Below are 57671 nucleotides of genomic sequence, written 5' to 3' on the forward strand. Positions count from 1 at the left end.
ATTCTTGCCCAGGGTCCACTCATCACAGATTTCATCCATTACGATAAAGCCCATTTCATCGCAAAGATCAAGGAAGGCTGGCGCCGGAGGATTGTGTGAGCATCTGATTCCATTTACGCCCATATCCTTAAGTGATTTAAATCTTTCGCTCCAGACCTCTTTGTGGAAAGCTGCTCCAAATAATCCACTGTCATGGTGAAGGCATACTCCCTTTATCTTCACCTGCTCTCCATTTAACACAAAGCCCTTATCTTCGGTAAAAAGAGCTTTCCTTATTCCTATTTTTTCAATGCGTCTGTCAACTAATGTTTCGCCTTCATACGCTCTTGTCTCAAGGGTGTATAAATATGGGGCTTTATCAGACCACAGAATCGGGTCATTAACAAACATCATGCTTGCTGCTTCTGCGCTGCCTTTTGACTTTATCCAAAGGGATGCTCCTGTAGCAGCAATCTCTTTTCCACTCTTATCTTTTATTGTCCATCTGATAACTGAGTCTTTGTCTGTATCAGAATAATTGTCTATCCTAGTTCTTAAATCCAGTGTAGCTAAGGTTCCATCATCTGTTACTGTATTTGTATCCACTTTTACCCCAAACAGATTGACAGCGATATCTCCGTGTTTTCTTAAGTAAACATCTCTGTATATCCCGGATCCTGTATACCATCTGCTGTTTGGCTGCTTGCTGTTATTTACCTTAACAGCTATGACATTTTTTCCTGGAACTATTTTGTCTGTGATATCCACAGAAAAGGTTGTGTAACCGTAGTTGTTTCCACCAACCTTTTTGCCGTTAACAAACACGGTACTCTCCATATAGATTCCCTCAAAAATGAGTTCATATCTGGAGCCTTTAATATCCTCATCTTTTAAGTCAATTTCTTTTCTGTACCATCCGGTTCCTGCCTTTGCATAGCCGCCACCGGCACCGCTTTTGTTATCCTTATCAGGAGCAAAAAAAGTATCCCAGTCGTGGGGCAGTGTCAACACTTCCCATGATGAATCATCATATTCAGCTCCTGCAAAAATATCTCCATTACAATCTTCCAAGTTGAATTTCCAATTTTGATTTATTAAGCTGGTATCTTTTAACTCCATTTCCTCTCTCCTGATAAAGTTTAAAAATATAGGGAGCAGGATTATCTGCTCCCTGAATAATCATTTCGTGCATTTTTGTTGCGCATCACACAAAATCACGATACTGCATTTTTTTATCTTGTTGCAAGCCAAGCTTCATACTGATTGTAGAATTCATCAAGCACTGTCTGAAGTCCTGAATCGTAGCACTCTTTTATCATCTTATCAAGAGTAGCATCAACATCATCTACAAGACCAAGCTCAAGCATTGGAACATAAGAATTCAATACTGTGTTAACTGCTGCTTTTTCATTGGAAACATTTGTGTCATCAAATACAAATGTGATAGTAGGGTTGCTTACAACTCTTTCTTCCCAGCTGTCAGAAACTTCTTTTTCTCTAGGATCTCCACCTGCCTCTGAAAGCTCACCGTTCTTGATTGCCCAGGATGCTGAAACTGTCATTGGAGGGAAGTTCTCTGTAGCTCCGTCAACCTTTGTGTACTCATTGTTTTCATTGATTGTGTAGTGCTTGCCCTCTTCGCCAAGAAGAATGAGGTGGTTTACATAAGTATCCATCTTCATGATATCAAGAACCATAGCTGCTCTCTCAGGATTCTTGGAGCTTGCTGTGATAGCCATGTCGTTGTTTGAATATGCTTCGCAGCCTACAAGATGTGGCTTTGTGATATCATAAGCAGCGCCTACTACGCCGTCTGTCTGCTCTGCCTGTCTGATGTATGTGAATACTGAAGCATTCCATGCAATTGATGCACCCTGAAGTGCTCCGAAAGCATCGTCATCTGTTACTGTGTTTGTAAGAGCTGATCTGCTCCAGCAGCCTGCATCAGCCATTTCCTTCATGTCTTTTGCATACTGACGGAAAGGTTCATATTCATATACAAGCTTGATGTCATCCTTTGTAGGAAGTGATCCTTCTTTATATTCGTAGATCATGTCAAAAAAGTCTGAATCCAGAGCAAGGAATGTGTCATACTGCTCTCTGTATACATCCCAGAGCTCGTTGTTATCCCCTGCTGCAGCAAGTGCATAAACACCAGTCTCAGGGGTTTCTTTTTCTGCTACTGTAAGAGAGAAGTTCTTGTAGTCATCCCAGCTTGTAAGCTCTGAAATGCCGTATTTATCTGCAATATCCTGTCTGATTGCTACAATCTTACCCATTGGCTGAGCTGTGTTTGATGGAACTGCTATGGTCTTACCTGAAAGAGTTGTCTCATCCCAGCTCTCTGCTGCCTGATACTTATTTGTAAGTGGCATACATTTTGCAATAAAGTCAGAATCCAGTGTATAGAAAGATCCCTTTGCAGCTTCGGTGTACATGTAGCACCATGGAGCTGTGAAAATAAGGTCTGCGTCTCCTCCCTGAAGTACAAGTGAATACATTGTTGAGTAATCACTCCAGCTAAGGAATGTCACATTAATATCTGTGTTAAATGGCTTAAGATAGTCATTTATAAGTCCAAGTACCTCATCCCAGTCATTTGGTGTATCACCGATAAGATACATCTGAACTGTGTAGGGCTTACTTAAGTCAATTCCTGAGTACATCTCAGGTGTTGCGGTAACTGTTCCTTCCCCGATTGCAGCCGGAAGGCCTGCCAACAGATCGGTTGATTCTGCTGCTGGTGCCTCTGCTGAAGTCTGTGTCTGCTCCGCTGCTCCTGCACTCTGTGTTGTTGTGTCAGCACTTGTTGTAGAAGCGCTCTCACCACATGCTGTTAATACCCCCGCTGTCATAGCGACAGACAAAATAATTGATAATACCTTCTTTTTCATTTATACCTCCTTTTATCCTTTCACTGCTCCTATAGTTAACCCCTTTACAAAGTATCTTTGTACAAATGGGTAAAGCAACACGATTGGTCCTGTAGCTATTACTGTCATGGACATCTTCATACTCTCGATTGGAATTGACGGAAGAGCAATTCCCGACTTTTCAGCAACTATTCTCATTGCTTCTGCACTTCCCAAAAGTCTCTGCAGGTAGTACTGAAGTGTAAATTTATTCTCATCGGTCACATATAACATGCAGTTATACCAGTCATTCCAGTAAGCCAGCGCTGAGAAAAGAGATAAGGTCGCAAGAAGCGGCTTCGAAAGCGGAATAATAAGTTTTGCAAATATGACCAGATCATTGGCTCCGTCTATCTTTGCTGACTCTGTTATTTCCATAGGCAGCCCTGACATAAATGATTTGGCTATTATCATGTTCCATACAGAAAACATAAGCGGCAAGATAAGTCCAGCATAGTTGTTCTTGAAATTAAGGTATCTCACGCAGAGCAGGTACCATGGAACAAGTCCGCCATTAAACAAAGTTGTAAAGAAATAGAAAAATGCAAACTTATTTCTCCAGGGAAAATCTTTTCTTGAAAGAACGTAGCCTGTCATTGTAGCCAAAAGAACTGATAAAAATGTTCCAACTACCGTAACTCCTATTGTTGTTCCGTATGCCTTAAGTATCGCAATCGGATTTTTCAGGCTGAGTTTATAACTGTCCAAACTAAAGTTTTCAATTGATGGCAGAAGCGGATAGCCATTTCTTATAAGTGATGTCTCTGAGGTAAAAGAAGCTATGATTATCAGGTAAAATGGGATAACACAGATCAGAGCAAAAATTCCTATCAGAACAACTCCGACTATATTAATCGCAAGCTCATCTTTACTTAGCCTTCTGCGCTTATTTATAACTACTTGATTTGCCATTTCTTCCTCCCATCAATACAGTGCATAATCAGGATTAGCTTTTTTAACTAAGCCATTGGATATCATTATGGTTATGAAGCACAGCACTGACTGATATAAACTTGCTGCAGCGGATACTCCGATATCTCCGTTATCTATGAGGAGTCTGAACACATATGTATCAATAACGTCAGTTGTTGGCTGAAGCAGTGCGCTTGACCTTACTGTCTGATAGAACAGGCCAAAATCTCCTCTGAAGATGTTTCCTATTCCCAAAAGAACCAGTATCATCATGGTTGGCATAAGAGATGGAATAGTAAGATATCTTATCTTCTGCCAGGCGCTTGCTCCGTCAATTGAAGCCGCCTCGAACATTTCCTGGTCAAGACCTGTAATGGCTGCCAGATAAACAACTGAGCCATAGCCTGTCTGCTTCCAGATCTTCAAAAAGATTATGACTATGATCCATGCCGACGGTGTGTTGTAGAGGTCAAATGCATTTGCTCCAAGGGATGTGAGCACGTGGTTAAATACACCTTTTTCATAGTTGAAAATGTTGTACATTATGGCGCCTGCTACAACCCAGCTTATGAAGTAGGGCAAAAACATAAGTGACTGAGTAATCTTTTTAAAGTACTTGGAGAACAACTCGTTGAGCAAAATTGCGCTACCCATTTCAAATAAGACACCCAAAGTTATAAAGGCTATGTTGTACAGCAGCGTATTTCTTGTAACCATCCCAAGTTTCCCTGAGATCAAAAGAGCTTTGAAGTTATTCAGGCCATTCCAGGGAGAAAAGTAAATTCCTCCTGCATACTGATATTTTTTGAAAGCCAGGATTATTCCTGTCATTGGAACGTAACTGAAAATGATCACATATAAAAGACTCGGTAAAAGCATCAGTAGAAGTAGCCAATGCCTTTTTATTACCTTCATAAACGGAGTCTTAGTCTTACTTTTTTCCATACCCTCTCCCATGTGCAATATTCATAAGTTTTCGAAATTCATGATTATATTTTAGTAATTGTGCCTAAAAGCCTCTAGATGAATAATTTTCAAATAATTCAAAGTTTTTATATCAAATTTACGAATATTTTATAATCTGTGCGCAATTTTGCGCATCAATCGCGCAAATATTAAATTTTTGCGCAAATTCGATTGTATCTTAGAATTTATGAAACTATAATCAAATCTATGGGAAAAGAAATACGGTTAAACGAACTAGCTAAAAAATTGAATATTTCCACCACAACTGTTTCAAGGGCCTTATCCGGAAATGGAAGGGTCTCAGAAGAGACAAGAAAAAAGGTCATTGAAGCCGCCAGAGAACTGGACTACAGCTCTCCATCTCAGAACAGGCAAAAAAATACCACTCCTTCCAATGGAAAAAGTGGTAATGTTGGCGTAGTCTTATCAAGAGATCTTTTGTATGAATCAGAATTTTTTCACCTGTGTCTTCTTGGAGCCGCAGGGGCTCTGGCAGATCACGGCTATGAAACACTTCTGATCCTGTGTAATACCGATGAGTATGAACCTCTTATCCCCGCTGTGGAAAAAGGGGCACTTGACGGCGTGATATATACTCGCGCCATTACCGGTGAAAAGAGCCACTCATATCTTAAAAAGAAAAATATACCTGTTGTAGTTGTAGGTTCCGGAATTAAAAACGCTGTAATGGTTGAGCCTAACACAGCCCTTGCCTGCAGAGAATTAACCTCAAACCTCATGAACAATGGCTGCAAGCGCATCGCCTTTATAGGCGGAAATATGAATTACAACGTCAACGTAAAAAGACTTGAAGGCGTTATGATGGGAATCTCTGACTTCTGCGTCGATCCTGACCCCAATCTTATTTTCAGAGACGTCTCCAATTACAATTCCTGTAAAATAGCTGTAGAAACAGCTGTTCAGCGCCGTTGCGATGGAATAATCTGCTGCGATGATGTAACTGCCGGCTGGTCCTGCGATGCCCTTACAAAAATGGGCTTATCTGTTCCGGGGGATGTACTCCTGGCTGCCTGCTACGACAGCAGTGACCTTGCGCACCATTCGCCTTCCATCACCGCCGCTCACTTTGACGCGTGTCAAATGGGAGCCTATGCTGGTGAAGCCATGTATGGCCTTCTTACCGGCACAGAGAAAAGAACTCTCATAACAGTTGAGCACACCATCCACCTTAGGGAATCCACAAGAGTCTTTACTGTCTGATGGAATTCACCAGATCTTTTTGAATATCATTTAAAAGATCCACAATGTTTACTTCATCTCCAAAAGTGAACACATATCCATGAAGGGATTTAGCTTTCTGCATCAGGTTTTTGGAGTGCTCCCAAACGAATATTGCAGACTTACCCTTGCCATTTTTCGCTTCCTGAATGAGATTTGCAGCAGCACTGTTGCCGTCAAAGGCAATTACTGCAGATGGCCTGCGTTCAAATATCTCGTAGTTGAAGCTCTTATATATTCCCATTCCCTGAGCTTCCGGCGATACTCTTACCTGTACTCCGGTGGCTTTTATTTTATCTATTTCTTTTTTATCCATCAGTGAAGGAACAACACTGTATATCCTGAATCCCTTCTTGTTATGATTTATCAGGTACTTTTCATACCCGGCTAGTTTGTGGCCGATAACGAAGCACACTTCCTCAGGATTTAGGTACTCCATCAGAGAATCAATCTGCTCTGCTGCCTTTTTGCTGACCTTGGTCGCTCTGTTCTCTGTGTTAAAGCTTCCTCCAATAAGCACAACCGGGAATCTATCCCATGTAATCTCGCTGATCTGTTCTTTTAATTCCTGATTAGAATCCAGTTTCGGCTCATTTTTGGATTTGCCTTTTGAAATCTTTACAGTCTGCATTTTTTCCAAAAGAACTTCTTCCATGTCTCTGTCTTTTATAAGATCAGCAAAGAAGGCTTTCTTTAAAGAATATGCTTCCTGGGCCTCTTTTATTATCTGCGTCTCAGCATCTTTCATGAGCTGAAGCTCAGCGTCAGACAGTCCCAGCATTTTAGCCAGTGACAACTGCTCGTCAATAGATGACGTTCCGTACAAAGCCGCTCCATCTGTACCCTGAACGCATCGTATTCCCTGTTTCAGATACTGCTTAAGAGGATGATGTTCCAATGAATTTAAGTTATTAAGGCGCACATTGCTTGTGATCTGGAATTCAAGGACAACATTATTTTCCTTAAGTTGCTTTAGTACCTCTTTTCCCTTCTTGGAAGAAGGACTGTAGGTGTAAAGACCATGCCCAAGACGCATCCTTGGCATCTTTTGGCCAGGAGCAAGGGAATCTTTTACGCAGGCAATGCTGTGGGCGATATTATCTTTCTGGCTGTCGTTTTCTCCCGCATGGACTCTTATAACAAAGCTAGGGTCCTTGGCTGCGATCTTTACGATTTCCTGGAATGCAGGTTTTAGCGTGATTATGTCATTTATCTCTTCACCGACAAAATCGCATCCTGCAACATATGGATCAAGTGCTGTAGCTTTCAAAACTTCAAGGTTCTGTTCAATGTAGTCTGACGGAGTCACTGCATCTTTTACAATGGTCAGAGGAATTCTGCGCATAGCTGCCAGGAACCTGATCATTACGCCGGTTTCACGGTAAATATGAGGCATAACCTCATGAACCTGCCTTAGCATTTCAAGTGACTCATACTTTTTAACAAGAGTAGTATCACTAATCTCTGCGTAATAAACGCCCTGTGCTTTGTAGTTTCTTGCTATCCACAGGAGTTTATCCTGGAAGATCGTATTTTTGCAGTAATATATATTTTCCTTATCCGTAAGCATCTGCTTAAGATAAGCCTTTACATCTGCATCCGGGATCAGGTCCACACTGTGCAGATTTATTTTTTCTTCGCTCTCTTTTCCCTTGCAAAAGACATAACGATAAAGGTAGACTTTCTCAAGGTTTGTAAATACTGCCTGTCCATCCTTGATAACAGCAAGGGATCCACGGATCTTGACTATGTTCATCTCTGCATTATCAAGGTTGTTGAGGATAAGATCTGCAAAATTTATAAAGGTGTTGTCATCAATTCGCCTGTTGAGGTATTTGCCCTGAAGTCCAGAAGACACAAACTGTCTGGCAACCTTTTCTCTCTGAATATTGGCTTTATCCCATTGAGCCTGAGTAAGCTTAAGATCGAGCTTTTTTACATAATAAAGAGGATATCTTATCTGATGGGCTATTCCCAAAGCAATGAGAACGTCTCCCGGAAGGTTACCGTTCATATGCGTGTGAAGATCCGCGCGGAACTTAAGATCCTTGCGAACCCTGGTCTTGAATATAGTCTTGTCCAGTTCCAGCTTAAAATCTTTTGTCTGGCTCATAAGAGTCTTGGCAATTGCAGGTATGGTTGCCTTAACAACGACCTGACCATCCGGATAGATACTTGCTATCTCTGTTCCGCCAAGCATGAAGACATAGCTCTCTGAATTGCAGGAATCCACAAAGCAAGGGACTTCGCCGCGGATGACAAGCATGTCATTATCCCCCTTGGAAAGAGGAAGTTTGCATATGCTTGCAAGGTTTCGAATAAGGTTCCCTGTACCATGATTGGGAGTTGTCAGCACGTAATACATCTTCCCAAGGTCTTTGTACAGGTTTACGATTATATCTTTTTCATTATCCAAAAAGAAACATGTGAAATATGTCATACATTAATCCTCAATAAGCTCAAAAAAACACTCTATGCTTATATTTAAGCATAGAGTGTTTCTGTATTTTTTGCAATGTTGTTATTACTGTGCTGCTTTTCTTGCCTCAAGCATTGGACCATACTTCTCTGTATCAAACGCTGTAAGATCTGCCCATCCAAGGCCTTCGAGCTGTGAAGTCATGTCATCCCACTGCTTCTCGAAATCTGCATCATCTGCTGCAAATACCATTCTCCAGGAAGCATCCTTGATGATATCGCCGCACTGCTTACGGATAAGGCTGATATCTGTTGTATCGATTGCAAGTGCAATGTTGATACTTGGAACTACTGTCATCATGTTGTTCTTTAAGAGATATTCAACGTCATCAGCTGCACCAAACTTCTCTGACCACTCTTTTGTAGTCTTTGTCTCGTTCATCTTGATTGTTGATGACCACATATCTGTTCCATAAGGCTCGTTTGTATCTGGATTAACATCGCAGCTTGCTACGATCCACTGGTTGATCTGGTTGTTACCATCGTTCCAGTTTCCGCCGCCCTGATCTTCAGGAACTGCAACTTCTGCTGAGAATCTGTTAAGTCCGTCTTCTGTAAGAACATACTTGCCATTTTCTACTGTGTAGATAAGGCCTTCTGTACCGCCATGCTGGATCTGTACACCTTCTGGTGAAGCATACCAGTCAAGGAACTCCATAAGTCTTGCAAAGTTCTCATCACTAACCTGTGAACCAACACCGATAACTCTTCCGTCACCATAATATGTATCTGATGCCTGGTAGAGGTTTGTATCTGCTACAGGAATCTCGATATAGTTAACACCTTCTTCACCCTTTGAAGGAGTGTTCCAGAAACCATACTGCCAGCTATACCAGTAGAGGTATACTCTCTTGTCCTGCATCTTTGAAACCATCATGTTCCAGTCTTGAGTAGCTGAGTCAGGATCTACAAGGCCCATCTTGTTAGCCTGATAGAAGAATTTAAGCATCTTATAATATGCACCGGCCTTGTCTGTAAGGGGAACGATTGAATTATCTGTTCCAATAAGAACTGATCCGTTTACTTCCTGTCCATACCACTTTGTAAGCTGAGCTACACACTCCATATACTGGCTATCCCAGTCTTTCCAAAGACTGATAGCATATGCAGGGTCACCTTTATCGTTCTGTGGATGTGCCTTCTGGATATCTGCAAGACAGTTAAGAAGGTCATCTGTGTTCTTGAGCTCAGGAGCACCAACTTCATTGTACATATCCCATCCCATACGAGGATATGTGTAAACATGAAGCTGTTTATAAGCTGTAGGTCCGTTTGTATTCATCTCAAGTGGAATAGCGTAGATCTTGCTGCCATCACCAAGCATTGCGTTAAATGCCTTGATCTGTTCCATATACTTGGAAAGGTTAGGATACTGAGCGATAACATCTGTAAGATCATGAACAAGTCCTGACTCTACGCACTCCTGCATATCAGCGTTATCAAGAATGATCAAATCTCCAAGAGCACCTGCTGCGCAGCGTGTCTGATAAAGAGCTGCTCCATCGCCTGATACCTGTGGTGCAATAATGTTAAGGTTCATGTTGAATTTGTCTTTTACAATCTTGCCATACCAGCCTGACTGTACACCCTGGAAGTTAGCTGCAACATCGTAGAAATCTACAGTGTACTCAGAGTCATGTGAAACTTCACTTGCTGCGGCAGTATCCCCACCTGCTGTCTCAGTAGTTGTTGCTGTTTCAGTTTTTGTTTCTGTCTGGTTACTGGTTGTTCCTGTGCTTTCTGCTGCTCCGCTTCCGCATCCTGCCAGCATTGATGCTGCCATAACTGTGGAAAGAGCAAGAGAAGCAAATTTCTTAAACTTCATTTTCATTCCTCCTTTTTTAACCTCTTTTACCATTTATATCAACCCAGATGGGCTGTATTCATTACGTTTTGGGTGGCGTTAGCCTTTGACTGCCCCAATCATAATACCTTTTACGAAGTACTTCTGGAAGATTGGGTATACGAGCATGATTGGGAGCACGACGATCACTGTGATGGTCATTCGTACACTGGTTGTGGTCTGCGTTGTGGCTGCTGCAGCAGCAAGTGATGATGTGCTTGTGTTACTCTGGGCAAGTGATGCAAGTGAGCTTGCCTGATTCAGGTACTGGTAGAGCACAAACTGCAGTGGATAAAGCTTTGTATCTGTCATAAGAAGAAGTGTATCCTGGAAAGCATTCCACTGACTTACTGCTGAAAAGATTGCTACAGTTGCCATAATAGGCTTGATTACAGGAATTATTATCTTAAAGAACACTGTTAATACTCCTGCGCCATCCATCTCAGCTGCTTCCTGCAGTTCTTTTGGCACTGACTCAACAAAGGTCTTGGTCAGGATCAGATTGAACGGTGATACGATAGCTGGAAGTATGTATCCCCAGAAGTTATTGGTGAGGTGCATGGTCTTCATTACGAGGAACCATGGAATAATTCCGGCATTGAAATACATTGTTGCCACAATGAGTCTGTACCAGAACTTCCTTAGCCACATCTTTTCCTGGGTGAACATGAATCCAAGAAATGCTGAAGCAAATACTGTAAGTGCAGTACCAAGAACCGTTCTCATAAGAGATATCTGAAATGCCCTTAAAAGTCCGTCAATTCTGAAGGCTGACAGATAGTTCTTAAAATGAATTCCCTGCGGCCAGAAAAGAATATCTCCTTTGGCGCTCAGGTCATTGGCACTTATTGTGTTGATAACTATGTAATAAAACGGATAAAGACACAGGAATGCTGCTATAGAGAAAACTATGTAGCACACGATTTCCACGGTTCTGTCTCCGGCGCTTACTTTTATTGTTGAACCTTTTTCTTTTGACTGTCCCATCTCAAACCTCCATCAAAGTATGCTCTCGCCACGGATTTTCTTTGATGCTCCGTTAACAATGACCAAAAGCACTACGCTTACCAAGCTCTTAAGCATGCTGATCGCAACTGAAACTGAATAACCGCCGCTGCCCATCGCCATGTTGTAAACATAGAGATCAAGAACCTGGATATATTCTTTGTTGAAAGCGTTTTGGAACACGTAATACTGCTCCATTCCGTTGTTGAGGAAGTTAGCTACGTTAAGTACCAGAAGAACAAAATATGTAGGCAAAAGACTTGGAATAGTAATGTGCCATATTATCTGCATTCTGGTTGCTCCATCTACTCTCGCCGCCTGGATCATCTCATCATCAATGCTTGAAATTGCAGCGATATACATGATTGCTGCCCAGCCAAGGTTTTTCCATGTGAGCCACAACCACTGTGTAAACCAAACATGGCTTGATGACTGTAAAAAGAGAATTGGCTGTTCAATGAGTCCTGATTTTAACAAAAGAGAATTGAGCATTCCTGTACTGTTGAACAGTGAAAATGCTATGGAATAAACCATTACCCAGCTCACGAAGTTTGGTAGTGTTGTAACTGTCTGTACAAACTTTCTGAATTTCACTCCTCTGATCTCATTGAGGAAAACCGCAAAGATCATCGGAAGCCAGCTGGTTCCAAGTGTTAAGCCACTCATGGCAAAGGTGTTTTTCAGCACCTGAACAATCTGTTGAATTTTAGTCTCACTGCTTACGAGTGATGCAAACCATTTGAATCCTACAAAAGGACAGTTTGCCAAAGTTTTTGGTGGTTTATAATCATAGAATGCATACATCCAGCCATATAGCGGATAGTAGCTAAAGAGTAGAACTAAAATAATAAACGGTAGTACTAATAGAAATAGTTTCAGAGAATAGATCTTCTTTTTTGACACCCCTAATACCTCCCGATGGTTTAACGTTAAACCTTTTGGCAAAAAAAATTACTTTTCAGAAACTGATCTTCTTATTATCATCTTACACGGATACTTATAAACTTTAGGTTCATCCCCAATTTGCGAATCCCCATTCGCACCTTCAAGCTTATCAAGTAAGAGTTCGGCTGATTTTGCTCCGATTTCTCTAAGCGGTAATTCAGTTGTAGTGAGCTTTGGCCTAAAGAACTCGGCAATGCTCTCATTATCAAATCCCGCTACCGAAATATCTTTTCCCACGATCAGCTCTTTTTCCTCAAGATAGTCATATACGCCGCCGGTCATCCTATCTGAAATTCCAAATATTGCTGTTACATTCTGTTCAAGTAATGCCTTGGCGCCTTCATGCCCGGCTTTTCTGGACCAGTCGCCATAGTAAACAAGCTTTGGATCAAACAAGAGACCGTTTTCATACATTGCTTTTTGATACCCCATTAGTCGCTTAGCTGTATGAATATTGTCCATTCGGCCTCCTATGAAACCTATTCGTTCATGCCCCATCTTTATAAGGTAGGACACCATTTCATAGGAGCTCTTTTCATCATCGATCACCACTGACGGTATGTGTGGCGATTCGGAGTAGGCGTAACACATAACTATAGGAAGATTGAATCCTGCGTTAAATGTTTTTATGATCCTGGCATGTCCTGCAAGATAGATAACTCCGTCTATCTGGGCGGAAAGAATATCTTTTATCACAGGATCAAGGACTGAGTGATACTCATCCTCCTGGCCGTACCAGGTATCGGACCACCTGTCGTAAAGTCTGAGGTTATGAACAACGACCCTGTAGCCCTTTTTTTCGCAGGTTTCCATGATGCTCTCAATCATTGGCGGTGATGTGAACTGCGCAATATCCTCCGCTACTACGGCAATTGTTCTGGTCTTTTTTACCCTAAGCCCCTGAGCAATGGTATTGGGCTTATAACCAGTTTCTTTTATCACCTGCATTATTCTGTTTTTAGTTTCTTCACTGGTCTTTGCCTTGCCATTAATAACGTTGGAAACTGTTGTGGCAGACACGTTGCATCTTTCTGCAACCTCCTTGAGTGTCACCATATTACTTCCCCATGTGTGATTTGTAGTAAATCGTTAAACATATGTATATTATTACGCTTACGCCACTTTGTTGTCAATACATTTTGTGCAATAACACAAATTTGTTTGATAATTAGGCTCTTTTTTGTGCAATTGTCATTGACTTTTGGCATTTTCAATCATAGTATAAATACATATTTGATGTTAATCGTTAAACAAAATTAAACTTTATTGTCTACTTTGTATGAAAGGAGTTTTTATGATCTACTATGTTGACGCCAATGCGTTTCGCGATGGAGACGGAAGCATGAACCGCCCTTTTAAGTGCATTGGTGCGGCTGCAAATATAGCGCAGCCTGGGGATGAAGTCGTTGTTAAGCCTGGTATTTACAGAGAATATGTTGCTCCAAGGAATGCAGGAACATGTGAAGCTCCTATAGTTTACCGTTCTGAAACTCCTCTTGCTGCTGTTATTACAGGTGCAGAGGAAGCTAAAAACTGGAAAAAGGTTAAGGGAAACCTTTGGAAAACCTCTGTTAAAAATAGTATTTTTGGAGATTACAATCCTTACACTACAAGAGTTTACGGAGACTGGTATTTTGCCCCTATCGTAAGGCATACCGGAGCTGTTTTTATCAATAACAGCATGATGTTTGAAACCACATCTCTCGCAGAATGTCAGAAGGGAAAACCTGATCCTTTAGCGTGGGATCAGGAAGCTGCTAAATATCTGTGGTATACAGAGCAGAATGGCGATGAGACAGTTCTCTATGGTAACTTCCAGGGCCTTGACCCCAATAAAGAGAATGTGGAATTTTTAGTAAGACGAAACTGCTTTATGCCTGAAGAAAACGGCATAAATTACATAACTGTAAGTGGCTTTACAATTTGTAAAGCAGCTACAACCTGGGCTCCACCTGCTGCTTACCAGGATGGCATGATCGGCCCTCACTGGAGCAAAGGCTGGATCATTGAAGATTGCGAGATTTACGGAAGTAAATGCTGTGGAATCTCTCTCGGAAAGTATCTTGATCCGGAAAATGATATGTATTTCACCAAGAGACACGTTAAGAGCCCTACACAGATGGAAAGAGATGCTGTTTGTCGTGGCCAGTACCATGGTTGGTTAAAAGAAAACATCGGCCATCATCTTATCCGTCGCTGCCACGTTCACCACTGCGAGCAGACAGGTATTGTAGGTAGAATGGGAGCTGTATTCTCAACTATTGAGGACTGTGAGATTCACGATGTATGTACTTCACAGCAGCTTGGCGGAGCTGAAACAGCAGGAATCAAGCTTCATGCTGCTATCGATGTAACAATCAGAAGAAACCACATCCATCACAGCATTATGGGAGTATGGCTTGACTGGCAGGCACAGGGTGCAAGAGTCAGCCAGAATCTCATGCACGATAACACCAGACCTGATGGCGTAAAACAGGGTCCCGGTGCAATGTTTAACACTGATGTATTTATAGAGGTTGGACACGGTCCTACACTTATAGATAACAATATTCTGCTCTCACCTGTTGCTATCACTATTCCAAGTGAAGGAATCGCAGTGCTGCATAACCTTATTCTTGGCGGTTTCAGCCTGATCAATTCAGGAGTAGACAGTGTTATCAATGGTCAGCGTGAGCCAAGATATACTCCTTACCACATTCGTCACCGCACCGAGGTTGCCGGCTTTATGACAATTCTTCATGGTGATGACAGAATTTACAACAACATTTTTGTTCAGCAGCACAAGATTGATGACAAAAAGAAAACTGCTGCAGATGCTGATTACAAGACGGTTGGCACTGCTCCATTTGATATCTTCCCAACTTATGAGGAATGGGCAGACCAGTTTGATCTTGAAAAAGACCCTGATATGGGCCATCTTGCTGAAGCTCACTTTGGTCATCTTCCAGTATGGGTTGATGGTAATGCATACTTTAATGGGGCAAATGTTTATAAGAAAGAAAAGAACAAGCTTGTAGATAAGAAGACTAAAGTCGCTGTAGAGCTAAAAGAAAAAGATGGTGATTACTACATTAAAACAAATTATGACAAGCTTCTTAAGGACTTTGCCTGTGGCGTCTTAAGCACAGAGAGCCTCGGCGTTGCCTTCGAACCTGAGCAGAAATTTGAAAATCCAGATGGCACACCAATCACTTTTGATCGTGATCTTCTCGGAAACCACCGCTCATCGGAGACCATACCAGGACCACTTAGCACCGCTTCATCCAAAGAAGTCCTCATATGGAAACACTTAGTTTTATAATAAGAATCTAAGAAAAAAAGCATCACAGAAAAATCTGTGATGCTTTTTGTTTTTGTTTATATCAAAGAGCTGTGTGGCATGTACGTGCGATAACGTCGAGCTGCTGCTCCTTAGTAAGGTTGATGAACTTAACAGCATATCCTGATACACGGATAGTGAAGTTAGCATACTCAGGCTTCTCAGGATGCTCCATAGCATCGATGAGCTTCTCCTTACCAAATACGTTAACGTTGAGGTGGTGTGCACCCTGGTTGAAGTAACCATCAAGTACGTTAACAAGCTTATTTGATCTCTCTTCGTCGTCATGACCAAGAGCGTTAGGGTTCATTGTCTGTGTGTTTGAAATTCCATCAAGAGCGTACTCATAAGGAATCTTAGCAACAGAGTTAAGTGATGAAAGAAGACCGTTCTTCTCTGCACCGTATGATGGTGAAGCACCAGGAGCAAATGAAGCGAATGCTGGTCTTCCATCAGGTGTAGCACCTGTAGCCTTACCATAAACAACGTTTGATGTGATTGTAAGGATAGATGTTGTAGGCTCTGAATCACGGTATGTGTGATGCTTCTCGATCTTCTTCATGAATGTCTTAAGAAGCCATACAGCGATCTCATCAGCTCTCTCATCATCGTTACCGTATCTTGGGAAGTCTCCCTCTACCTTGTAATCAATTACAAGACCTGACTCATCACGAACAGTTGAAACCTTAGCGTACTTAATAGCTGAAAGTGAATCTACAACATGTGAGAAACCAGCGATACCTGTAGCGAATGTACGTCTTACGTTTGTATCGATAAGAGCCATCTCAGCTGCTTCGTAGTAATATTTATCATGCATGTACTGGATGAGGTTGAGGATGTTTACATAGAGTCCTGCAAGCCAATCCATCATAATGTCATATTTGTGCATTACTTCGTTGTAATCAAGAACTTCTGAAGTAATAGGAGCCATCTCAGGTCCTACCTGCATGTGCTGACCATCTTTTGTAAGGAACTTCTCATCCTTACCACCGTTGATAGCGTAAAGAAGACACTTAGCAAGGTTTGCTCTAGCTCCGAAGAACTGCATCTCTTTACCAGTCTGTGTAGCAGATACGCAGCAGCAGATGCTGTAGTCATCGCCCCAGATAGGTCTCATAACATCATCGTTCTCGTACTGGATTGAAGATGTTGTAACTGAGATCTTAGCAGCATACTTCTTGAAAGTAGCTGGAAGCTTTGATGTGTAAAGAACAGTAAGGTTAGGCTCTGGTGAAGGTCCCATATTCTCAAGTGTGTGAAGGAATCTGAAGTCGTTCTTTGTAACCATGTGACGACCATCCATACCAAGTCCACCAACCTCAAGTGTTGCCCAAACTGGGTCTCCTGAGAAGAGGTTGTTGTATGAAGGGATACGAGCAAACTTAACCATTCTGAACTTCATTGTCATGTGGTCGATAAGCTCCTGAGCCTGTGCCTCTGTAAGAGTTCCCTCTTTAATATCTCTCTCAATATAGATATCAAGGAATGTTGAAACACGTCCAACAGACATAGCAGCACCGTTCTGAGTCTTGATAGCTGCAAGATATCCAAAGTAAAGCCACTGAACAGCTTCTTTTGCATTCTTAGCTGGCTGTGAAATATCGAATCCGTATACAGCAGCCATTTCTTTCATTCCCTTAAGAGCTCTGATCTGCTCTGAGATCTCTTCTCTCTGACGAATGATGTGATCAAGCATTGTGCCGTCACCGCAGTTGTTGTAATCTTCCTGCTTTTTCTTGATGAGGTAATCAATACCGTAAAGAGCTACTCTTCTGTAGTCGCCTACGATACGTCCACGGCCGTATGTATCTGGAAGACCAGTTACGATGTGGCTGTGTCTAGCTGCTCTCATCTCAGGTGTGTAAGCATCAAATACTGCCTGGTTGTGTGTCTTGTGGTACTCTGTGAAGATCTTGTGGAACTTCTCATTTACCTTGTAACCATATGTTTCAGCAGCTTCTTCTGCCATCTTGATTCCACCGTAAGGCATGAATGCTCTCTTAAGTGGCTTGTCTGTCTGAAGACCAACGATCTGCTCAAGGTCCTTCATAGACTCATCGATGTATCCAGGGCCATAAGCTGTAAGGCTTGATACAACTTCTGTCTCGCACTCGAGAACGCCGCCCTTTTCACGCTCCTGTTTCTGAAGCTCCTGAAGCTTGCCCCAGAGCTTATCTGTAGCTTCTGTTGGGCCTGCAAGGAAGCTTTCATCTCCATCATATGGTGTGTAGTTGTTCTGGATGAAGTCTCTAACATTTACATCATCCAGCCAGTGGGTTCCTTTAAAACCTCTCCATGCTTCGTTCATAATGTACTCCTCTCAAAAAGCAATAACATTGTTTGTTAATTATTTATCTAGTCATTTTACGAAGCATATATTAACACCTAGTCATAGAGTGAACATTGATTACAATCAAGTTTTAATTTATTTTTTATTTTTCACATTTCGTTCACAATTATTCAAAGCCAACATATTCAACAGCTAGCGAAAAAAGCTGTGAAAAATCACAGCTTTCCGTTAAGTATTGCTCTTGCGTTATCTACTCTTTCCTGTGAAGGAGATTCAACTCCCTCAAGCTGGTATGGAATACCAAGTTCTTTAAATTTCATCTGTCCCATGGAATGATATGGGAGCACTTCTACTCTCTGTATATTAGAAAATTTCTCAATAAACTTTCTTGTTTCTCTTAAGTAGTTGTCGTCATCTGTGATTCCAGGTACAAGTACATGGCGGATCCAGATTGGCTTTTTGATCTCATCAAGGTATTCAAAGCACTCTTTGATATTGTCATTAGGAAGACCTGTAAGTTTGATGTGCTCTTCCCTGTCAATATGCTTGATATCTACAAGGAGCAGGTCTGTATACTCCATAAGTTCTTTAAACTTTGAAAAGAAAGGCTCCTCTTTTGTAAATGGCTGTACAGCTGTGTCGATACAGGTATTGATTCCACGCTCTTTTGCCTTTTTGAACAGTTCCAAAAGAAAGTCTATCTGAAGAAGTGGTTCTCCGCCACTGACTGTTATTCCGCCGTCCTCGCCCCAGTAGCTTCTGTATCTTTCCGCAAAATCAAGGACTTCATCTGCAGTCCTGAGATCGTCGGATTCAGGATTCCAGGTATCTACGTTGTGACAGTATTTACATCTGAGATTGCACCCTTTTAAAAATACTATAAATCTTATTCCAGGTCCGTCTACTGAACCAAAAGTTTCTATTGAATGAATTCTTCCCTTTACCATATTACTCCTTACTAAATAACACAATGTTGCAGACAAATATAGATTTATCTGCAACAATAATTACTGCGAAATATATATTTCTCTCAACGTATCTCTGTCGAGCACCTTGATCCTTGCGTGTCCCAGCCTTTCAATCAGTCTCATTTTTTCCATTTCTCTGAGTTTCCTGCTGACCGTTTCTGTTCTAAGGTTAACACTTGCAGCAATATCGTCGAGCTTTAATACTATATCATCCGATGGGCTTCTGTCTACTCTGTACATCAAAAATCCTGCAAGCCTTGCCATTGGGTCTTTTGTTGATAAAAGCATGTTTCGTTCATTGGCATCATGCAGCTTTTTACTGAGAAGAATGATGATATTCATGGCCGCTGTCGGATTATCTACAACTTTTATGAAATCGTCTCTGTGAATAAGGCAGATAGAAGCATTTGTAAGACACACCGCAGAGTATGGATAAATACTTCCATCCAGGAACATGCCCTCCCAAATAATATCGTGATCTGCCAGAATTGTTATGATCTGTTCCCTTCCAAGGGAATCATATCTGCAAAGTTTAACTCTTCCTTTTCGTATTATACATATAGAGTCAACAGGTTCACCTTCTCTAAAAAGATAACTGTTCTTTTTAAGAGTCTCATGGATAGAGTGCTCCATAAGGCTTACCTGGGCATTTACAGGAAGTCCCTCAATAAGAGGAACGCTCTCAGTGCAGAATCCACCACACTCTTCGCAGATATTAAGACCAATGATGCCTCGCTTTAGCTCTTCACCATGGTCTTCTTTCTGATATATGCCTCTTTGTTTACTATCTTTGTTATCTATATTACTTTTCATATTCTATAACCTGACTATACGCAGCCATTACTTTTTTATCCACATATAGCAATATGCCTGTGTTCTGACTGCAAAAGCCTCTGTTTCAAGGAGTTTTCTCACTTCCTCTTTGGTGTACCATCCGGGAACTATCTCTTCCTGTGTAGATGTGCTCTTTGAAAAAGTTCCATCAGCCACTCCTACGCAGCATGCATTTCTTTCATTGGAAAAGCCTATTGCACTGTAGCACTTTCCCCACCACTCATCTATGCGCACGATATCGAGGCCGGTTTCTTCTTTAAGTTCTCTTCTTGCAGCCTGTTCCCTGGTCTCGCCTTCATCAATAAGCCCGGCTGGGAAATTGTAGACCCACTCGCCTGGAGCCATTCTGAATTCCTTGTTGATAAGGATCTTTTCTCCGGTCACATCATGCATGATTATGGCAACCGCATCTTCTTTCGGATTACTTAAATCTTTCCTGCTTTTAAGTTCAGGGTTTCTGCTTATCATCTCATATACTTTTTCCTGGTCATCCACTGTTCTATAGTGAATGTCGTACCTTGTGATAAACTTGCCCTGCTCTTTTTTCTCTAAAAACTCAAATTCCATAGTTGATTCTTTTCCCTGATATAAGATTAGTACTTAACAGCCGGCAGTCTGTACTTTCTCTCATAGAAATCAACAGCCTGCTCAAATCCGTCATTCTTCTCTGCCTTAAGTGTCTCAAGGTAGCCATGAGCAAAGTAGTTATCCTCATGGGATTCAATTATGCCAACAGCAATGTTGCTGCAGTGATCTGCGATTCTCTCGAAATCTGTACCGATATCACTGAGGTCAAAGCCCTGCTCAATTGTACATTTTCCTTTGCGGAGTCTTCTAATATGACGACGCTTAACCTCTTTTTGGATCTCGTCAATTGTCTCCTCAAGTGGCTCTATAGTCTTGGCAAGCTTAGCATCCTGATTGTCAAAAGCAGTAACTGAAGTATCTACGATATCAATTACAGCAGATGAATATATATCCATCTCAGCCTGGGCCTTTGGAGTAAACTTTCTGCCATTTTCCTCCATATTTCCGGCCTTCTGTGCAATATTAAGAGCATGATCACTGATACGCTCATAGTCTGTAATACAGTGTAAAAGAAGTGACAAGGTATGGCTATCTTCCTGGCCAAGGTGATGAGAGTTTATCTTCATAAGATATGTTCCAAGCTCATCCTCGTACTTGTCGACCTGACGCTCAAGGTACTCTACTTCACCAGCAACTTCTGCGTTGTAATCTGTGATAAGTCCAATGGCCTTCTCCAATGACTCTTTTGTCATTACAGCCATAGTAACTGCTGCCTGTCTTGCCTGTTCAAGAGCAAATGGAGGGTTTGATAAAAACAGTGGATCCAGTGTGCGGATTCCCTGAAGCTCCTCCTGCTCTTTCTTTTCCTTATCGTCGATAGGAATTGTCTTAAGGGCAAGGTTAACAAGCAAACCTGAAAATGGCAGCATAAGTGGTGTTGCAACAAGGTTGATAAGTGTATGAATTCCAGCGATTCCTGCCATTCCAATCTTTTCATCCATGAAATCAAAGTGGATCACTGCATTTAAGCTGTAGAAAATGATCATGAACAGAACTGCCTTGATTATGTTGAAGTAAAGGTGCATAAGAGCAGTTCTTTTACCATTTTTATTGGCACCAAATGAAGAAAGGATGGCTGTAATACATGTACCTACCTCAGCGCCCACAACGACAGGTATAGCAACAGAGTGCTTAACCTTAACTGATAAAGATAAAGCCTGAAGCACACCGATAGTACCTGCAGAACTCTGAATGAGCATTGTGAAAAGAATACCCACCAAAAATCCAAGTATAGGATTTGAGAATGTTGTCAAAAGAGCTTTGAATTCATCTACATCCTTTAATGGAGATACTGCATCTGACATCGAGCTCATTCCAAACATAAGCACTGCAAACCCTAGAAGGATCGTTCCGATATTTCTCTTTTTCTCATTTTTGGAAAACATATAGAGCCCAATTCCAATTATGGCCAAAAATGGCGTAAATGACTTGGGTTTTAAAAGATTTATAAAGAAGTTATCACTGCTGATCGCGTTCAATGAAAGAAGCCAGGCTGTAAATGTAGTACCAAGATTGGCACCAAGGATTACGTTAACGGCCTGCTTAAGAGTCATGATTCCTGAATTAACAAGACCAACAACCATTACAGTTGAAGCTGATGACGATTGTACCAGTGCAGTCACACCTACACCGAAAACATAAGCGATTACTGGGTGCTTGGTGACCTTCGCAAGGACACTCTCAAGCTTTCCTCCGGCAGCCTTTGTAAGTCCGCCGCTCATTACATTCATTCCATAAAGGAACATCGCAAGACCACCTACGAGCCCTGCCACAAGTGTAAATAATTCTAGTGAGTCCATTTTACCTCCGATAGATGCCCTCCCTTAAGAGTCCTCTAACTCTTTGCATCTATTTTTCTAAGTTTTTCCTTTTGTTACAAGTATATCTTATAGGAAGAACTTAAAAATTACCATAAAAACTTAACCATTCTTACATATTTCCCAAAATGTGCCTCACTAAGCGGCACATTTTTGTCAGTTCTGTACTCTTTTCCATATATATTTTCTTCAACATCCACTGTATCTGTTGTCTTAAATCCAAGTTTCTCACAAATATGGATGGATACGGCATTTTCTGCTTTTACAAGAGTCTGAACCTTGTCAAAGAAAAGCATATTTTTTCCATATTCAAGTATTGCCGAACATGCCTCAAACGCATATCCCTGCCTCTGATACTTTTTACCTATCAGAAATCCCAGTTCTATTTCGTCAAAACCATTTCTGATGGAGAAGCCTGCTCTTCCTATTACCTTTCCATCTTCTTTCCTGACAACTGTCCATATTCCAAAGCCCATAAGACCATAGACTTTCTCTATATAGTCTTTTTGGTATCTCTTTTCATCTTCAGGATTCTCAAAAAGACCTTCCATATATCTGGTCATTTCAGGATCCTTGTACAGTTCATAAAACTCGTCAACATCTTCCAAAGTGGTTTCTCTTATAAGAAGTCTCTCTGTCTGAAGCACTTCCCAGGGTTCACCCACATATCGCTGATATGCTTTTACATAGGAATCGATCTCTACTTCGTCTATGTCAGCAAAAACGTACTTTAATCCTTCAAAATCCTGGCCTTTATTAAAGTCTCCCAAGACTCCGACCACAGGTATATCTGCTTCCTTTAGCTGCTGCGCAAAGTCTCCTTTATCTGTAACAATAAGGATGCTCTCTTTTGACGGAACAAATTCGCTCACTGTCACAGCCTCTATGGATTCATATGTTGACTCATATCCACATTCTTTGATATAAGTACATGCTTCTTCTGTAGACTTTAGGACTGCAGGAATTTTTAAGTTGTTTTTGGAAATAATAAAATAGACTTTTTTCAGCACAGTAGCCACCTCTATCAATTATTATACAATATAATACGCCTATATGCTTCACAAACACTGAAGCCATAGGCGTTAACAATTTGTTTACAATTAATTAAAAGAATGGTTACTTCAAATCATCTTTTAGACATATAGACTTGTTAATATAATATTGTCAGATGAGTTAAGACAATACCAAATAAAAACTTTTTCATAATATGCCAGGTAAGGAAGCTTACCTGGCATCCTCCCTTTTATAGGGTTTTTTTTAATTAATTATCTCTTATTTATTCCCATGAAGGAACTTTTCCATATCAGCTACTGCTAATTCTTCATCGCTTCCATCAGCAATAACAGTAACCTGCTCACCAGATGTGAGATTAAGTGTCATCATTCCCATGATGCTCTTTGCGTTTACCTTTTTAGACTGAGCCTCGATATGTACTGTGCTATCATACTTACTAGCAAGCTGAACAAGCTCTGCAACAGGTCTTGCCTCAAGTCCTCTAGGCAATTTGATTTCGATAGATTTTGTTAACATAATTCCCCTCCTTTAGGATCTGATCTTATCCGCAAGTTCGCTTAGTTTCCTAAGCCTGTGATTAACTCCTGATTTACCAACCGGTGGATCAAGATATGTTCCAAGCTCCAATAGTGTTGCATCCGGATGTTCTAGTCTTACCTCAGCCATTTGTCGTAGGCTTTCCTGTAGCTTGTTAAAACCATAATGGTCTTTTATATAGGTGATATCTTCTATCTGTTTTGTAGCCGCATTAACTGTCTTGGTAATATTGGCTACCTCACAGTTAACTCTTCTATTAATAGAGTTCCTCATCTCTTTAACGATCCTGAGGTTCTCAAGATTCATGAGACTGACAGGTGCTTCCATTATGTTGAGCAGATCGACAATCCCTGCTCCCTCTTTTACATAAAGTACATAGTACTTTTTACGTCTGACTATCCTTGCCTCTATATCAAAGCTCTCGATCAGACTCTGTAAAAATAATGCCTGAGCCTCTAATGAACAATCAAATTCCAGATGATATCCCTTGTTTGGATCACTTATAGAACCGACGCACAAAAATGAGTCACGCAGAAAAGCTCTCTTACAGCAGGAATTCTTCGTAACCATTGGATTGATGCCTTCTGTCAGGTCCTTGATGTTTCCATCAGAGTCCATTAACTTGATTGCCTTCAAAATATCTTCTATAAGCGCCGTATCCTCTAGCACAGGCTTTAATTCATGCCCATTTTGAGGAATACTATTTCTTATATTAAATGCTTTCCTAATTATTGTAAAGAACTTTCTAGACACCATGGGATTATCGGTTTGTAACGATAGTCTGCATGCTCTGCCGTCTTTAATCTCAATGCTGCCATCCATAAATATTATGGCTGCCAGTTCCGCCAATTGGCAGTGCCTTGAGCTCCCTATGTGCTTATCCAGTTCTTCTTTTACTTCAGATGAAAATGACATTTTTACTTTGCCTGCTTAACATCTCTGTGAAATAGTTTTAAACCGTAGTTGCCGCCCGATGCTTTTAATCTTTCATATAATTCATTGGCAATAGTGACGCTTCTGTGCTGTCCGCCGGTACATCCTATTGCCACTACCAGCTGATACTTGCCCTCTTTTACATATCCGGGAATAAGGAAATTCAGCATATCCTCAAGCTTATCTACAAACTCTCCGCAAGCGGGAAAGCTCTTTACATAATCCTGAACACCCTTATCATTGCCGGTCTGATGCTTAAGTTCATCAATATAGAATGGATTAGGTAAAAATCTTACGTCAAAAACCAGGTCCGCATCATATGGTATTCCATACTTGAAACCAAAGGACAGGATTGTTACCATCAGTGAGTTGTACTCTTCATTCTTAACAAAGATCCTGTCGAGTTCCTCTTTGAGCTCCCTTGTCAAAAGCTGTGAGGAATCCATGATGTAATCTGCTCTCTTTTTTACCTCAGCAAGAACTTTTCTCTCCTTGGCAATTCCATCCTCAATCCTGTCTCCAACTGAATTGACATTCATAGGATGGATTCGTCTGGTCTCCTTGTATCTCTTTATAAGGACCTGATCACTTGCGTCCATAAACAGAACTTCAACAGGTATTCCTCGCTCTTTGAGGGAATCTATGATCCCTGCAACTTCCTCAAACTGCTGACCGGCTCTTGCATCTATACCAAGAACTACTTTACTGATCTCGTTCTCCGGCATAGTTATAAGCTCTGCAAATTTCTCAATAAGTGAAACCGGTAGATTATCAACGCAGTAAAATCCGGCATCCTCCAACATATGAATAGCAGTGGACTTTCCACCGCCGCTCATTCCTGTAACGATAACAAATCTCATTTTGCCATCCTTTCAAATAAAGAAAATATATCAGAACTTCCCAAGCATGATCACTTCAGGTTCAAGGGTCACACCTGAATTCTCATAAACTCTTTTTTCCACTTCACATATGAGTTCATAAACTTCAGCTGATGTAGCATTACCTTTATTTATAACAAAACCGCAGTGCTTCTCAGATACAGCAGCGTCTCCTACAGAGAAGCCTCTAAGTCCCGCATCTTCAATAAGTTTTCCTGCAAAATATCCTTCCGGTCTTTTGAAGGTTGATCCGGCACTCGGAAATTCAAGGGGCTGTTTTTCCCTTCTTTTTGCCGCAAGTTCCTGCATGTTTTGGGTTATTGTCTCTTTATCACCTTTTTCAAGAGAAAGAAGAACTGATATTACAATATAGCCTCTTCCCTTGATCGCGCTGGAACGATATCCAAATTCCATTGAGGAATTGTCCAATACCATGATCTCGCCTTCAGGAGAAAGAACTGTCACTGATCTTGTAACCAGCTTCATCTCTCCGCCGTAGGCTCCTGCATTCATTATCATGGCTCCGCCAATTGTTCCGGGGATCCCAGCTGCAAACTCAAAATTCTTAAGTCCATTATCCCTTGCAAAAGCAGCTATCTGAGAATTCATAGCTCCTGCTTCTGCGTAAATATCATTATCACCTTCAAGGTGTATATCGTTCATTTTACTAAGTGAAATAACAACTCCGTCAAATCCTTCATCAGAGATCAGGAGGTTACTTCCATTTCCCAGAACAAAAAACTCTGTGCCGAGCTTTTTGATAAGGGCCATCACTTCTACAAGCTGGTCCTTATTTTCCGGCCTTATAAATAAGCTTGCAGGCCCACCAGTTCTAAATGTGGTGTGCCTGCTCATTGGTTCATTTTCTAATACATTTGAAGCAGATACTATCTGCTCTATTGCATTTATAATTCCTTCGTTCAAAATGATCCTTCCTGTAACTTTATGGCATCAAAAGTTTCGCTGCACCATATACTCCTGCATCATTGCCAAGTTTAGCAAGAGCAAACTTAGCACCGCTGCATCCGGAGAATACATATTTCTTGAAGCTTGGCATAAGAAGGTCAAAGAGCATTTCGCCGGCCTTTGATACGCCGCCTCCAAGAACGATTATTTCAGGGTTAACAACTGTTGCTGTAATGGCAATACCTTTTCCAAGGTAATATCCGTACTGCTCAGCAATCTTAACTGCAAGGGCATCTCCCTTTTTAGCTGCATCAAATACATCTTTGCACTCGAAATCGCCATTTCTGAGAACACTGTCTTCATTAGAAGAAGCAAGCATTCTCTTTGCAAGTCTCATGGCACCTGTTGCGCTTGCATACTGCTCAAAGCAGCCGTGCTTGCCGCATCCGCAGGCATCCTCTTCATCATCTACAAGATGAATGTGTCCAATCTCTCCGCCGGAACCAAATGATCCTGTAAGAATCTTGCCTTCATTTATGATTCCGCCGCCAACTCCTGTTCCAAGAGTAACAAGGAGCATATTCTTATAGCCCTTTCCGCCGCCCTTCCAGGCTTCTCCAAGAGCTGCAACGTTGGCGTCATTTCCTGCCTTTACAGGGAGTTTTAATTTAGAATGAAACTCATTAACTACGTTGTAATTCTCCCATCCAAGATTAACTGCCTGATAGCAAAGGCCATCAGCATTAACAGCGCCGGGAACACCAATTCCTGCTCCGATAACTTCTGTATCTTCTATGTTTCTCTCCTTCATTTTTGCTCTGATGGAATCTGAAACATCAGCGAGGATCATTTTTCCGTGGTTCTCTGTTCTTGTAGGAATCTCCCAAAAATCAAGCATCTCACCAGTTTCTGTGAGAAGTCCTATTTTCGCAGTTGTGCCCCCTACATCTGCTCCAAATACGTATCTAGCCATAACCAAAACCTCTTTCTATTTTTTATTATTTAGTCATCGTCCTCATCATCAGTTCTTCTCTTTGCAAGAGAATTCTGAACTCTGTTGTAAAGCTCCTGTGCTGCATTGTAGCCCATAGCTTTCTGTCTGTGGTTAACTGCAGCTGATTCGCAGATAACCGCAAGGTTTCTACCAGGTCTAATAGGAATTCTGTGGCAAACCACCTTATTGCCAAGGTACTCTGTATATTCCTCTTCAAGACCAAGTCTGTCATATTCTTTATCCTTGTCCCAGTCCTCGAGCTTGATAACAAGGTCAATATTCTGGGTCTCTCTTACGCTTGAAACACCGTAAAGAGTCTTAACATCGATAATACCAACACCTCTCATCTCGATAAAATGCTTGGTAATATCAGGTGCTGAGCCGATAAGAGTTTCTTCACTCACACGGCGGAGCTCAACAACGTCGTCTGATACCAGACGGTGTCCTCTTTTAATAAGCTCAATAGCTGTCTCGGACTTACCGATTCCGCTTTCTCCAGTAATAAGAACACCTACACCAAAGACATCCACCAAAACTCCGTGGATAGAAATACATGGAGCCAACTTAACATTAAGCCATCTAATGATCTCAGCAGTGAAAGCTGAAGTTGATTTTTTAGTCATAAGCACCGGAACTTTTTCTTCCAATGCAATCTTTATAAATAATGGATCAGGTGTCAGTTCTCTACAGAAAACAACTCCGGGAACATCAAAAGAAAGGAATTCTCTGTACATCTTTTCCCTTTTCTCTTCAGGAAAAGACTCCATATATGTGTACTCAACGAATCCGATAACCTGCAGTCTTGTTGCTTCAAAATGCTCAAAATATCCTGCAAGCTGAAGCGCAGGTCTGTTGATGTCCGGCTGGATTATCTTTATCTTTTTAATATCCAGCTCAGGAGTAAGATTCTCAAGCTTCATCTTTTCAATGATTGATTTTAAACTAACGCTTGCCATTTCACCCTCCATAAAAAAACATAGTTTTATTCCATATTATTAATGGAACTCCCAGGTCAAATAATAACACAGTCATTACTCTTCTTCAATTTGTTTCACACTGTGGAAAAAGTCATAAATCTGCTGCGCAACGGTTTCCGGAATATCAGGAACCTCCGCAAGTTCAGATACATCGGCATTTCTTATATCTTCTATAGAAGAAAAATGTTTCATCAATGCCTTTCGCCTTGCAGGACCAATTCCCGGAATATCATCAAGAGTACTTTTTACCTGTGATTTACTTCTAAGTGATCTGTGGTACTCTATAGCAAATCTGTGGGCCTCATCCTGGATCCTTGTTATGAGCTTAAAGCCTTCAGACCTGGTGTCTATAGGCAGTTCAACGTTGTTATAGTAAAGACCTCTTGTCCTGTGATTGTCATCCTTTACCATTCCACACACAGGAATAGTAATGCCAAGTTCATCCAGTACCTGGAGACATATATTGACCTGTCCGCGTCCACCATCCATAAGGATGAGATCAGGGAACTTGGTAAAGCTTCCGTACTGTGCATCTATATCTCTTACTTCCAGATCATGTCTCTCCTCAATTCCGTGGAGAAGTCTTCTGGTCAAAACCTCGTGCATGCAGGCATAATCATCAGGTCCCGCAACTGACTTTATCCTGAACTTTCTGTAATCGCTCTTTTTGGGCTTTCCTTTTTCGTAAACGACCATGGAACCAACGTTTGCAAAGCCGCTTATATTGGAAATATCATAGGCTTCCATTCTGTTAAGCCCCTTTAATCCGAGGAGCTTTTCAATTTCTTTTACAGCACCTATTGTTCTTCCTTCTTCTCTCTTGATCCTCTCTTTATCCTTGGAAAGAACAAGTTCTGCATTCTGAGTTGCAAGCTCCATGAGCTTTTCTTTCTGTCCTCGCTCTGGAACCGTGATATAGACTCTGCTGCCCTTTCTCTGAGTCAGCCATTTCTCTATAACTTCCATATCCTCAATCTGCTCCGGCAAAACCAACTCTCTGGGGATAAATGGTGTTCCTGCGTAGAACTGCTTAACAAAGTTACGGAGTATCTCTTCCTTGGGATTTTCAGACACATGTGTCATATAGAAATGTTCTCTGCCAATAAGCCTTCCATCTCTTACAAAGAACACCTGAACAACTGCATCTTTATCGTCAGAAGCTATGGCCACTATGTCCTTGTCCTCCATTGAGGAATCAGTCATCTTCTGCTTTTGAGCAACTACCTTTACGCTCGCCAAAAGATCTCTGTATTTTGCTGCAGATTCAAAGTCCAGTTCTTCAGATGCTGCTTCCATTTTTTCCTGAAGATCTTTCATGATAACGCCGTAATTGCCATTTAAAAAGTCCAGGGCCTTATCAATTCTTTGTCTGTATTCTTCCTTTGATACCTCACCTGTACATGGGCCACAGCACTGCTTCATGTGATAATTAAGGCAGGGCCTCTCAAGTCCTATATCCCTTGGAAGTGTGCGGTTGCAGTTTCTGAGGCCGTAGATCTTATTTATGAGGTCTATTGTGTCCTTAACTGCAGCTGCGCTGGTAAATGGCCCAAAATATCTGGACTTATCTTTTTTCATTAGTCTGGAAAAAAGAACTCTCGGGTAATCTTCAGATACAGTGACTTTGATATATGGATAAGTCTTATCATCTTTTAAAAGAGTGTTGTATCTTGGAGAATTTTCTTTTATGAGGTTGTTCTCAAGAACAAGGGCTTCCAGCTCAGAGTCTGTAACTATGTACTCAAATCTGGCTATTTGCTTTACCATCTGATCGATCTGAGGTCCTCTTCCTATGTTTGCACGAAAATAAGACCTTACACGATTGTGAAGGTTGATTGCTTTTCCTACATACATGATGGTGTCATTTTCATCACGCATGATATAAACTCCGGGCTTGTTGGGAAGTTTTTTTAGTTCTTCTTTTACGTCAAAGCCTGTTTGTGGCATGTCAGCTTAATTTCTCCTGACCTTATAGATAAAGGGGAACAGAATGAAATCTGCTTCCCCTTTTGTTTAATAATTCTTTATCACTTGTCAAAATCACTTGGTACATGTGAGAACAATCCACCGCCCTGAGGCTGTGTCTGTTCATCCTGAGATTGCTCTTCATGTGGAACTTCTTCCTGCTCTGCAGGTTCATTTGCTGCATTCGCACTGTCAAAAGAACTCTCGGGCTCGAAAATACTCTGTGGTGCCTCATAAGCAGTCTGCTGAACTGGTTCAGAAGTTTCCTCTGTTTCAGGAGTCTGCTTTTTCTCTTCCTTACTCTTAATAGGAACATTCTCTCCTACAAGAGCTGACTCAGCACGAGTTGCATAGATTCTACCATGCTTTGCTGCTTCTGCCTCTTCCTCTGTAGGTTCAGGGATATTGCAAACCTCACGGTAAATCTTCATAAACTCTTTACCGGTAATAGTCTCTTTCTCAATAAGGAACTGAGCAATCTTGTCCATTGCATCTAGGTGTTCTCTGATAATCTGTTTAGCCTTCTCGTAGCAGTCAGCAAGGAGTTTTTTAACTTCCTCATCCACAAGTGCTGCTGTCTGATCGCTGCAATTAAGAACTCTGTTTCCATCGAGATATCTGTTCTGTACAGATTCAAGCTGCATAAGTCCGAATCTGTCGCTCATACCGAACATAGTGATCATGCTGCGGGCCATGTTGGTAGCCTTCTCAATATCGTTCTCAGCACCTGTTGTTACTGTGTTGAAGATTACCTCTTCTGCAGCTCTTCCGCCGAGTGAAACAATGATGTCATCTATGATCTCATCTTTTGTCTGAAGGTATTTTTCATCTTCAGGAACCTGCATTACATAGCCAAGAGCACCCATTGTTCTTGGAACGATTGTGATCTTCTGAACTGGTTCTGTGTTCTTTTGAACCGCACTGATAAGAGCATGTCCAACTTCGTGGTAAGAAACGATCTTACGCTCTTCTTTGCTGAGAATGCGATCTTTCTTTTCTTTTCCTACAAGTACCTGCTCAACAGCTTCCATAAGATCCTGCTGGCATACATATTCTCTGTGAGCTTTGACTGCATTGATAGCAGCTTCGTTGATCATGTTGGCAAGGTCTGAACCTACAGCTCCGCTTGTTGCAAGAGCGATACCCTTAAGATCAACTGTCTCATCCATCTTAACGTCTTTTGAATGAACTTTGAGGATTTCTTCTCTTCCCTTAAGGTCAGGCTTGTCAACGATGATACGTCTGTCAAAACGTCCGGGACGAAGAAGGGCTTTATCAAGGATTTCAGGTCTGTTAGTTGCACCAAGGATAAGTACACCCTTTGATGAATCAAATCCGTCCATCTCTGAAAGGAGCTGGTTAAGAGTCTGCTCTCTTTCCTCATTGCCACCGCCGTACTTGCTGTCACGGCTTCTACCGATAGCATCGATCTCATCGATAAAGATGATACAAGGTGCATTCTTACTTGCTTCGCTGAAAAGATCTCTTACACGGCTGGCACCCACACCAACGTACAACTCGATGAAGTCTGAACCTGCAAGTGAATAAAATGGTACATGGGCCTCACCGGCTACAGCTTTTGCAAGAAGTGTCTTACCTGTTCCTGGAGGTCCTACAAGAAGAGCTCCTTTTGGAAGTTTAGCACCGATCTTTGCATATTTTGCAGGGTTATGAAGGAAGTCTACCACTTCTACAAGAGACTCTTTTGCCTCATCTTCACCTGCTACATCTTTAAAGGTAATACCTGTTTCTTTCTGAACATAAACCTTAGCATTGCTCTTTCCAACGCTGAGTGGTCCGCCGCCTTTACCCATTCTTCTGAAGATAACTGAAAGAATGAGCCAAAGAAGAAGGATAGGAGCAACATATTGAATAATGAAAGCAAGGATAAGTCCTGAACTGTCAGGAACTTCACTGCTGACTTCAACGCCTGCCTCAAGCATTCTCTGTGTAAGAACGCTATCCTCTTCAGCCTTACCTGTGTAATATGTCACATAGGAATTACCTGTCCAATAGTAGTATCCGATTCCAAGCTGGTCTTCGGATTTATTCTCCTTTGGATAGATATCGATCCTGTCACTTTCGATGACTATTTTTTCTACTTCACCTTTATCTACCATATTAATGAATTCGGTGTAGGTAACTTCTCTGTTGGTATTCTCAGAAAAAGCTCTCAAAAAATATGTCATGCAGACCATTGTTACCAGGGCTGCCACCAAAAGAAGTATTATATTTTGGCGTCTTGGAGAATTGTTTCCCCCTCCAAGAGGGTTATTATTTCTCTGATTTTGATTATTATCCATTTTTTAATTCCATTCTCTAACGTGTTATGTTATACTACAACCTGTTTGTGCTATAATTAAAATGATATTTTCATAGCACCGTATCATACTATTATATAGAGTACAATTCAATAATTCAATTACAATTAATTCTTAATCTCTGAAAGTTTTATTAAATCACGCAGGAGGAATCAAAAATGGCTGTAAAGTATATCTTTGTGACTGGTGGTGTTGTATCAGGTCTGGGAAAGGGGATAACTGCCGCTTCGCTTGGCAGGCTATTAAAGGCCCGCGGATATAAAGTTACAATGCAGAAATTTGACCCCTACATCAACATTGACCCCGGAACAATGAACCCTGTTCAGCACGGCGAAGTATTCGTCACTGAAGATGGTACTGAAACTGACCTCGATCTTGGCCACTATGAAAGATTCATAGATGAGAATCTTGATAAGAATTCTAACGTTACAACCGGTAAGATTTACTGGTCTGTTCTTCAGAAAGAGCGCCGCGGTGACTATGGCGGACGCACAGTACAGGTTATTCCTCACATTACTAATGAGATTAAGAGTAAATTCTATAGAAACTTCACCGATGATGATACAAGAATTGCAATTATAGAAGTCGGCGGAACAGTCGGCGACATCGAAAGCCAGCCTTTCCTTGAAGCCATCAGACAGTTCCAGCACGAAGTCGGACATGAAAATGCAATGCTCATCCTTGTATCACTTATTCCTTATCTTCGAGTTTCACAGGAAATCAAAACAAAACCAACTCAGTCAGCTGTTAAAACAATGCAGGGAATGGGTCTTCAGCCAGACGTAATCGTCTGCAGAAGTGAGGTTGAACTTGATCAGGATACAAAGGACAAGATAGCTCTTTTCTGTAATGTACCAAGCAGCCACGTTCTCAACAACCTTGACCTTGAGTATCTGTATGAAGCTCCTCTTGCTATGGAAAAAGAGCATTTGGCACAGGTTGCCTGTGAGTGCCTGCAGCTTGATTGCCCTGAGCCAGACCTTACAGACTGGAAGGCAATGGTAGACACTCTCTACTCACTTAAGCACGAAGTTAAGGTTGCACTTGTTGGTAAATACACTCAGCTCCACGATGCTTACATAAGTGTTGTAGAAGCTCTTAAACACGGCGGAATCTCCAATCAGACTGCTGTAGATATCAAGTGGGTTGATTCAGAGACAGTTAATGATGACAACGTAGCCGAGATTCTTTCAGATGTAGACGGAATCATCGTTCCTGGTGGTTTTGGTGATCGTGGAATAGAAGGTATGATCTCTTCTATTAAATATGCTCGTGAGAACAACATCCCATTCCTTGGTCTTTGCCTTGGAATGCAGCTGGCTATTGTTGAGTTTGCACGTGATGTTATCGGATATAAGGATGCTCATTCTATCGAATTTGATCCTAATACAACACATCCTATGATAGCTCTTTTACCTGATCAGAACGGTGTTGAAGACATCGGCGGAACACTTCGTCTTGGTTCATATCCATGTGTTCTGGACAAAGAGTCTAAGGCATTTGAGCTTTTTGGTTCAGAGAACATAACAGAGCGTCATCGTCACAGATACGAAGTAAACAATGACTACAGAAATGTTTTGGTACAGAACGGTCTGAAGCTTTGCGGTATGTCACCAGATGGCAGAATTGTTGAGATGATCGAACTTCCATCCAACGATTTCCACATGGCAACTCAGGCTCACCCAGAGCTTAAGTCCCGTCCAAACAGACCACATCCACTGTTCTCCGGATTCATAAAGGCTTCCCTTGAGCACGAGAACAAGAGATAATCTCGTTTAGCGAGTGGCATAAATCCAGAAGTGCCCATAACTTTGTATAGATCTCGGAGTATTCGCAAAGACACAGTAAATATTAAATAATACGCCTTGTTTTCTTTCATGATTATTCAGAACAGAAAACAAGGCTTTTATTTTATCTTAACTGTCTCTATTGCTCATACTAAATCGCTCTATCCAAAGTTATGGGCACTTTTGGATTACTTGGAGCAATTTAGCTTATTTTGACTGGTAACTTTCCTGTTACCCTGATTTCGTTATTCAGTAATTTTCCTATAAGATTTATCATTGGCAATGTATATTCAAATGCTGCATATTTCCACACAGTATCAGGTATGTCCCTTAGATCATATGGGTTTCGTAGTGCGAATATAGCGGCTTTAGGATTTTTTTTCAATACCTTTTCTATCAGCTTGAGTTGGCCGCGGAATACATGGGCATTGTAGGTGCCGAACAGGATAAAAGAACTATTGGCTGCAAGTACTGCTGCTCTTTCGATTTCTTCTTCGTTTGGGTTTTCGCTTATTACCAGTGCTTTGGCACCAAATTTTTCTGCCAGGATTTCACAGAATGATGAGGCAACGTCTTCTTTGACATTGCCAACAAGGCCTACATTAAATGGTCTGGGGCTTATAAAAAGAGTGTCTGAGTCAATCCCAAGAGGATAATCTGCTTTTGAAACGAGAGTAAGCGTTTGTTCTCTGATGTCCTCAATTTTTTCTTTAAAATCTTGGCTACTTTTATCTTCCTTTATACATTTTAAATACTTTTCTTTATACGAGAGTATTCGTTCTGCACTTTCCTTAATGCTCTCAGTCGCTATGCTTCCATCATTTATAGCAGCTTCTATCCTTGATATAACTTCCGGGAAGTATGAAGGAGTGTGGGATATCATTATGATATCTGCACCTGCTTTAAATGCTGCCAAAGCTCCCTCTTCTACGCCATAAAACTTTTTTATGGCCTGCATTTCAAGGCAGTCTGTGAGTATAAGTCCCTCAAATCCCATTTCTTTTCTTAATAGATCTGTCAGTATTTTCCTGGACATTGTGGCAGGAATCCTGTCTTTTTCAACCTTAGGAAAAAGAATATGTGCGGACATTATAGCAGGGATGTTGTTTTCAATTCCTTTCTTAAAAGGCACAAGTTCCAGCTTTTCAAGTTCATCAAGTTCCTTATCAACGCAAGGAAGTGTCACATGGGAATCTGTTGACACATCGCCGTGTCCGGGAAAATGCTTTGCACATGAAAGAACGCCTGCATCATCAAGGCCTTTTGCCATTTGCAGAGCATACTCACTTACTTTCTCCGGGGTATCTCCATAGCTTCTACACCCAATTATAGGATTAGAAGGATTAGAATTAATATCCATAACCGGTGCCAGATTAAAGTTGATTCCAAGCTCTTTTAGCTGTAATCCTGTATAGTAGCCCGCAGTGTAAGCATTGTGCGAGTCACCTGTGGCTGAGATTGCCATGGCTCCTGGAATATTTCCCATGTTTTCAGACAGGCGCGCTACCATTCCGCCTTCCTGATCAATCATGATAAAGGGAGGATAGCCTGTAATAGAAGTAATGAACTCTGTTATCTCTGCGCAGAGTTTTTTTATCTGTGCTTCATCCCTGAGGTTTTCCTTAAAAAGAATGATATTACCAATCTTATATTTTCCTATTATTTCCTTAACTTCTTCATTTAATTCATATCCGGGAAAACCAACAACAAACTTCTGGCCCACCATCTCTTCAATTGTCATATCAAACCTCTTTCATAGCCAGTCTAAGGGCTCCTACTGATGCGTCTTCCTGAGGAAAAAACATTTTTAATCCTGCTCGTTTTTCCAATTTTTCCCTGATATGATCATTCTTTTGAAGAACACTTCCCCAAAGAGCCACCTCGGTGCCATAATCAAGCCTTTTTTTCACTGCAAAGATCAAACTGTTAAGCTCCTCTACAACAGCATCCTCTATAGCCACTGCCACAGGATCACCTCGTTTTATTCCTTCTGACAATAAAGGAGCCAGTGCCGCAATATCTCCCTTGCTTGTGTCTTTTGAATAGATGTATCCTATCAGTTCTCTGATGTCTTTGATTCCGAGCCTTTCAAATACCAGTTCCCTGAACACTGTGTTTTCGCCTCGGCCATCCTCTGCCCTTACTACCGCCTCAAGGATCCTTATAGATATGTCATAAGCGCTGCCCTTATCATCGATGAGATGGCCATAACCACCTGCTCTTGCGCTCATTCCGTCAGGTCTTTTTCCAAAGCAAAGACTCCCGGTGCCTGAAATAAGAAGTATTCCATGCTGCTCGGGGAATGCTGCAGAAAATGCTGTTTCATGATCCCCATAAATTCTATAATTTCTAAAGCCTGCTTCGCTCATGGCTGCTGCGAAGCCTTCTCTTATCTGCACATTGCTAATGCCCGCAAGTCCTATGGCAAGGCCTTTGCAATCATCAGGGCTTCCAACTTTTTTAGTAATGCTATTTACTATCTCCATTATATTTTGGATAAAAGAATCCTTGGAAAGCCCATTCCCGTTTAGAGCCGGTCCTATTCCTGAATAAATCTCTTTTCCATTTTCATCTGCGCAAACAAATCTGCTGCCGGTGCCTCCACCGTCGATTCCAGCATAAAAACTCATCTAGTCGTCCCCACTTAATCATATATATGAAACTCATTTTTTCTGATCTGAAATTCTGCCTGTTCCTGTTTTATCTTTTCGATTATTTCTGCTGCCTTAAAGCCTTTATCTAACGGCATTCCTGAGAGTAGTTGTATAAAGGGCTTATCCCTACCCGCTACAGGTGGCAAAAACTCAAATTCATCATATGCTCTATCCAGTATTTCAAGCAGCGTTATTCCCATTTCAAAAGGCTTTGCTTTTTCTCTGTCGGTGATATGAATGTGAATTCCGCCGCAGTACTTTCCTGCATGCTTGGAAGTGTACGGATTAAAGAAATACGGAGTTGCGTAAAAGCCATCAAATTTACAGCTATTGAATTCCTTTGCAAGTTTTTCTGGATCCTTGATATAAGAAGCTCCAATGACGCTAAAGGGATTGGCTGTCCCCCTGCCCTCGGATGCATTTGTCCCTTCTATAAGGCAGGTTCCCACATAAACAAGTGCTGTCTCGAAGGTTGGAATATTGGGGCTTGGCATGATCCAGTTAAGTCCTGTTTCAGGAAAAAGAGCTGCTCTTTGCCAGCCCTTGCATGGAATGACCGTTATATCCGCCCCAAGCTTTTCCTCTTCATTGACCATATTTGCAAACTCACCCGGAGTAAGGCCATACCTTACAGGAAGTGAATAGCAGCCGACAAAGCTAAACTCCTCTTTGGGTAAAATATTTCCTTCCGTAACCACTCCGCCAAGGGGATCTGGCCTATCCAGTACAACTATCTTTTTACCTTTTTTGGCGCAATCCTCTATCACATTTTTTAGCGACGAAATAAAGGTGTAATATCTGCTGCCCACATCCTGTATGTCATAGACGATGATGTCAAAAAGATTCAGCATTTCCTCTGTCATTCTTCGTCTCTGACCTTCGTAGAGGCTATATACCGGAAGTCCTGTCGCTTTGTCGTGGAAGTTTTTTACCGTAGCAGCATCCTCGATGTCTCCCCGTATTCCATGCTCTGCACCAAAGAGAACCTGAAGATCACAGATTTCTTTTAGCGCATCTATAGTGCTCTTCCCATCGATACGCCTTCCTGTAGGTGTTGTAATAAGCCCAACTCTTCCACCCTGAAATACATCCCTATATTCTTCTATTCTATCCGCTCCACACAAAACCATGTAATTCCAAGCTCCTGTTAACTAGTAAGTAATCCTACCCATAATAACGGGGTGATCTGCCCCTGTAACGGATGGAACATTATTACATTTCCTCTGTATTGTCTCATGGGCCAGCACCGCCATAGCTACCGCTTCTTTGGCATCAGGATTTATTCCTGCTTCTTCTGCCTTCATCACCCGGCAATCCAAAAACAGCTCTTTTAAATATGTCATGATTGCCTCATTGTGTGCGCCGCCTCCGCTTACAATGAGCTTTGAAGGATAAACAGAGGAGAACTCTCTAACTGAATGATATACACATTCCGCTGTGTACCTGCTTACTGTCGCGATCATGTCAACTTTACTGATATTATTAGTGGTGCAAAACTCATATATATCTTTTACGAAATCAGAATTGTAATGCTCTCTTCCCGTTGATTTCGGCGGAGCAATCTTAAGGTAATCATCCTGCATCATATGGTCCAAAAGAGCTTTCGAAGCTTGCCCTGAAAGTGCTATTTTACCGCCTTCGTCATAGGCTTTTTCGCCCTGAGTGTAGTCCTTTACCATCTGGTCTATAAGTAAATTCCCAGGACCGGTGTCAAAAGCTACAACATCATCAATCCTACCCTTTGCCGGAAGAATGGTAATATTGGATATCCCACCAATATTTAGCAGCGCCACATCTTTATCTTCTCTATACAAAAGAAATTCTGTATATGGCACAATTGGAGCCCCTTGTCCACCTGCTGCCATATCCCTTGGTCTAAAATCACTGACCACAGGACATCCCATTTTTTCGCAGATAAAACCAGGATCTCCAATCTGAAGTGTTCCTCTTATTGTATTACCCAGATAAGCTACGGCTTTTGGCTGATGCCACAGGGTCTGACCATGGCACCCGACAAAAGAAATATCATGCTTATCCACACCCGCTTTCCGGCATAAACTGACACATGCGTCTGCATAGAGTTTCCCAAGGAGCTCCTGCATAAGGCATATTTCTCTGGTTCCGCCACTAGTTCCCTTCGAAAGAGATAACAATGTTTCTTTTACCTCTTCCGAATAGGGATAACATTCAAATTCTAAAAGCTCAGCTTCTACTGAGCTATTGTCCTGTGATATCTTAACAAGCGCCGCATCAATCCCGTCCATGGATGTGCCGCTCATTAAGCCAATCGCAAGTTCACTCTGACAGTGCATCCGATATTATTCCTCCCGCATCAGCCAGTATGCTCTGTGCTTTATCAGCTTCAACGCCCTTCTTTATCATGACTATAGCTACCTTTGGCTTATAATCGCATTTTTTCAGAGTTTCAACAGCCACTTCTCTCGTAACACCTGTTGCCCTCTGAACTATGGTCTCGCATCTGTTTACAAGTTTTTCATTCGAAGCCTTAACATCAACCATCAGGTTACCATATACTTTTCCAAGTTTTATCATGGTGCCTGTGGATATCATATTCAATATCATTTTCTCAGCAGTACCGCTCTTTAACCTGGTAGAACCTGTTATTACTTCAGGCCCTGTCTCGGGCGCAATGCCTATATCTGCAAGTTCATCTATTTCAGAACCGGGACAGCTTGTCACACCTACCACTTTGCAGCCAATGCTTCGCGCATACTTCATAGCGCCGATAACATAAGGAGTTCTGCCTGAAGCAGCAAGCCCTACTACCAGGTCTCTGTCAGATAATCTTTTCTCCTCCAGGTCTTTTGCCCCAAGTTCATAGGAATCCTCTGCCCCTTCCACAGCTGAAAAGATAGCAGTAGTTCCACCGGCAATCAGCCCCAGCACCATTGATGGGTCCGTTGAAAAAGTCGGAGGGCACTCAACTGCATCCAGGATTCCCAATCTCCCTGATGTGCCGCATCCAACGTATATTAGCCTTCCGCCAACTTTCAACCGCTCCGCAGCACTTTCAATTGCCTCTGCAACCTGTGGCAATACTTTTTCAACTGCATATGCTACCTGCTTATCTTCACTGTTGATGAGTTTTACCATCTCCAATGTATCAAGTCTGTCGATATGCTCCGTTCTCTCATTTCTTTGCTCTGTTGCTATATTAGAAAGATCCATTTATAACCTGCTCCTTATATCAGCCTTTTACTGCGCCAACTGTGACGCCTTCCAAAAAGTATTTTTGTAAAGAGAAAAACAATACAAACATAGGTATTACTGAAATGCAGGCTCCTGCCATCATCGGTGACAAAAGAGAGCCATTGGCAAACTTAAATGTCTTAAGTCCTACCTGGATTGTGTACATTTCTTCTTTTGACGTAACCAGAAATGGCCAAAAGAAAGTGTTCCACGAATTCAGGAACGTGTTTATTGCCATTACTGACAGAATTGTCTTTGATAAAGGAAGGATTATTTTGTTGAAGATCATAAGCTGACTGCATCCTTCAATTTTTGCACTTTCAATAAGCGCGGTTGGAATTCCCTGAAAAAACTGTTTAGCCATAAAAATGTTGTAGGCTGTGCACATCCCCGGAAGTATCAGCGCGGGGTATGTGTTTGTCATATGGAAGTTTTTTACTATTAAAATATAAAGCGGTACCTGCGTAACCTGATAAGGTATCATCATTGAAAGCAGTATTACAAAAAACAGAAAACTCCTGCCTCTGAATTTGATTTTTGAAAATGCATAACCTGCCATTCCGGCAAAGATAACATTTCCAAGTACAGTAAAGGTTGCCACAATAATACTGTTCCAGATCCACTTCAGCGAATAATTGCTAAAGCTTATAAATGCCTTATAGGAATCAAACGACCACCTTCCCGGAAAAATGTTGTAGGACGTGGATGCAGATTCGATAGCAGGTCCAAACGACCACGCAAACATATATACAATTGGGAACAGTGATACTGCTGCAAACGCGATCAAAAAGACTGCGATCAGAGAATTTCTTATGTAAAAAATACTTCTATTATGTAGATGTTGAGAATAAAGTCCAGTTGCCATTTTTGCTTTCCCCTAATATGTCAATACTCAATATCTTCTCCCATTAACTTAAACTGGAGTGTTGTAAGTGCTGCTATAACAATTGCCAGCAAGATCGCCTGGGCGCATGCAAGTCCATATTTTCCATAGGTAAATGCATTGTTAAATATCAGCAGTCCGATCATGGTTGTATTATTATCCGGACCTCCACCTGTCATCATGTAGGCATTCATGAACACCTGAAAAGATCCGATCACGCCCGTTACCAAAAGAAATAATGTGGTAGGTCTGCACATAGGAAGCACGATATATCTGATCTTTTGGAAAAACTTCGCTCCGTCCATTTCAGCCGCTTCATAATATGTGTTATCAATACCATGAAGTGCCGCAATGTATATGATGATATTTGCACCATGACTTGATAAAAGAGCCATAATGATCAGCGAAAGCATGGCAGTCTTACTTGACGAAAGCCAGTTCTGTGATGTTGCTCCAAAAAGAGCCAGTACTCTGTTGAATATTCCATTTGGAGAGGCATCATAGAGCCAAAGCCATACAACTGAGATTGCTACACCTGAAGCTATTCCAGGCAGATAGTAGATTCCTTTGAACACTGACTGCACACTCTTTGTAAAAGGAACTATCATGATCGCTATTGAAAATGAAAGTATCAGAGACAGCGGAATGACAACCACTGTATAAACAAGAGTGTTCTTGATGGACTTCCAAAATAGGTCGTTTCCCAATGCTGTTATGTAGTTTTCAAATCCAACAAATTCAGAACCGAATGGCTTATATTCCTGAAAACTGGTAATCACCGCGGATATCACAGGATAAAGGGTAAAGATCACGAATACAGCTACTGCCACACCTATAAATCCCCATCCGCTTATGTTGTCTGCCATATGATATCTTGGCTTTGAAAGATTCTTTTTTTGTATTTCCTGCTTTTTCAAGGGTTGCACTCCTTTTAAGAAAGCCCCACCTGCTCTCGGCGGGAGGGGCTTTTCACATTTTCATGTGGTCTTGATTTATTTATTTGATCCAGCCGGATGCACAGTTCTCTTCGCCAAAGAGCTTATATGCTTCTGTGCAGATTGCATCATACACATCCTTAGCAGTTGTCTCGCCTGCAAGAAGTGCCTGGAACTTAGGAACGATTGTCTCATCCATCATTGTCTTTGCGTTAGCACTCTGCTCTGCAGAAATACCTGTAGGAGGTGCAACAACCTTAGAAATAGCATATGCTACAGCTGCTGCGTTCTCATCTGACTGATCAAGCTCGAAGCTTTCCTGTGCCTTTCTAGCTGATTCGCAAACACCTGTAAGATATACAGCGTTATCTACAGTTGCAGCTCTTTCACCTGAGCAAAGGAAATCCATGAACTTGAGAACATTCTGAAGGTGCTCATCAGTTGTGTTGTTGTTTCTGAGTGCGATCATTCCGTCAACTGTACCAAATACTGATGCTGTTGCATTGTCCATTGTTGGAACAGGAAGGAATACATATTCCATCTCAATTGTTCCCTCAACTGCCTCAGGGTCTTTTGCCTGCATCTTCTCAATATTTCTCTTGATATTGTTTTCAAAAAGAGGCATTGCCTTACCTGTAAGCATTGTCTGGCCTGTCTGAAGCATTACAAGTCTCTGGCCTGCTTCTACAGCGTAGTTAGGCATATAACCTGAGGATGTCATTGTCTCAACAGCTTCAAGAAGTGAAAGCATATTGTCTGATGTATAAGAATACTTAAGATCCTGTGTGAAGCTTGAAGTAATTCCTGCTGCTACACCAAAAATATTTATGAAGTCCTGTGTTGTTGCGCCTGCGTTGGCAAATACAAAACCAAAGCGGTCACTTGTTGTTCCGTTTTTGATAACATCCAGGAACTGATCATATGTCCAGCCACTGGTCTGAATCTTGGTAACATCTGCGCCTGCAGCCTCGAGCATCTCTCTGTTTCCGCCAAGGGCCTGAATTGTGATATAAAGTGGAAGTCCATAGAGAGTTCCCTCAAGAGTCATATAATCCAGCGCATTCTGATCATAGTCTGCAAGTCTTTCAGGATCTATGTACTTAGAGATATCAATTGCTGTTCCGTTCTCTACATAAGAACCTATAGCTGCATAGCTTACTTCTGCAATATCAGGAGCTTCGCCGGCGAGTGCCATTGTTGTGAGTTTTTCTGTGTGATCATCCCAGCTTGTTGATATAACATCAATTGTGATGTTGGGATATTCTTTATTAAATTCGCTTATCCATCCCCCTAAAAGATCAACATAGTCTCCCGTAATTGGTGGAACCATAATTGTGATCGTGTCTGTAACATCAGAAGCAGCTGCTGTCTCCTCAGCCTTAGCCTCTTCAGTTTTTGTTTCTGCCTGCTGGGTCTCACTTCCAGCTGTCTGGGTCTCTGTAGCAGCATTGCCACATGCCACAAGGCTTGAAATCATTGCCACAGACAAAACCGATGCCAATACCTTTTTTACTTTCATACATTCCCTCCTTATATGGATATAACTTGAATCCCGAAACAAATACCTTAACTAAATGTTAGACCTTTGATAACACTTTTTCAACAATGTTACATCATTACGAAACATTGTTTCATATTCTGTAACTTTTCGGTTGCCGCGTCAGTTTTCAGAATTCTTTTCTATATGGGTGGAATTTATCTGACTTATGCAATAGTCATAATTTGCCGTAGCATAGGCGGTAAAGAGAATATCTACGATATTAAGTTGTGCCATTCGGGAAGAAGTTGCCCCACTTCTGAAAAGAGACTCGCTGGCAGGAGTGTAGAGCACATGGTCCGCCATTTTTGACATAGTCGAAGGGGCGAATCGTGTTATAAGAATGCTGGGAGTGTGGTTTATCCCTATCGCTTCCATACATTTGATCATTTCTGATGTCTCACCGGAATAAGAAATAAAAATAGCTACGTCCTCAGGCTGGGAATTTTTGGCAATAAGATATTGAGAATGCCAGTCCTGAGCTATCAGACACAGCTTATTAACTCGCAAAAATTTGAGGTAAGCATCTTCTGCTACACATAAAGAAGCTCCCATTCCGAACATTCTAAGGCACCTGGCATCAGCTATAAGCTTTGTACACTCTTCAACCCTGTCCACATCCAAAAGCTGCTGAGTCTCCTGCAGAGTCATGATGTTTCTGCTTGTTGTCTTATCGATAATAGTTTTTATGCTGTCATCTTTTCTTATGCTATCGCCATTATCCCGCTGCTTACCGTTGTACTGCGCAAGCTCGTAAAGAACAGCCTGTCTGAACTCCTTATAGCCATCAAAGCCAAGATGCTTTGTAAGTCTCACGATAGTTGCAGGTGAAACATATACCTCTTTTGCCAGCTCCCTTATTCCATTTTCAATTACAATGTTGGGGTCACTAAGGATGTGCTCTGCTGCCATTTTTTCTGCACTTCCGATATACCCCTGCATTTCTCTAAGTCTAAGTAAAGGATTTTTCACGTCTGTCACCAGCTTTCAGATCAGCGACAGCGCTGCTTCATCAGCAACAAGCGTAAAGTCAGGATGAAGCTGAAGTATAGATGCAGGAACCTGCGGTGTTATCTTGCCAAAAAAAGCTTCTTTGATAATTGATGCCTTCTTTTCACCATTTGCAACCATCACGATTTTTTTAGCTTTCATGATAGTTCCGATTCCCATTGTATATGCCTGGCGAGGCACCATAGATACATCTGCAAAAAATCTCTTGTTTGCCTCTATTGTGCTCTCTGTAAGATCAACGATATGTGTTTTGACCGGGAAAAAATCTGCCGGCTCATTAAATCCTATATGGCCGTTATTACCTATTCCAAGGAGCTGCAGATCAATTCCTCCCAAAGCCTCAATAGCCTTCTCATAACGGTCACACTCGCCTTCCGCATCTTTGTTGGTCCCATCGGGAATATTGACGTTGTTTAAATCTATATTAACCTTTGAAAAAAGGTTTGAATTCATAAAGTATTTGTAGCTCTGATCATTTTGTGGATCAAGACCTACGTATTCATCAAGATTAGCTGTCCTTACCAAAGAAAAATCCAAATCTCCAGCCTTGTACATCTCTACAAGGCGCTCATACAACCCTATTGGTGAAGAACCAGTTGCAAGCCCAAGAACACTGTCCGGTTTCAAAATAATCTGTGATGCCAGTATGTTAGCAGCCTTTCTGCTAAGTTCGCCATAATCTTTTGCTCTTACTATCTCCATACTTTCCTCCTCACATTCTAATTCACATAACCCCTATAATATTATTATATATCATATCTATGTCATCGCATATCCGATAAGCTTTTTACTTTTTGCATTGTAAAGGGGCTGCCGTTAGACAGCCCCTCCTTTATATATACATACCTTCTCTAAGTATTTATATATCAGTTGATTGAATCGTAGTATGCAGCTCTTGAATCAAGGATCTTCTGAAGTCCTGAATTAACAAGTTCCTGATATCCGCTCTCGTAAACAGATTCAAACTGATCTGCAGGAGCACAGATACATGTGTAAACAAATGAAAGCATCTTGTTCTTTATATCTGTTCCGTATGTAGCCTGCTCATCAGAAACATATCCGTATACAGGGAAACGATACTTACCAGTCTGGCAAACTGTGTAGTAGTTCTTGTACCAGTCAACTGAAGCCCAATCCTGCTCCTGTGTCTGGTAGTTTGACTCTGCCATTGTATCGTAGTTGTTTACCCAGTCAAAGTTGAGGTTCATGATGCAAAGGTCATCACATGTTCCAGGATATCCCTTAGCTTCCTTGTCAGCTGATGAAGGCTCTACAGCTACGCCAAGATCGTTGTATGTGAGGTCTGGTGTGTAACGAACCTGAACTGCGTTTGCTGGATCTGCAAGCCAGTTGAGGTACTTCATGCATGCTACTGCCTGCTCATCAGAAGTTGTCTCCTGAGGAATCATTACGAACATAGCATATCTGTACTCATAAGGTGTTCTGTATGATCCGTCTGGAAGATCGAAGCACTGTACAGGGATGAATGAAGCATCTTCAGCACCAAGTGTTGTGTTGAGAACTGCTGTTGAATCCCAAATATGTGTTGTGTCATCAAGAACAAATCCAATCTTGCCGTTTGCTACATCTGCAAGGAATACAGACTCATCTGTATCTGTTGGGAAGTCCTGAGTGATAAGACCATCGTTGTACCATGTATTGAGCTGCTTGAGACCATCCTTTGATCCCGGAGCAACTGCCATGTATGCTTCAGCGTATGTGTAAGCAAACTTGTCATCTGGAATATCTACATAAGATCCAAGGAAGTTAAGATACATCTTCTCTGTATCAGCACGTCCGCTCATGCCCCAAGGTGTTCCAAGTCCTGCATCCTTTACAGCATAAAGGTACTTGCCAAGTTCTTCTTTGGTCTTAGGAACATCCATTCCGAGCTGATCAAGCCAATCCTTACGGATATAAGCTGTGTGACGGGCATTTTCTGTTCCTCTCTGTTTCATAACAGCGAACTTCTGATCACCAAGATCAGCGATACCTGTCTGCGCTTCGCCACAGTACTGCTCAATGTTTGAACCATACTGCTTGTAAAGATCTGAAAGATCTCTTAAAGCTCCGCTTGATGCGTAATTGTAGAAAAGATCCTGTGAATATGTCATTACGATATTAGGAGCTGTTCCACCTGACATCATAATGTTAACTTTGTCATCTGACTCTGATCTTGGAACAGAAACGTATGAAACGTTAATGTTGTAAAGATCTTTCATCTGCTGCTGGATCCACTGTGTAAGTGCGTTATCTTCAGTTGTTGTGTTAGGTGCAGCATTTCCTCTGTCCCATACCATAACTGTGATATCTACTTCATCGCCCTTAAGATCCTCTGCTGGGGCCTCTGTAGTAGCAGTTGCATCAGTTGTCTGAGTTGCATTGTCTGTAGTTGTTGTAGTATCAGTCTGTGTTGTTGTGCCTGATGAGCTGCCGCAGCCTGTCATTGCGCCTACTACCATAGCTGCGCTAAGAAGTGTTGCCAATAGTTTCTTTTTCATTTGAATCCTCCTTTTAGAAAATAAAATCTGAACTCGCTTAGAGTTACATTCTTTTAATAAGGTAGTTAGCCCTTTACCGCTCCCACCATAATTCCTTTTGTAAAGAATTTCTGAACGAATGGATATACGATAAGCATAGGGAGCATTGAAATTACAATGCTGGCTGCCTTGATGTTTTCTGCTACAAGGTTAGTCTGAAGTCCCTCTTCTACAGATACATTGATGGACTCAACGAACTGCTTAAGCACCATCTGTACTGTGAAGTACTTGGATGAGTTGATGTAATAGAGAACATCGCTGATTCCATTCCATCTTCCTACTGCATAGAAAAGACCAAGTGTTGCAAGTGTAGGATAAACAAGTGGAAGAATAACACTTATAAGACATCTCGCCTCACTGCATCCGTCAATCTTGGCTGCATCATAGATGGCTTCATCAATTCCTTTAAATGCGTTGCACATGATGATCATGTTATAAGCACTCAGTGCCCCTGGAATAATAAGTGCCCAGACTGTATCGATCATCTTGAAATCTCTTACGTTCAAGTACTCAGGAATTACACCGGGGTGTAAATACATCGTAAGAACGAACAGTGTCATAATTATCTTTCCGCCTACAAGCCCTTTCTTTGAAAGAGGGTAAGCAGCAAGAACAGTCATAAGAAGATTTATAACAGTTGATGCAAGCATCAGAACTATTGAATACCAGAAAGCATTTACAAAGCTTCCGCTCTGAAGTGCTCTTGTATAAGCTTCTGTAGTAAGATCAACAGGTAAGATAAATACTTTACCTGCAAGAATCGCGTTCTTTCCACTGAGTGATACAGCAAGCACTCGAAGAATAGGAACCATTGCTATACATGTGATTATTATGAAAAATGCTGTCCAGCAGAACTGGAATATTCTCTCGTTTTTACTATTGATGGCACTCATTACATGATTCCCTCCTGTCCCATTTTCTTGATAACAGCGTTAGCTGCAAAGACAAGAACTATTCCGACAACTGTCTGGAAAAGACCTACAGCTGTAGCGAAATCGAATCTTCCTGCCGCAAGACCAACTGAATAAACGTAAGTACTGATAACATCAGAAGCGTCTCTTACCAGGGTATTTCCCATCATATATGGTCTGTCAAAACTGATGTTTACAAGTCTTCCGATCTGCATGATAAGAAGAACTGTTATTGTAGATGAAATCTGAGGCAATGTAACATGCCATATTCTCTGAAGTCTTGTAGCTCCGTCGATATAAGCAGCCTCACCAAGTGAAGCATCTGCCGCCATAAGTGCTGCGAGATAAACGATAAGTGAGTAGCCTGCGCCCTGCCATACACCCATGATCCAGTATACAAATCTCCAGATAAATGAGTTGCTAAGGAATGATACACTCTCGCCACCAAGTGCTACGATAAGGTTGTTAACAAGTCCTGAATTTGAAAAGAGCTGTGTAACAATACCTGAAATGATAACCCATGAAAGGAAGTTAGGCAGATACAAAAGTGTCTGTGTTGTCTTTCTTACGCCTTCACTTCTCAGCTCATTTAAAAAGATTGCCAAGAAAATCGGAAATGGGAATCCAATAATAAGATCACCAATGTTCAATACCAGAGTATTCTTCAGTGCACTCCAGAAATCCTTTGATGTAAAGGCCTCTTTGAAGTTCGCAAGTCCAATCCATGGGCTGTTCCAGATGCCTTTAAATACGTTGAACTTCTTAAATGCTACTATTACTCCGAGCATTGGTTTGTACTTGAAAAGAATCATATAGATAACCGGAATTATCAGCATAAGATACAGCTGCCAGTTATTTCTTAAATAGACTTTTACTTTACCCTTCTTCTCTTTTTTCATTTTTTCTTTCCTATCCCCAAAAGCTATAACTGTTATCTATATAATGATAAGTCTTTAATACTTTATCATTGTATATAATTATTTTAACCATGTCATGAATAAGAAACTATATTAAATTTGCTATTATTACTCTAAAACATTGCATTTTTTGTTTTGGCCAAAAATATGCACAAAAAGGGCAGATAAACTTTTGTTCATCTGCCCCAAAACTATGATACTAATTATTTTGTTTCCTCATAACTAAAACCGCGAAGGCTTAATTCATTTGCAAGACTGCAGGCTACAAAGTGTCCCTTTTCAATCTCAAAATACTCAGGAGTACACTCCTTACACTTTTCAGTGCAATATCTGCAACGTGTGTGGAAATAGCATCCACTTGGTGGATTAGCCGGGTTAGGAATCTCTCCCCTAAGAGGTATTCTCTCCTGGATAAAGTTTGGATCTGCAACAGGAACTGCTGACATCAAAGCCTCTGTATATGGGTGCTTTGGATGTGTGAAGATCTGCTCTGTCTCGCCGTATTCAACCATTTTGCCAAGGTACATAACACCAACTCTGTCAGATATATGCTCAACTACAGACAAGTCATGGGAAATGAAGATATAAGTGAGCTTCATTTCTTTCTGTAAATCCTTAAGAAGATTTATTACCTGCGCCTGGATTGAAACGTCAAGAGCTGAAACCGCCTCATCACAAACAATGATCTTGGGCTTTATTACCAGCGCTCTTGCAATACCGATACGCTGTCTCTGACCGCCTGAAAATGCATGTGGATATCTCATAAGATAAGCAGGATTAAGGCCTACTTTCTCTGCCATTTCTTTTGCCATCTGATCCATCTGGCTGTCAGGCATCTTGGGGTAGTTGGCCTTTAGAGGCTCCTTTATGATATCAAGTACGGTCATTCTTGGGTCAAGAGATGAATACGGATCCTGGAAGATCATCTGGATCTCCTTGCGAATTCCCTTCATCTTCTTTTTATCAACTTTCAGGAAATCTACTTCTTCTCCTGATTCTGTGCGATAAAAGACCTCTCCCTCTGAGGCATCATATGCTCTTACAATGCATCTTCCAAGAGTTGTCTTTCCACAGCCGGACTCTCCAACAATACCTATTGTCTCTCCTTCTCTTACGCTAAAAGAAACATCTGTAACTGCCTTAACAGTGACATTCTTGGAGGTAAAGCGCTTGTGGAGATGCTTTACTTCTAAAATATTATCTTTTTCCACGCTTTTTTCCTCCCTCATCTGGCTCAACAGGATTTGCTGCCTCTTCTGCAAGCTTCTTTTCTACTTCAGCTCTGTGTGCCTGGCAAGCAGGATTAGAGCAGTTAAAGCATGCAATCTTATGTCCGGGCTCTATCTCAACAAGTTCAGGCTCTGCCTTATCGCAAAGTCCCTCAATCCTGCAGTCGCATCTGTCATAGAATCCGCACTGTTTTGGAAGGTTCATGGCAAGCGGCACTGTTCCTTCAATTGAGAACAATCTCTCATCTTTTCTTCCGCCAATCTTATGAACTGATCCCATAAGTCCACGAGTATATGGGTGCTGAGGATTTGCATATATTGTCTTGGAATCGCCTGTTTCTACAACTTTTCCAAGGTACATAACTGCCACTCTGTCGCACATCCTTGCAACTACTCCCAGGTCGTGTGTGATGAACAGAATAGCCATGTTGAACTCTTTTTGAAGCTCCTTCATCAGTTCAAGGATCTGAGCCTGAATTGTCACATCAAGAGCTGTTGTAGGTTCATCAGCGATCAAAAGCTTTGGATTACATACAAGCGCCATTGCTATGAGTGCTCTCTGAAGCATACCGCCGGAGAACTCGTGTGGATACTGATTGTATCTCTTTTCCACATTTGCGATTCCAACTTTTCTCATTACCTCAAGAGAAATCTCTTTTGCCTTCTTTTTATCCTTAGTTATATGCAAAAGAGTTGCCTCAGTAATCTGGTTTCCGATGGTGTACATAGGTGAAAAAGCCACCATTGGCTCCTGGAATATCATTGAAATCTGCTTTCCACGGATATTTCTTATTTCTTTTCCCTTAGGATCCATCTTAAGAATATCCACTTCAGTGTCATCCTCATTTCTGAACATGATCTCGCCGTGAGGTGTGCACTTTCTGTCATTGATCGCAAGAATTGATTTGCATGTGATTGATTTGCCGCAGCCTGACTCTCCAACAAGTCCAAGGGTCTCGCCGCGCTTTATTTCGAAGTTTACTCCTCTTACAGGTGTAAGAGTACCTTCCATCATCTTTATGTCTACATGGAGGTCCTTTACTTCTATAATGTTATCTTTTTCCATAGGTTCCTCCCGATTACTTGTATGGATCAGCTGCATCTCTCATTCCATCGCCAAGGAAGTTAAATGCCAAAACTGTGATAGTAACGAAAATAATTGGAATAAGCTTGTGTGGGTTTGCTGCCACATCTGTTACTGAGCTGGCTTCCTGAAGAAGAACGCCCCAGCTTGTTGCAGGTGACTTGATACCAAGGCCAAGATATGACATTGATGTCTCACCTACGATGGATCCCGGAATTCCAAGAGTCAGGGATACGATAAGATAGCTCATAAAGCCCGGAACAAGATGCTTCCAGATTATCTTCCATGTTGATACGCCTGAGATTCTTGCAGCCATAACGTAATCTTCATTCTTAAGTGAAAGGAACTTACCTCTTACTACTCTGGCCATTCCTGTCCAGTTAATGAAGGAAAGAATGATCGTCATGTAGAAATACATCTTAACTGTAGAGATTCCTGCAGGGATAGCTGCTGAGAGCGCCATCCACAGTGGGATCTGAGGCACAGCTCCGATAACCTCTATTATTCTCTGAATTATGATATCTATAACACCACCAAAATATCCTGAAATCGAACCAATAGCGACACCCAGGAAAAAGCTTATGAATGCGCTGGCAAATGGGATTGAAAGTGAAATCCTTGCTCCCAACAGCACTCTGGAAAAGATATCTCGTCCAAGTGAATCTGCTCCGAAGAGGAATATTTTTGCTCCAGTTCCTCCATTTGAACCTTCTCCAACACCAAAGAGATGAAGGTCACATGGGAAAAGACCTAATATCTTATATTCAGTTCCGTGAACAAACCATTCAATCTTGTAGTATTCAGAAAGATCTGGTTCAAGTTTTACTTCAAATGTCTTTTTATCAATTGTCTTTTCAAGCTTGTAAACGTGTGGTCCTACATGCTCGTCGTTGAAAATAGTGTAGATCTCTGTGGGAGCTGAATTCCTGTACAGGCCGTCAAACTCATCAAGTGAATATGGTGCAAGGAAGTCTGCAAACAGTGCTCCAATGTAAAGAACTGCCAAAATAATAAATGAAACCTGAGCAAGTTTATGCTTTTTAAGCTTTCTTGCCATCAAGGTCCACTGGGAGGCAAGATAATAATCTTCTTTTGACTTAGTACGCTTTGCCATTATCTGTTACCTCCTGAATATCTGATTCTTGGATCAAGGAAGGCGAGGGCTATATCAGACAAAAGAACTCCGATAACAACCAGGACTGCCTGGATCATAACGATTGCACCTGCAAGGTACATATCCTGAGACTGAAGGGCCTTATAAAGTACAGGTCCCTGGATCTGCATGTTAAGCACAAGAGCTGTTACTGTAGATCCTGAGAACAGGCTTGAAAGAACTCCGCCAAGGCCTGATACAGTAGGGTTTATAGCTGCTCTGAAGCAGTACTTCATGATGATCTTTCCTTCAGGAACACCCTTAGCTCTTGCTGTAAGTGTGTACTGCTGCGCAACCTCGTCGAGCATCTGGGCTCTCACTGAACGGATGATTCCGCAGGTTCCGCTTGTACCAATAACGATAATAGGGATGATCATTCTTTTTAAGAAGTCTCCAAAATTGTATAAATGAACGCCGTTTTGTAACATCTCCTGACTGAAAAGGCCTACGTTGGCATTCCCCGTCCATTTATAGGAGAGATACATAAGCACAATTGCCAAAATAAAGTTCGGTATGGCAGTACCTAAGAATCCGATTATGGCTGATATGTAATCGCCAACGGAATACTGATGAGTACTTGCATATACCGCTATAGGTATAGAAACCAGGTACTGGAACAGCATGATGATAGCTGTTACGCCGATCGTCAGCCCCAGTCTGTCATTAACTACACTCCACACATCTCTTCCGTATGCAAAAGAATATTTCCAGTTGTGATGTGAATGATAAAGTCTGTAATACGCTGAATCTGTAGGGGTCCAGATAATATCTTTTACCCACTTTAAATACTGCTGCCAAACAGGCAGATCAAGTCCATAGTCTGCTCTCATTGATGCCGCATAATCTGCATCTACTAATTCACCCTCGGTTGCAAGCGCCGCTATATGCGCGGATACATAGTCTCCCGGAGGAAGCTGAATAACGAAGAAAACCAAGATTGAGATTAAAAGAATTGTTGGAATGAACATGAGTACACGCTTGATGATGTACTGAACAAGATCCTTCTGAAAAAAGGCCTTAAGACTGTCCCCAAAACTCCTTTTTGCCACTTTTTCCTCCATTAGAAATGTCCCTTTCCTTAAAAATCCGGAGACGTGGAAACCAACCACGCCTCCGGTACTATTTTAAATAATACTACTGTGTTGTCCCCAGAATTACTCTGCCTTAAACATTACTTCATAATGAGCCATGTTTGCGTACTGATAGCAGTCAGCCCATACAAGACCATCTGCATAGTTCTTAAGCTTTGAAGAAATGATCTCGTAAGAATTCTCTGCCTTAAGGTATGCAATTGACCAGAGATTTTCTTTGTGGATATTGAAAATCTCAGCCTGATAGCCTTCTCTTTCAGTCTCATCAGATGTAAGACGCCACTTGTCATAAAGCTCAACGAGCTTAGCCATATCACCTGTAGGTTCAACACCCTGTGCACCCTTTGTTGCATAGTATGTACCATACTCGCCATACCATTCAGCTGCCTGAGCGATAGGAACAAATGGAGCCGCTCTATCCTTAAGTGAAGCACCGCCGATAGATGTATGAGGTCCCATTACAGCAACCCAGTCATTGTTGTCGATTGTCTCATCAAATGCTGAAACTTCAAGGTTCTTAAGTGCGCAGTTGATACCTACTGCCTTGTAGTACTGCTCGAATACAGGATAAGACTCATCAGCGCCGCCATCATATGCAAGGAATGTGATCATGAGGTCTGAACCATCGGCAAAATCATAGAAACCGTCAGATCCCTTTACAAGTCCGCATCCTTCAAGAAGGCTCTGTGCCTTTTCAACATCATATTCAGTCCACTTTGTCTCCCACTCAGCGTCATAACCAACGTTGCCTTCTGCAGGAGCTGCCTGACCAGGCTCAAGGAATCCATCTGTAAGAAGCTGTGATACCTGTGCTCTGTCTACGCAGATTGACATTGCCTCACGGAAGTCCTTGTTAGCAAAAAGATCTGCATAATTCTTGTCTGTATTTGTGTAGTTAAATGTGATCTGGTAGCTACCCCAGTTTGTTGTTCCCCATTCACGGATCTCTGCTGCATCACCAAGGTCAGCCTTTGTTGCTGCAATATCCTGCATAGCAATTGTGATGATGTCAAGCTCGCCTGAACGGAACATAAGAAGATCCTGTCCGTCTTCTGAAGTTGTATTGAAGTGAAGTGCATCAACATATGGAAGCTGATTGCCTGCTGCATCTACTTTCCAGAAGTATGGGTTACGATCCATGATGCAAAGTGTGTCATCCTTTGAGCTGTTTCCGGGAACAGTTGAAAGAACGAAGGAGTTAAGTGTAGGAACTCCTGATGTGTTCCAGAAGTTGTAAGCTACTGCTTTTCCTAAATCCTTAACTGTTGCTGCATCAATGTTCTTTTTCTGAGCGTTTGCAAGAACTTCTTCCTCTGTAAGGCCTGTGCTCTGCCAGTACTCATTCTCAACATATGGGAAGTCCTCAGAATCAGGGATAAGGTCGCTTAAGTAATGAGCTGGAGCCCAGCACCATTTAAAGTCGCCGTTCTCGATGAAGTCAGCAGGATACTTTGGATTAACGAATGTCCATGTTACTGTGTAATCATCAACCTTCTTAAGAGTTGCAAATGCATCCTCTCCATCTACTTCTTCCTTAAGTGCTGACCAGCCGTTCTTCTTGCTGTCGAAATTTGAAAGGTGGCACATGTAGTACCAGAATGTGATATCGTCAGCTGTGAATGGCTCGCCGTCTGACCACTTCATGCCTTCTCTTAATTTGAAGGTCCATTCTGTATAGTCATCATTATATTCAAAAGATTTAATAACGTTTGGATAGTAAGATCCGTCTGTGTTGTAACGGATGATAGACTCAAGAGTAGGTCTTGATAATCCCCAACCGCCGCCTGCGCCTGCAAGATTGATAACCCCACCATAATTACCAATCTCGATCTTTGCACCGGTAGCATCTGCTGTCTCAACAAAAATGTTGTCCGCATTAGGAATTCTTTCCTCTACTGCAGGTAGTGTTCCTGCAGTTACCTGCTCTGCAAGCATAGGTGCTTCTGAATAGCCTGAAATTTCTACGTTTTCTGCTGTTGTAGCTTCTGCAGTAGCAGTCTCTGCAACTGAAGCTTCAGCCTGTGAACTCTCAGTAGTATCTGCTGATGTGCTTGGTGTAGCTGCTCCGCCACATCCTGCAAGCATTGTTACAGATGTTGCTGCTAAGAGAACTGCAGATAATACTTTATTGCTTGTACTCTTTCTCATATTCCCTCCTTATATTGAAAACCTTCAACACTACTATGATAACATTGGTTTCCAACACTATATAGCCAAAATTTTATTTTTTTTTAATAAAACATTGCATATTTTGTCATAATGACAATTATTAATATTTCATTAAATTAAAAATCATGGATACATCTTACGGTACAGTCCCTTTAATACTTCTGCATCAAGTTCTCTGATAGTGTTTGAAGGGCTTCCACTTATCATTGCATCTTCTGCCATTTTATCGATGCTTGCATAGAATTCCTCTCTGTTTATGCCATAGCCTTCAAGAGTTGGTATCTGGCAAACATCGCAGATCTTTCTTATTTGGACCATGAAAGCGTCAGCTGCTTTTTCATCGGAATCATCGTCAGTTGCTGCACCAATTGCTCTTGCCATATCAGCAAATCGGTCCATTGCGCCCTCTTTTGCATATTCAAGGCATACCCCCAGAAGCATAGCATTGGATATTCCGTGTGGCACATGGAAAAGAGCTCCTATAGGGCGGCTCATTCCATGAACAAGAGTTACACTTGAATTGTTAAACGCCATTCCTGCTTCAAGAGCCGCAATAGACATCTGTGTTCTGGCTACATCATTTCCTGCATCATGATAGGAAAGTGGCAGATAGTTGAAAATTCTTTTTATTGCAGATATTGCCAATGTATCTGTAAGTGCCTGGGCCTTTCTTGATGTGTAAGCTTCTACCGCATGAGTAAGAGCATCAAGTCCTGTGGATGCTGTCATTTTAGGTGGCAGTGTAAAGGTAAGTTCAGGGTCAATGATCGCTACATCAGGAATAAGCTGTGCACCCTTAAGAAGCATTTTTACCCCTGACTCAACATCCGAAATAATTGTAAACTGAGTAGCTTCGGAACCTGTGCCTGCTGTTGTAGGGATTGCAATCATCTTCGCCTTTATTCCCGAGATTTCTTTTCCCATATAGTCGGAGATCTTGCCGGGATTAGCATCCATTGCAGCCACAGCCTTCATGATATCAAGAGCACTTCCGCCGCCTATTCCAATAAGAAAATCACAGGCTTCTTTTCTGTAGATAGAAAGAGCTTCATCGATCATGATGTTGGTAGGCTCTCCAAGGAAGTTGTCAAAGATTGCATATTTTATGTTCTTTTTGGAAAGCGCATCTGTCACGATCTTTACTTTTCCAAGCTTTTCTGTGATCTGATCGCAGACGATAAGCGCCTTTTCTCCAAAATTATCAACGTATTTTCCTACTTCCTTAAGGCTCCCTTTTCCTGTAACTATTTTCCCCGGTACAATAAATTCTTTTGCCATAACAAAAGTCCCCCTTACTCTACTTCAGAAAGTTTTACTGGTCTGTGTTCTTTTACTGAAAGGTTAGCTGCCATTGCCATAAGTACAGGCTTAAGTCCGTCGTCGATACCAACTACAGTATCTGTGTCGTTCTCTACAGCATCGATAAATGCCTTGATCTCATCTGAATAAGCCTGCATGTATCTCTCAAGGAAGAAGAATAATGGCTTTTCACCTGTTACGCCCTGTTCGTTTGAAAGAACTACATTAGACTGTGAATCATTGGCATTTGCGACCATTCCCTTTGAGCCAAATACTTCAGCTCTCTGGTCATATCCGTATACGGACTTTCTGCAGTTATCAATAACTACGAGAGCTCCGTTTTTCATCTTGATTGTGATTACTGCTGTGTCTACATCGCCTGCTTTTCCAATCTCAGGGTCAACCAATACTGCTGACTGCACGTAGATTTCTTCTGCATCACATCCGGCAAGGAATCTTGCCATGTCAAAATCGTGGATTGTCATATCCATGAACATTCCGCCTGATACAGCAACATATGCAGGTGACGGTGGTTCAGGGTCTCTTGATGTGATCTTGATGATCTGTGGATCACCTACTTTGCCTGCTGCCACTGCTGCCTGAACGGCTTTAAAGTTGTGGTCGAATCTTCTGTTGAAGCC

The 57671-nt window shown here is 41.6% G+C and carries 46 protein-coding genes (2 of these 46 cut by a window edge); 3 read left to right on the top strand and 43 right to left on the bottom strand.

Annotation, left to right across the window (positions count from 1 at the left end):
* The 4 genes from C4S54_RS11975 to C4S54_RS11990 all read right to left on the bottom strand — a co-directional run.
* Positions 1–1098, bottom strand: the start of a protein-coding gene (locus C4S54_RS11975; RefSeq protein WP_103869748.1) for a glycoside hydrolase family 2 TIM barrel-domain containing protein. The gene continues 1287 nt to the left of window position 1, outside the view; the window shows 1098 of its 2385 coding nt (coding positions 1–1098); it begins with the start codon at positions 1096–1098; its stop codon lies off the left edge, out of view.
* A gap of 113 nt (positions 1099–1211) precedes the next feature.
* The gene (locus tag C4S54_RS11980; RefSeq protein ID WP_103869749.1) at positions 1212–2873 is read right to left on the bottom strand and encodes an ABC transporter substrate-binding protein; all 1662 of its coding nucleotides are present in this window, start codon (positions 2871–2873) and stop codon (positions 1212–1214) included.
* Between the two features lie 12 nt (positions 2874–2885).
* Positions 2886–3803 carry a carbohydrate ABC transporter permease gene (locus C4S54_RS11985; protein ID WP_103869750.1) on the bottom strand — a complete coding sequence of 306 codons (918 nt, stop codon included), beginning with the start codon at positions 3801–3803 and terminating at the stop codon, positions 2886–2888.
* 12 nt (positions 3804–3815) lie between these two features.
* Positions 3816–4748 (bottom strand): ABC transporter permease, encoded by a 933-nt coding sequence (locus C4S54_RS11990; protein WP_074885319.1) that lies wholly within the window; start codon positions 4746–4748, stop codon positions 3816–3818.
* Positions 4749–4976: 228 nt separating this feature from the next.
* Here C4S54_RS11990 and C4S54_RS11995 point away from each other — a divergent pair, with 228 nt between their 5' ends.
* A complete protein-coding gene (locus C4S54_RS11995; RefSeq protein WP_103869752.1) occupies positions 4977–5990 on the top strand; it encodes a LacI family DNA-binding transcriptional regulator in 1014 nt (337 codons plus the stop codon).
* Here the strand turns inward: C4S54_RS11995 and C4S54_RS12000 are convergent.
* The 5 genes from C4S54_RS12000 to C4S54_RS12020 form a co-directional block, all read right to left on the bottom strand.
* Positions 5980–8448, bottom strand: coding sequence for an adenosine deaminase (locus tag C4S54_RS12000; protein WP_103869753.1), 2469 nt, complete (start codon positions 8446–8448; stop codon positions 5980–5982). The two genes, C4S54_RS11995 and C4S54_RS12000, sit on opposite strands and share 11 nt — an antisense overlap.
* Before the next feature lie 84 nt (positions 8449–8532).
* A complete protein-coding gene (locus tag C4S54_RS12005; protein WP_242973801.1) occupies positions 8533–10311 on the bottom strand; it encodes a sugar ABC transporter substrate-binding protein in 1779 nt (592 codons plus the stop codon).
* 78 nt (positions 10312–10389) lie between these two features.
* Positions 10390–11316, bottom strand: a complete 927-nt coding sequence (locus C4S54_RS12010; RefSeq protein WP_022772539.1) for a carbohydrate ABC transporter permease — start codon at positions 11314–11316, stop codon at positions 10390–10392.
* A gap of 12 nt (positions 11317–11328) precedes the next feature.
* Positions 11329–12237 (bottom strand): ABC transporter permease subunit, encoded by a 909-nt coding sequence (locus C4S54_RS12015; RefSeq protein WP_103869755.1) that lies wholly within the window; start codon positions 12235–12237, stop codon positions 11329–11331.
* A 48-nt stretch (positions 12238–12285) separates the two neighbouring features.
* Positions 12286–13335, bottom strand: a complete 1050-nt coding sequence (locus C4S54_RS12020) for a LacI family DNA-binding transcriptional regulator (RefSeq protein ID WP_103869756.1) — start codon at positions 13333–13335, stop codon at positions 12286–12288.
* A gap of 238 nt (positions 13336–13573) precedes the next feature.
* On the opposite strand from C4S54_RS12020, the gene C4S54_RS12025 reads away from it, so the two are divergent.
* The gene (locus C4S54_RS12025; protein ID WP_103869757.1) at positions 13574–15580 is read left to right on the top strand and encodes a right-handed parallel beta-helix repeat-containing protein; all 2007 of its coding nucleotides are present in this window, start codon (positions 13574–13576) and stop codon (positions 15578–15580) included.
* A gap of 61 nt (positions 15581–15641) precedes the next feature.
* Here C4S54_RS12025 and pflB read toward each other — a convergent pair whose 3' ends face one another.
* The 14 genes from pflB to ftsH form a co-directional block, all read right to left on the bottom strand.
* Positions 15642–17906 (bottom strand): formate C-acetyltransferase, encoded by a 2265-nt coding sequence (gene pflB / locus C4S54_RS12030; RefSeq protein WP_103869758.1) that lies wholly within the window; start codon positions 17904–17906, stop codon positions 15642–15644.
* A 197-nt stretch (positions 17907–18103) separates the two neighbouring features.
* Positions 18104–18835, bottom strand: coding sequence for a pyruvate formate-lyase-activating protein (gene pflA / locus C4S54_RS12035; RefSeq protein WP_103869759.1), 732 nt, complete (start codon positions 18833–18835; stop codon positions 18104–18106).
* Between the two features lie 60 nt (positions 18836–18895).
* Complete coding sequence (locus tag C4S54_RS12040; protein WP_242973803.1) at positions 18896–19669, bottom strand: Crp/Fnr family transcriptional regulator; 774 nt, start codon at positions 19667–19669, stop codon at positions 18896–18898.
* 27 nt (positions 19670–19696) lie between these two features.
* The gene (locus tag C4S54_RS12045; RefSeq protein WP_103869760.1) at positions 19697–20257 is read right to left on the bottom strand and encodes an NUDIX hydrolase; all 561 of its coding nucleotides are present in this window, start codon (positions 20255–20257) and stop codon (positions 19697–19699) included.
* A 26-nt stretch (positions 20258–20283) separates the two neighbouring features.
* Positions 20284–22077 carry a Na/Pi cotransporter family protein gene (locus C4S54_RS12050; RefSeq protein WP_103869761.1) on the bottom strand — a complete coding sequence of 598 codons (1794 nt, stop codon included), beginning with the start codon at positions 22075–22077 and terminating at the stop codon, positions 20284–20286.
* Positions 22078–22184: 107 nt separating this feature from the next.
* Entirely contained in the window at positions 22185–23105 is a 921-nt protein-coding gene (locus C4S54_RS12055; RefSeq protein ID WP_160110761.1) for a GNAT family N-acetyltransferase, read from the bottom strand.
* A 262-nt stretch (positions 23106–23367) separates the two neighbouring features.
* Positions 23368–23625 (bottom strand): HPr family phosphocarrier protein, encoded by a 258-nt coding sequence (locus C4S54_RS12060; RefSeq protein ID WP_022772551.1) that lies wholly within the window; start codon positions 23623–23625, stop codon positions 23368–23370.
* 12 nt (positions 23626–23637) lie between these two features.
* Positions 23638–24561, bottom strand: coding sequence for a DNA-binding protein WhiA (gene whiA, locus C4S54_RS12065; protein WP_103869763.1), 924 nt, complete (start codon positions 24559–24561; stop codon positions 23638–23640).
* Between the two features lie 2 nt (positions 24562–24563).
* Entirely contained in the window at positions 24564–25439 is an 876-nt protein-coding gene (rapZ, locus tag C4S54_RS12070; RefSeq protein WP_103869764.1) for an RNase adapter RapZ, read from the bottom strand.
* 30 nt (positions 25440–25469) lie between these two features.
* Positions 25470–26381: a UDP-N-acetylmuramate dehydrogenase gene (gene murB / locus C4S54_RS12075; RefSeq protein ID WP_103869765.1), complete on the bottom strand. Its 912-nt coding sequence runs from the start codon at positions 26379–26381 to the stop codon at positions 25470–25472.
* A gap of 19 nt (positions 26382–26400) precedes the next feature.
* Positions 26401–27336, bottom strand: coding sequence for an ROK family glucokinase (locus C4S54_RS12080; protein WP_103869766.1), 936 nt, complete (start codon positions 27334–27336; stop codon positions 26401–26403).
* Between the two features lie 29 nt (positions 27337–27365).
* Positions 27366–28313 carry an HPr(Ser) kinase/phosphatase gene (gene hprK / locus C4S54_RS12085; RefSeq protein WP_074888539.1) on the bottom strand — a complete coding sequence of 316 codons (948 nt, stop codon included), beginning with the start codon at positions 28311–28313 and terminating at the stop codon, positions 27366–27368.
* A gap of 75 nt (positions 28314–28388) precedes the next feature.
* Positions 28389–30281 carry an excinuclease ABC subunit UvrC gene (uvrC, locus tag C4S54_RS12090; protein ID WP_103869767.1) on the bottom strand — a complete coding sequence of 631 codons (1893 nt, stop codon included), beginning with the start codon at positions 30279–30281 and terminating at the stop codon, positions 28389–28391.
* An 80-nt stretch (positions 30282–30361) separates the two neighbouring features.
* Positions 30362–32602 carry an ATP-dependent zinc metalloprotease FtsH gene (ftsH, locus tag C4S54_RS12095; RefSeq protein WP_242973805.1) on the bottom strand — a complete coding sequence of 747 codons (2241 nt, stop codon included), beginning with the start codon at positions 32600–32602 and terminating at the stop codon, positions 30362–30364.
* A gap of 176 nt (positions 32603–32778) precedes the next feature.
* Between ftsH and C4S54_RS12100 the strand changes: the two genes are divergently transcribed.
* The gene (locus tag C4S54_RS12100; protein ID WP_022772560.1) at positions 32779–34389 is read left to right on the top strand and encodes a CTP synthase; all 1611 of its coding nucleotides are present in this window, start codon (positions 32779–32781) and stop codon (positions 34387–34389) included.
* Between the two features lie 220 nt (positions 34390–34609).
* Here the strand turns inward: C4S54_RS12100 and nagZ are convergent, their stop codons facing one another.
* The 20 genes from nagZ to iolG all read right to left on the bottom strand — a co-directional run.
* A complete protein-coding gene (gene nagZ / locus C4S54_RS12105) occupies positions 34610–36148 on the bottom strand; it encodes a beta-N-acetylhexosaminidase (RefSeq protein WP_103869768.1) in 1539 nt (512 codons plus the stop codon).
* Position 36149: 1 nt separating this feature from the next.
* Positions 36150–37037, bottom strand: coding sequence for an N-acetylglucosamine kinase (locus C4S54_RS12110; RefSeq protein ID WP_103869769.1), 888 nt, complete (start codon positions 37035–37037; stop codon positions 36150–36152).
* Between the two features lie 14 nt (positions 37038–37051).
* Positions 37052–38191 carry an exo-beta-N-acetylmuramidase NamZ family protein gene (locus C4S54_RS12115; protein WP_103869770.1) on the bottom strand — a complete coding sequence of 380 codons (1140 nt, stop codon included), beginning with the start codon at positions 38189–38191 and terminating at the stop codon, positions 37052–37054.
* A gap of 21 nt (positions 38192–38212) precedes the next feature.
* Positions 38213–39373 carry an anhydro-N-acetylmuramic acid kinase gene (locus tag C4S54_RS12120; RefSeq protein ID WP_103869771.1) on the bottom strand — a complete coding sequence of 387 codons (1161 nt, stop codon included), beginning with the start codon at positions 39371–39373 and terminating at the stop codon, positions 38213–38215.
* Positions 39357–40250, bottom strand: coding sequence for an N-acetylmuramic acid 6-phosphate etherase (gene murQ, locus C4S54_RS12125; protein ID WP_103869772.1), 894 nt, complete (start codon positions 40248–40250; stop codon positions 39357–39359). Before murQ ends, C4S54_RS12120 begins: the two co-directional genes overlap by 17 nt.
* A gap of 19 nt (positions 40251–40269) precedes the next feature.
* On the bottom strand, positions 40270–41136 hold the full coding sequence (locus C4S54_RS12130; RefSeq protein WP_103869773.1) for a carbohydrate ABC transporter permease: 867 nt from the start codon (positions 41134–41136) through the stop codon (positions 40270–40272).
* Positions 41137–41156: 20 nt separating this feature from the next.
* Positions 41157–42071 (bottom strand): carbohydrate ABC transporter permease, encoded by a 915-nt coding sequence (locus C4S54_RS12135; RefSeq protein ID WP_022772569.1) that lies wholly within the window; start codon positions 42069–42071, stop codon positions 41157–41159.
* 79 nt (positions 42072–42150) lie between these two features.
* A complete protein-coding gene (locus tag C4S54_RS12140; protein ID WP_103869774.1) occupies positions 42151–43608 on the bottom strand; it encodes an ABC transporter substrate-binding protein in 1458 nt (485 codons plus the stop codon).
* Positions 43609–43749: 141 nt separating this feature from the next.
* Positions 43750–44598 (bottom strand): MurR/RpiR family transcriptional regulator, encoded by an 849-nt coding sequence (locus C4S54_RS12145; RefSeq protein ID WP_103869775.1) that lies wholly within the window; start codon positions 44596–44598, stop codon positions 43750–43752.
* 15 nt (positions 44599–44613) lie between these two features.
* Positions 44614–45339, bottom strand: coding sequence for a glucosamine-6-phosphate deaminase (gene nagB, locus C4S54_RS12150; RefSeq protein WP_103869776.1), 726 nt, complete (start codon positions 45337–45339; stop codon positions 44614–44616).
* Positions 45340–45503: 164 nt separating this feature from the next.
* A complete protein-coding gene (locus tag C4S54_RS12155) occupies positions 45504–47138 on the bottom strand; it encodes an extracellular solute-binding protein (RefSeq protein ID WP_103869777.1) in 1635 nt (544 codons plus the stop codon).
* Positions 47139–47203: 65 nt separating this feature from the next.
* Positions 47204–48070 (bottom strand): carbohydrate ABC transporter permease, encoded by an 867-nt coding sequence (locus tag C4S54_RS12160; RefSeq protein WP_103869778.1) that lies wholly within the window; start codon positions 48068–48070, stop codon positions 47204–47206.
* Positions 48070–48987 (bottom strand): ABC transporter permease, encoded by a 918-nt coding sequence (locus C4S54_RS12165; RefSeq protein WP_103869779.1) that lies wholly within the window; start codon positions 48985–48987, stop codon positions 48070–48072. The genes C4S54_RS12160 and C4S54_RS12165 overlap by 1 nt, the downstream gene beginning before the upstream one ends.
* Positions 48988–49208: 221 nt before the next feature.
* Positions 49209–50216: an ABC transporter ATP-binding protein gene (locus C4S54_RS12170; RefSeq protein WP_022772578.1), complete on the bottom strand. Its 1008-nt coding sequence runs from the start codon at positions 50214–50216 to the stop codon at positions 49209–49211.
* A complete protein-coding gene (locus C4S54_RS12175; RefSeq protein WP_103869780.1) occupies positions 50203–51300 on the bottom strand; it encodes an ABC transporter ATP-binding protein in 1098 nt (365 codons plus the stop codon). The genes C4S54_RS12170 and C4S54_RS12175 overlap by 14 nt, the downstream gene beginning before the upstream one ends.
* A 13-nt stretch (positions 51301–51313) precedes the next feature.
* Positions 51314–52432, bottom strand: coding sequence for an ABC transporter permease (locus C4S54_RS12180; RefSeq protein WP_022772581.1), 1119 nt, complete (start codon positions 52430–52432; stop codon positions 51314–51316).
* Positions 52432–53520: an ABC transporter permease gene (locus tag C4S54_RS12185; RefSeq protein WP_242829978.1), complete on the bottom strand. Its 1089-nt coding sequence runs from the start codon at positions 53518–53520 to the stop codon at positions 52432–52434. The genes C4S54_RS12180 and C4S54_RS12185 overlap by 1 nt, the downstream gene beginning before the upstream one ends.
* A 105-nt stretch (positions 53521–53625) precedes the next feature.
* Positions 53626–55710, bottom strand: a complete 2085-nt coding sequence (locus C4S54_RS12190) for an ABC transporter substrate-binding protein (RefSeq protein WP_103869781.1) — start codon at positions 55708–55710, stop codon at positions 53626–53628.
* A gap of 144 nt (positions 55711–55854) precedes the next feature.
* Positions 55855–57009, bottom strand: coding sequence for an iron-containing alcohol dehydrogenase (locus C4S54_RS12195; protein WP_103869782.1), 1155 nt, complete (start codon positions 57007–57009; stop codon positions 55855–55857).
* A gap of 14 nt (positions 57010–57023) precedes the next feature.
* On the bottom strand, positions 57024–57671 hold the 3' portion of the coding sequence (gene iolG, locus C4S54_RS12200) for an inositol 2-dehydrogenase (protein ID WP_103869783.1). It continues 363 nt past the right edge of the window; only the last 648 of its 1011 coding nucleotides appear in the window; its start codon lies off the right edge, out of view; the stop codon is at positions 57024–57026.

The organism is Butyrivibrio sp. Su6, assembly GCF_900108105.1.
Taxonomy (GTDB): domain Bacteria; phylum Bacillota; class Clostridia; order Lachnospirales; family Lachnospiraceae; genus Butyrivibrio.

Excerpts from the sequence above, each read along its gene's own strand:
- C4S54_RS12050 (WP_103869761.1), bottom strand. The coding sequence starts at position 22,077 with ATGGACTCACTAGAATTATTTACACTTGTGGCAGGGCTCGTAGGTGGT.
- C4S54_RS12020 (WP_103869756.1), bottom strand. The coding sequence starts at position 13,335 with ATGGTGACACTCAAGGAGGTTGCAGAAAGATGCAACGTGTCTGCCACA.
- whiA (WP_103869763.1), bottom strand. The coding sequence starts at position 24,561 with ATGTCATTTTCATCTGAAGTAAAAGAAGAACTGGATAAGCACATAGGG.
- C4S54_RS12130 (WP_103869773.1), bottom strand. The coding sequence starts at position 41,136 with ATGGCAACTGGACTTTATTCTCAACATCTACATAATAGAAGTATTTTT.
- hprK (WP_074888539.1), bottom strand. The coding sequence starts at position 28,313 with ATGGCAAGCGTTAGTTTAAAATCAATCATTGAAAAGATGAAGCTTGAG.
- C4S54_RS12120 (WP_103869771.1), bottom strand. The coding sequence starts at position 39,373 with ATGCACTGTCAGAGTGAACTTGCGATTGGCTTAATGAGCGGCACATCC.
- uvrC (WP_103869767.1), bottom strand. The coding sequence starts at position 30,281 with ATGCCACAAACAGGCTTTGACGTAAAAGAAGAACTAAAAAAACTTCCC.
- ftsH (WP_242973805.1), bottom strand. The coding sequence starts at position 32,602 with ATGGATAATAATCAAAATCAGAGAAATAATAACCCTCTTGGAGGGGGA.
- C4S54_RS12180 (WP_022772581.1), bottom strand. The coding sequence starts at position 52,432 with ATGGCAAAGCGTACTAAGTCAAAAGAAGATTATTATCTTGCCTCCCAG.
- C4S54_RS12155 (WP_103869777.1), bottom strand. The coding sequence starts at position 47,138 with ATGAAAAAGAAACTATTGGCAACACTTCTTAGCGCAGCTATGGTAGTA.
- C4S54_RS12010 (WP_022772539.1), bottom strand. The coding sequence starts at position 11,316 with ATGGGACAGTCAAAAGAAAAAGGTTCAACAATAAAAGTAAGCGCCGGA.
- rapZ (WP_103869764.1), bottom strand. The coding sequence starts at position 25,439 with ATGAGATTTGTTATCGTTACAGGAATGAGCGGCGGTGGAAAGTCCACT.
- C4S54_RS12175 (WP_103869780.1), bottom strand. The coding sequence starts at position 51,300 with ATGGAAAAAGATAACATTATAGAAGTAAAGGACCTCCATGTAGACATA.
- C4S54_RS12045 (WP_103869760.1), bottom strand. The coding sequence starts at position 20,257 with ATGGAATTTGAGTTTTTAGAGAAAAAAGAGCAGGGCAAGTTTATCACA.
- pflB (WP_103869758.1), bottom strand. The coding sequence starts at position 17,906 with ATGAACGAAGCATGGAGAGGTTTTAAAGGAACCCACTGGCTGGATGAT.
- pflA (WP_103869759.1), bottom strand. The coding sequence starts at position 18,835 with ATGGTAAAGGGAAGAATTCATTCAATAGAAACTTTTGGTTCAGTAGAC.
- C4S54_RS12110 (WP_103869769.1), bottom strand. The coding sequence starts at position 37,037 with ATGAGTTTTTATGCTGGAATCGACGGTGGAGGCACCGGCAGCAGATTT.
- C4S54_RS11985 (WP_103869750.1), bottom strand. The coding sequence starts at position 3,803 with ATGGCAAATCAAGTAGTTATAAATAAGCGCAGAAGGCTAAGTAAAGAT.
- murQ (WP_103869772.1), bottom strand. The coding sequence starts at position 40,250 with ATGGATCTTTCTAATATAGCAACAGAGCAAAGAAATGAGAGAACGGAG.
- C4S54_RS11980 (WP_103869749.1), bottom strand. The coding sequence starts at position 2,873 with ATGAAAAAGAAGGTATTATCAATTATTTTGTCTGTCGCTATGACAGCG.
- C4S54_RS12195 (WP_103869782.1), bottom strand. The coding sequence starts at position 57,009 with ATGGCAAAAGAATTTATTGTACCGGGGAAAATAGTTACAGGAAAAGGG.
- C4S54_RS12100 (WP_022772560.1), top strand. The coding sequence starts at position 32,779 with ATGGCTGTAAAGTATATCTTTGTGACTGGTGGTGTTGTATCAGGTCTG.
- C4S54_RS11990 (WP_074885319.1), bottom strand. The coding sequence starts at position 4,748 with ATGGAAAAAAGTAAGACTAAGACTCCGTTTATGAAGGTAATAAAAAGG.
- C4S54_RS12190 (WP_103869781.1), bottom strand. The coding sequence starts at position 55,710 with ATGAGAAAGAGTACAAGCAATAAAGTATTATCTGCAGTTCTCTTAGCA.
- C4S54_RS12025 (WP_103869757.1), top strand. The coding sequence starts at position 13,574 with ATGATCTACTATGTTGACGCCAATGCGTTTCGCGATGGAGACGGAAGC.
- C4S54_RS11995 (WP_103869752.1), top strand. The coding sequence starts at position 4,977 with ATGGGAAAAGAAATACGGTTAAACGAACTAGCTAAAAAATTGAATATT.
- C4S54_RS12000 (WP_103869753.1), bottom strand. The coding sequence starts at position 8,448 with ATGACATATTTCACATGTTTCTTTTTGGATAATGAAAAAGATATAATC.
- nagZ (WP_103869768.1), bottom strand. The coding sequence starts at position 36,148 with ATGACAATTGAAGAGATGGTGGGCCAGAAGTTTGTTGTTGGTTTTCCC.
- C4S54_RS12160 (WP_103869778.1), bottom strand. The coding sequence starts at position 48,070 with ATGAGTGCCATCAATAGTAAAAACGAGAGAATATTCCAGTTCTGCTGG.
- C4S54_RS12060 (WP_022772551.1), bottom strand. The coding sequence starts at position 23,625 with ATGTTAACAAAATCTATCGAAATCAAATTGCCTAGAGGACTTGAGGCA.
- C4S54_RS12040 (WP_242973803.1), bottom strand. The coding sequence starts at position 19,669 with ATGAAAAGTAATATAGATAACAAAGATAGTAAACAAAGAGGCATATAT.
- C4S54_RS12140 (WP_103869774.1), bottom strand. The coding sequence starts at position 43,608 with ATGAAAGTAAAAAAGGTATTGGCATCGGTTTTGTCTGTGGCAATGATT.
- nagB (WP_103869776.1), bottom strand. The coding sequence starts at position 45,339 with ATGGAGATAGTAAGAGCAAAAGATTATGGCGAACTTAGCAGAAAGGCT.
- C4S54_RS12005 (WP_242973801.1), bottom strand. The coding sequence starts at position 10,311 with ATGAAGTTTAAGAAATTTGCTTCTCTTGCTCTTTCCACAGTTATGGCA.
- C4S54_RS12165 (WP_103869779.1), bottom strand. The coding sequence starts at position 48,987 with ATGAAAAAAGAGAAGAAGGGTAAAGTAAAAGTCTATTTAAGAAATAAC.
- C4S54_RS12115 (WP_103869770.1), bottom strand. The coding sequence starts at position 38,191 with ATGGTTTTGTGTGGAGCGGATAGAATAGAAGAATATAGGGATGTATTT.
- C4S54_RS12080 (WP_103869766.1), bottom strand. The coding sequence starts at position 27,336 with ATGGCTAGATACGTATTTGGAGCAGATGTAGGGGGCACAACTGCGAAA.